Annotated in this window: 50 protein-coding genes and 1 tRNA gene (1 of these 51 running past the window's edge); 31 read left to right on the forward strand and 20 right to left on the reverse strand. The window is 67.3% G+C overall.

Features of this window, described 5'->3' with window-relative positions; all coding sequences use genetic code 11:
• The 16 genes from dprA to folD form a co-directional block, all read left to right on the forward strand.
• Nucleotides 1-94 carry the final stretch of a DNA-processing protein DprA gene (gene dprA / locus GIY56_RS11400; protein ID WP_154764978.1) on the forward strand. 1,025 nt of this gene lie to the left of the window's left edge, so the window shows 94 of its 1,119 coding nt (coding positions 1,026-1,119); its start codon lies beyond the left edge, outside the window; its stop codon occupies nt 92-94.
• A 94-nt stretch (nt 95-188) separates the two neighbouring features.
• Nucleotides 189-2,885 (forward strand): type I DNA topoisomerase, encoded by a 2,697-nt coding sequence (gene topA, locus GIY56_RS11405; protein WP_154764979.1) that lies wholly within the window; start codon nt 189-191, stop codon nt 2,883-2,885.
• Between the two features lie 194 nt (nt 2,886-3,079).
• On the forward strand, nt 3,080-3,784 hold the full coding sequence (locus tag GIY56_RS11410; RefSeq protein WP_154764980.1) for a CoA transferase subunit A: 705 nt from the start codon (nt 3,080-3,082) through the stop codon (nt 3,782-3,784).
• Nucleotides 3,784-4,410, forward strand: a complete 627-nt coding sequence (locus GIY56_RS11415) for a CoA transferase subunit B (RefSeq protein WP_154764981.1) — start codon at nt 3,784-3,786, stop codon at nt 4,408-4,410. The genes GIY56_RS11410 and GIY56_RS11415 overlap by 1 nt, the downstream gene beginning before the upstream one ends.
• Nucleotides 4,411-4,558: 148 nt before the next feature.
• Nucleotides 4,559-5,131 carry a hypothetical protein gene (locus GIY56_RS11420; protein ID WP_154764982.1) on the forward strand — a complete coding sequence of 191 codons (573 nt, stop codon included), beginning with the start codon at nt 4,559-4,561 and terminating at the stop codon, nt 5,129-5,131.
• Nucleotides 5,128-5,520, forward strand: coding sequence for a tol-pal system-associated acyl-CoA thioesterase (gene ybgC, locus GIY56_RS11425; protein ID WP_154764983.1), 393 nt, complete (start codon nt 5,128-5,130; stop codon nt 5,518-5,520). Before GIY56_RS11420 ends, ybgC begins: the two co-directional genes overlap by 4 nt.
• A 145-nt stretch (nt 5,521-5,665) precedes the next feature.
• Entirely contained in the window at nt 5,666-6,358 is a 693-nt protein-coding gene (gene tolQ / locus GIY56_RS11430; RefSeq protein ID WP_154764984.1) for a protein TolQ, read from the forward strand.
• Nucleotides 6,359-6,814: an ExbD/TolR family protein gene (locus GIY56_RS11435; RefSeq protein ID WP_154764985.1), complete on the forward strand. Its 456-nt coding sequence runs from the start codon at nt 6,359-6,361 to the stop codon at nt 6,812-6,814.
• Nucleotides 6,815-6,818: 4 nt separating this feature from the next.
• Nucleotides 6,819-8,672: a protein TolA gene (locus GIY56_RS11440; RefSeq protein ID WP_154764986.1), complete on the forward strand. Its 1,854-nt coding sequence runs from the start codon at nt 6,819-6,821 to the stop codon at nt 8,670-8,672.
• Between the two features lie 45 nt (nt 8,673-8,717).
• Nucleotides 8,718-10,031: a Tol-Pal system beta propeller repeat protein TolB gene (gene tolB, locus GIY56_RS11445; RefSeq protein ID WP_154764987.1), complete on the forward strand. Its 1,314-nt coding sequence runs from the start codon at nt 8,718-8,720 to the stop codon at nt 10,029-10,031.
• Nucleotides 10,032-10,055: 24 nt separating this feature from the next.
• A complete protein-coding gene (pal, locus tag GIY56_RS11450; RefSeq protein WP_154764988.1) occupies nt 10,056-10,595 on the forward strand; it encodes a peptidoglycan-associated lipoprotein Pal in 540 nt (179 codons plus the stop codon).
• Entirely contained in the window at nt 10,592-11,497 is a 906-nt protein-coding gene (locus tag GIY56_RS11455; RefSeq protein ID WP_328288522.1) for a tol-pal system YbgF family protein, read from the forward strand. Before pal ends, GIY56_RS11455 begins: the two co-directional genes overlap by 4 nt.
• Nucleotides 11,498-11,501: 4 nt before the next feature.
• The gene (tilS, locus tag GIY56_RS11460) at nt 11,502-12,737 is read left to right on the forward strand and encodes a tRNA lysidine(34) synthetase TilS (protein ID WP_154764989.1); all 1,236 of its coding nucleotides are present in this window, start codon (nt 11,502-11,504) and stop codon (nt 12,735-12,737) included.
• A 57-nt stretch (nt 12,738-12,794) separates the two neighbouring features.
• Entirely contained in the window at nt 12,795-14,684 is a 1,890-nt protein-coding gene (gene ftsH, locus GIY56_RS11465; protein ID WP_154764990.1) for an ATP-dependent zinc metalloprotease FtsH, read from the forward strand.
• 94 nt (nt 14,685-14,778) lie between these two features.
• Complete coding sequence (locus GIY56_RS11470; protein ID WP_230312454.1) at nt 14,779-15,078, forward strand: chorismate mutase; 300 nt, start codon at nt 14,779-14,781, stop codon at nt 15,076-15,078.
• Between the two features lie 14 nt (nt 15,079-15,092).
• Nucleotides 15,093-15,968, forward strand: a complete 876-nt coding sequence (folD, locus tag GIY56_RS11475) for a bifunctional methylenetetrahydrofolate dehydrogenase/methenyltetrahydrofolate cyclohydrolase FolD (RefSeq protein WP_328288531.1) — start codon at nt 15,093-15,095, stop codon at nt 15,966-15,968.
• A gap of 314 nt (nt 15,969-16,282) precedes the next feature.
• On the opposite strand, the gene ruvB is transcribed toward folD, so the two are convergent.
• The 5 genes from ruvB to dnaE form a co-directional block, all read right to left on the reverse strand.
• Nucleotides 16,283-17,314 (reverse strand): Holliday junction branch migration DNA helicase RuvB, encoded by a 1,032-nt coding sequence (gene ruvB / locus GIY56_RS11480; RefSeq protein ID WP_154764991.1) that lies wholly within the window; start codon nt 17,312-17,314, stop codon nt 16,283-16,285.
• The gene (gene htpX, locus GIY56_RS11485) at nt 17,311-18,204 is read right to left on the reverse strand and encodes a zinc metalloprotease HtpX (RefSeq protein ID WP_154764992.1); all 894 of its coding nucleotides are present in this window, start codon (nt 18,202-18,204) and stop codon (nt 17,311-17,313) included. Before htpX ends, ruvB begins: the two co-directional genes overlap by 4 nt.
• Nucleotides 18,205-18,214: 10 nt before the next feature.
• Nucleotides 18,215-18,901, reverse strand: coding sequence for a Holliday junction branch migration protein RuvA (gene ruvA / locus GIY56_RS11490; protein WP_154764993.1), 687 nt, complete (start codon nt 18,899-18,901; stop codon nt 18,215-18,217).
• On the reverse strand, nt 18,898-19,395 hold the full coding sequence (gene ruvC / locus GIY56_RS11495) for a crossover junction endodeoxyribonuclease RuvC (protein WP_154764994.1): 498 nt from the start codon (nt 19,393-19,395) through the stop codon (nt 18,898-18,900). Before ruvC ends, ruvA begins: the two co-directional genes overlap by 4 nt.
• A gap of 65 nt (nt 19,396-19,460) precedes the next feature.
• Entirely contained in the window at nt 19,461-22,931 is a 3,471-nt protein-coding gene (gene dnaE / locus GIY56_RS11500; protein ID WP_154764995.1) for a DNA polymerase III subunit alpha, read from the reverse strand.
• 97 nt (nt 22,932-23,028) lie between these two features.
• Between dnaE and GIY56_RS11505 the strand changes: the two genes are divergently transcribed.
• From GIY56_RS11505 to GIY56_RS11520, 4 genes are read left to right on the forward strand one after another with little or no spacing between them, the layout of a single operon-like run.
• Entirely contained in the window at nt 23,029-24,549 is a 1,521-nt protein-coding gene (locus tag GIY56_RS11505; protein ID WP_154764996.1) for an ABC transporter ATP-binding protein, read from the forward strand.
• On the forward strand, nt 24,546-25,622 hold the full coding sequence (locus GIY56_RS11510; protein WP_154764997.1) for an ABC transporter permease: 1,077 nt from the start codon (nt 24,546-24,548) through the stop codon (nt 25,620-25,622). The genes GIY56_RS11505 and GIY56_RS11510 overlap by 4 nt, the downstream gene beginning before the upstream one ends.
• Nucleotides 25,619-26,506 carry an ABC transporter permease gene (locus GIY56_RS11515; RefSeq protein WP_154764998.1) on the forward strand — a complete coding sequence of 296 codons (888 nt, stop codon included), beginning with the start codon at nt 25,619-25,621 and terminating at the stop codon, nt 26,504-26,506. Before GIY56_RS11510 ends, GIY56_RS11515 begins: the two co-directional genes overlap by 4 nt.
• Nucleotides 26,507-26,533: 27 nt before the next feature.
• Nucleotides 26,534-27,613: a BMP family ABC transporter substrate-binding protein gene (locus GIY56_RS11520; protein WP_154764999.1), complete on the forward strand. Its 1,080-nt coding sequence runs from the start codon at nt 26,534-26,536 to the stop codon at nt 27,611-27,613.
• Nucleotides 27,614-27,918: 305 nt separating this feature from the next.
• Here the strand turns inward: GIY56_RS11520 and purU are convergent, their stop codons facing one another.
• From purU to GIY56_RS11540, 4 genes are all read right to left on the reverse strand, one after another.
• On the reverse strand, nt 27,919-28,803 hold the full coding sequence (gene purU, locus GIY56_RS11525; RefSeq protein WP_154765000.1) for a formyltetrahydrofolate deformylase: 885 nt from the start codon (nt 28,801-28,803) through the stop codon (nt 27,919-27,921).
• A 116-nt stretch (nt 28,804-28,919) separates the two neighbouring features.
• Nucleotides 28,920-30,086 (reverse strand): M20 aminoacylase family protein, encoded by a 1,167-nt coding sequence (locus GIY56_RS11530; protein ID WP_154765001.1) that lies wholly within the window; start codon nt 30,084-30,086, stop codon nt 28,920-28,922.
• A gap of 64 nt (nt 30,087-30,150) precedes the next feature.
• Nucleotides 30,151-31,491 carry an NAD(P)/FAD-dependent oxidoreductase gene (locus GIY56_RS11535; protein ID WP_154765002.1) on the reverse strand — a complete coding sequence of 447 codons (1,341 nt, stop codon included), beginning with the start codon at nt 31,489-31,491 and terminating at the stop codon, nt 30,151-30,153.
• Entirely contained in the window at nt 31,491-33,323 is a 1,833-nt protein-coding gene (locus GIY56_RS11540; protein ID WP_196053613.1) for an ABC transporter ATP-binding protein, read from the reverse strand. The genes GIY56_RS11535 and GIY56_RS11540 overlap by 1 nt, the downstream gene beginning before the upstream one ends.
• A 258-nt stretch (nt 33,324-33,581) precedes the next feature.
• Here GIY56_RS11540 and GIY56_RS11545 point away from each other — a divergent pair, with 258 nt between their 5' ends.
• The 8 genes from GIY56_RS11545 (at nt 33,582) to GIY56_RS11580 (ending at nt 44,031) form a co-directional block, all read left to right on the forward strand.
• Nucleotides 33,582-35,282: a peptide ABC transporter substrate-binding protein gene (locus GIY56_RS11545; protein WP_154765003.1), complete on the forward strand. Its 1,701-nt coding sequence runs from the start codon at nt 33,582-33,584 to the stop codon at nt 35,280-35,282.
• A 97-nt stretch (nt 35,283-35,379) separates the two neighbouring features.
• A complete protein-coding gene (locus GIY56_RS11550; RefSeq protein ID WP_154765004.1) occupies nt 35,380-36,387 on the forward strand; it encodes an ABC transporter permease in 1,008 nt (335 codons plus the stop codon).
• Nucleotides 36,380-37,372, forward strand: a complete 993-nt coding sequence (locus GIY56_RS11555; RefSeq protein ID WP_154765005.1) for an ABC transporter permease — start codon at nt 36,380-36,382, stop codon at nt 37,370-37,372. Before GIY56_RS11550 ends, GIY56_RS11555 begins: the two co-directional genes overlap by 8 nt.
• Before the next feature lie 60 nt (nt 37,373-37,432).
• On the forward strand, nt 37,433-39,817 hold the full coding sequence (locus GIY56_RS11560) for an ATP-dependent helicase (protein WP_154765006.1): 2,385 nt from the start codon (nt 37,433-37,435) through the stop codon (nt 39,815-39,817).
• Nucleotides 39,818-39,903: 86 nt separating this feature from the next.
• On the forward strand, nt 39,904-40,185 hold the full coding sequence (locus GIY56_RS11565) for a hypothetical protein (RefSeq protein WP_328288523.1): 282 nt from the start codon (nt 39,904-39,906) through the stop codon (nt 40,183-40,185).
• Between the two features lie 12 nt (nt 40,186-40,197).
• Entirely contained in the window at nt 40,198-40,758 is a 561-nt protein-coding gene (locus GIY56_RS11570) for a DUF1523 family protein (protein ID WP_154765007.1), read from the forward strand.
• Nucleotides 40,755-41,696, forward strand: a complete 942-nt coding sequence (gene deoC / locus GIY56_RS11575) for a deoxyribose-phosphate aldolase (RefSeq protein ID WP_154765008.1) — start codon at nt 40,755-40,757, stop codon at nt 41,694-41,696. Before GIY56_RS11570 ends, deoC begins: the two co-directional genes overlap by 4 nt.
• Before the next feature lie 7 nt (nt 41,697-41,703).
• Nucleotides 41,704-44,031, forward strand: coding sequence for an aldehyde dehydrogenase family protein (locus GIY56_RS11580; protein ID WP_154765009.1), 2,328 nt, complete (start codon nt 41,704-41,706; stop codon nt 44,029-44,031).
• Nucleotides 44,032-44,177: 146 nt separating this feature from the next.
• Here GIY56_RS11580 and folE2 read toward each other — a convergent pair whose 3' ends face one another.
• Nucleotides 44,178-45,140: a GTP cyclohydrolase FolE2 gene (folE2, locus tag GIY56_RS11585; protein WP_154765010.1), complete on the reverse strand. Its 963-nt coding sequence runs from the start codon at nt 45,138-45,140 to the stop codon at nt 44,178-44,180.
• Nucleotides 45,141-45,232: 92 nt separating this feature from the next.
• Complete coding sequence (gene metZ, locus GIY56_RS11590; protein WP_154765011.1) at nt 45,233-46,420, reverse strand: O-succinylhomoserine sulfhydrylase; 1,188 nt, start codon at nt 46,418-46,420, stop codon at nt 45,233-45,235.
• A gap of 310 nt (nt 46,421-46,730) precedes the next feature.
• Between metZ and GIY56_RS11595 the strand changes: the two genes are divergently transcribed.
• Entirely contained in the window at nt 46,731-46,946 is a 216-nt protein-coding gene (locus GIY56_RS11595) for a hypothetical protein (protein WP_154765012.1), read from the forward strand.
• 109 nt (nt 46,947-47,055) lie between these two features.
• Here GIY56_RS11595 and GIY56_RS11600 read toward each other — a convergent pair whose 3' ends face one another.
• From GIY56_RS11600 to GIY56_RS11615, 4 genes are all read right to left on the reverse strand, one after another.
• On the reverse strand, nt 47,056-48,381 hold the full coding sequence (locus GIY56_RS11600; protein WP_154765013.1) for a sigma-54-dependent transcriptional regulator: 1,326 nt from the start codon (nt 48,379-48,381) through the stop codon (nt 47,056-47,058).
• A 23-nt stretch (nt 48,382-48,404) separates the two neighbouring features.
• Entirely contained in the window at nt 48,405-50,069 is a 1,665-nt protein-coding gene (locus tag GIY56_RS11605) for a sensor histidine kinase (RefSeq protein WP_154765086.1), read from the reverse strand.
• A 192-nt stretch (nt 50,070-50,261) separates the two neighbouring features.
• A complete protein-coding gene (purQ, locus tag GIY56_RS11610) occupies nt 50,262-50,930 on the reverse strand; it encodes a phosphoribosylformylglycinamidine synthase subunit PurQ (protein ID WP_154765087.1) in 669 nt (222 codons plus the stop codon).
• A gap of 206 nt (nt 50,931-51,136) precedes the next feature.
• On the reverse strand, nt 51,137-52,348 hold the full coding sequence (locus tag GIY56_RS11615) for an NADP-dependent isocitrate dehydrogenase (RefSeq protein ID WP_154765014.1): 1,212 nt from the start codon (nt 52,346-52,348) through the stop codon (nt 51,137-51,139).
• Between the two features lie 341 nt (nt 52,349-52,689).
• Here GIY56_RS11615 and GIY56_RS11620 point away from each other — a divergent pair, with 341 nt between their 5' ends.
• On the forward strand, nt 52,690-53,712 hold the full coding sequence (locus GIY56_RS11620; protein WP_230312455.1) for a Hint domain-containing protein: 1,023 nt from the start codon (nt 52,690-52,692) through the stop codon (nt 53,710-53,712).
• Here the strand turns inward: GIY56_RS11620 and GIY56_RS11625 are convergent, their stop codons facing one another.
• Together GIY56_RS11625 and GIY56_RS11630 are read right to left on the reverse strand one after the other, a co-directional pair.
• On the reverse strand, nt 53,713-54,840 hold the full coding sequence (locus GIY56_RS11625; protein WP_154765016.1) for an HD domain-containing protein: 1,128 nt from the start codon (nt 54,838-54,840) through the stop codon (nt 53,713-53,715).
• Between the two features lie 6 nt (nt 54,841-54,846).
• On the reverse strand, nt 54,847-55,509 hold the full coding sequence (locus GIY56_RS11630) for an alpha/beta hydrolase (protein ID WP_154765017.1): 663 nt from the start codon (nt 55,507-55,509) through the stop codon (nt 54,847-54,849).
• A gap of 165 nt (nt 55,510-55,674) precedes the next feature.
• Here GIY56_RS11630 and iscR point away from each other — a divergent pair, with 165 nt between their 5' ends.
• On the forward strand, nt 55,675-56,133 hold the full coding sequence (iscR, locus tag GIY56_RS11635) for a Fe-S cluster assembly transcriptional regulator IscR (RefSeq protein WP_154765018.1): 459 nt from the start codon (nt 55,675-55,677) through the stop codon (nt 56,131-56,133).
• A gap of 48 nt (nt 56,134-56,181) precedes the next feature.
• Here the strand turns inward: iscR and GIY56_RS11640 are convergent, their stop codons facing one another.
• From GIY56_RS11640 to GIY56_RS11650, 3 genes are all read right to left on the reverse strand, one after another.
• Nucleotides 56,182-56,739 carry a hypothetical protein gene (locus tag GIY56_RS11640; protein ID WP_154765019.1) on the reverse strand — a complete coding sequence of 186 codons (558 nt, stop codon included), beginning with the start codon at nt 56,737-56,739 and terminating at the stop codon, nt 56,182-56,184.
• A gap of 176 nt (nt 56,740-56,915) precedes the next feature.
• Nucleotides 56,916-56,992 (reverse strand) — tRNA-Met (locus GIY56_RS11645).
• A gap of 78 nt (nt 56,993-57,070) precedes the next feature.
• The gene (locus tag GIY56_RS11650) at nt 57,071-57,628 is read right to left on the reverse strand and encodes a DUF1003 domain-containing protein (RefSeq protein WP_154765020.1); all 558 of its coding nucleotides are present in this window, start codon (nt 57,626-57,628) and stop codon (nt 57,071-57,073) included.
• Between the last annotated feature and the right edge of the window lie 43 nt (nt 57,629-57,671).

The following is a 57,671-nucleotide window of genomic DNA, read 5'->3' on the forward strand; positions in this document are numbered from 1 at the left end:
CCTGCCTGCCGCTGCAGCCAGTGCCGCGATCCTGTCGCTGGAATTGCAGGGACGTTTGCTGCGCGTGCCGGGCGGACGGCTGGCGCTTGGCTGAGGGCGGCACGGGCGGCGGGTGATTTCGCCCGGTTGACACTGGCAGGCACCGCACCCATCTTGCCGCCCCATTGCAAGGTGCGCCCCGAGGTAACATGCCCGTCGTCGTCGTCGAATCCCCGGCCAAGGCCAAGACCATCGAAAAATACCTCGGCGGCGACTATCGCGTGCTGGCCTCGTTCGGCCATGTCCGCGACCTGCCGCCCAAGGACGGCAGCGTCGATCCGAACGACGATTTCGCCATGAAATGGGAGGTCGCGGCAGACAGCAAGAAGCACCTCAAGGCCATCAAGGACGCGCTGAAGGACGACCAGAACCTGATTCTGGCCACCGACCCCGACCGCGAAGGCGAGGCGATTTCCTGGCACCTGCTGGAAGCCCTGTCCCCTGCCCTGAAGAAGGGCGCCGGGGTCAGCCGCGTCACCTTCAACGCCATCACCAAGGCCGCCGTGACCGAGGCGATGGCCCATCCCCGCCAGATCGACCAGCCGCTGGTCGATGCCTATCTGGCGCGCCGCGCGCTGGATTACCTGGTGGGCTTCAACCTGTCGCCGGTCCTGTGGCGCAAGCTGCCGGGCGCGAAATCGGCGGGCCGCGTGCAATCGGTCTGCCTGCGCCTGATCGTGGACCGGGAAATGGAGATCGAGGCCTTCAAGGCCCGCGAATACTGGTCGGTCCATGCGCGCCTGGCCACCCCGGGCGGGGCGGAATACGACGCGCAGCTTGTCTCGCTGGCCGGGTCCAAGCTGGACCGGTTCGACCTGCCTGACGCCGAAAAGGCCGCGATGGCCGTCAGCGCGGTCGCCAGCCGCGACCTGGGCGTGACGGGCGTCACCGCCAAGCCCGCGACCCGCAACCCCTGGCCGCCCTTCATGACCTCGACCCTGCAACAGGAAGCGTCGCGCAAGCTGGGCATGGGCGCCAAGGCCTGCATGTCGGCGGCGCAGCGCCTGTACGAGGCCGGGTTGATCACCTACATGCGGACCGACGGCATCGACATGGCGCCCGAGGCCGTCCATGCCGCCCGCGACGCGATCCGCGCCAAATTCGGCGACAATTACGTCCCGAAAAGCCCGCGCATGTACAAGAACAAGGCCAAGAACGCGCAGGAGGCGCATGAATGCATCCGCCCGACCGACATGATGCTGTCGCCCGATCGGCTGAAGGTTTCGGCGGAGGACCAGCGCAAGCTTTACGACCTGATCTGGAAGCGGACCATCGCCAGCCAGATGGAAGCCGCGCGGATGGAACGCACCACCGTGGACATCGCCAGCCCCGACAACCAGGTGGGCCTGCGCGCCACCGGACAGGTGATGCTGTTCGACGGCTTCCTGCGCGTCTATGACCAGGGCCGCGACGACGAGGACGGCGAGGACAGCGCCCGCCTGCCCGCGATCAAGGAAGGCGAGGCAGCGAAGCTGGTGGGCCAAGCTTTCGAGGCCGAGTTCGCCAAGGCCCGCGAAAAGGACGATCCGGTCCCCTCTGCCCCCGCAGGCCAGCGCGCCGCCCCCGGCCTTTTGCTGAACGACAGCGCCGCCGTGGCCGCCCGCCAGCATTTCACCCAGCCGCCCCCCCGCTATACCGAGGCCACGCTGGTCAAGCGCATGGAGGAACTGGGCATCGGCCGCCCCTCCACCTATGCCAGCATCGTCACCACGATCCAGGACCGCGAATACGTCCGCAAGGACAAGAACCGCCTGATCCCCGAGGACAAGGGGCGACTGGTCACGGTGTTCCTGACCAAATACTTCCCGCGCTATGTCAGCTATGACTTCACGGCGGATCTGGAAAATGAACTGGACGAGATCAGCGCCGGCGACCTGCTGTGGCGCGAGGTCCTGGCACGGTTCTGGAAGGATTTCTCGAAGGCGCTCGAAGGCACGTCGGAACTGCGCATCACCGAGGTTCTGGACGCCATCGACGACGCGCTTTCCCCGCATCTTTACCCGCCGCGCGCCGATGGGGGCGATCCGCGCGAGTGTCCGTTGTGCGGCAAGGGGCGGCTGAACTTGAAGACCGCGCGGTCGGGCGGGGCCTTCATCGGCTGCACGAACTATCCCGAATGCCGCTATACCCGCCCGATCTCCGCGCCCGATGGCGAGGACGCCGTGGGCGACCGCATCCTGGGCCATGACAACGGCGATCCGATCAGCCTCAAGACCGGGCGCTTCGGTCCCTATGTCCAGCGGGGCGAGGCGACCGAGGACAATCCCAAACCCGCCCGGTCCTCGATCCCCAAGGGCTGGAACCCGGCCACGCTGGATCTGGAAAAGGCGGTGCAGTTGCTGTCACTGCCGCGCCCCATCGGACCGCACCCCGAGGATGGCGCGTTGATCGAGGCCGGACTTGGCCGCTTCGGTCCCTATGTGAAGCACGGGTCGAAATACGCGAACCTGCCCGATGCGGACGAGGTCTTCACCATCGGCATGAACCGCGCGGTCGAGGTTCTGGCCGCCAAGCAGACGCGCGGGCGCGCAGCCGCTGCGGCGCCCCTGCGCGAATTGGGCGATCATCCCGACGGCGGCGCGATCCAGGTGATGAGCGGGCGCTATGGCCCCTATGTCAAATGGGACAAGGTGAACGCCACCCTGCCGCGTGACGTGACCCCCGAGGATCTGACGGTCGAACAGGCGCTCGAGTTGATCGCGGCCAAGGCGGGCAAGTCGCCTGTCAGGAAGAAGGCCGCGCCCAAGGCCAAGGCCGCGACCCTGGCAAAGAAACCGGCAGCGAAGAAAACCGCGGCGAAAAAGGCCTTGCCCAAGAAGGCCGTGAAAAAGGCAGCCGAAGCCTAGTCCCGGCCGCGTTGGGACAGGCGGGCTGTCGCAGTCGCCGCGGCAGCTTGCCTGCCATGCTCATGCGGACCTGGCCCCGTTGCACGGGCCCTGGCCTTGGGGCCGTCGGGATGCCGCCACGCTGCACCGCCGCATTGACTTGCCGCAGCACGCAAGCGACAAATTCGCAGCAAGGTCATTTTGGGGGAGGGACGATGAAAAAGGTCTATGCCACGGCAGCCGAGGCACTGGAGGGGTTGCTGCATGACGGGATGATCATCGCGGCGGGGGGCTTTGGCCTTTGCGGCATCCCCGAGCTGCTGATCGCCGCCATCCGCGACGCGGGCACCAGGGATCTGACGGTCGCCAGCAACAACTGCGGCGTCGATGACTTCGGCCTGGGGATCCTGCTGCAAACGCGGCAGATCAGGAAGATGATCTCGTCCTATGTCGGCGAGAACGCCGAGTTCATGCGCCAGTATCTGTCCGGCGAGCTGGAGCTGGAGTTCAACCCGCAGGGCACGCTGGCCGAACGGATGCGCGCGGGCGGCAGCGGCATCCCCGGGTTCTACACCAAGACCGGGGTGGGCACCGTCATCGCCGAGGGCAAGGAAGTGAAGAATTTCGACGGTCAGGACTATATCCTGGAACGCGGCATCGTCGCGGATCTGTCCATCGTCAAGGCCTGGAAGGCCGACGACACCGGCAACCTGGTGTTCCGCAAGACCGCCCGCAACTTCAACCCGCCCGCCGCCATGTGCGGCAAGGTTTGCGTGGCCGAGGTCGAGGAGATCGTCCCGCGCGGGTCGCTGGACCCCGACGGGATCCACCTGCCCGGCATCTATGTGCATCGGATCGTCCAGGGGCAGCACGAAAAGCGCATCGAACAGCGCACGGTTCGGAAGAGGGAGACTGCCTGATGGCGTGGGACAGGAACCAGATGGCCGCGCGGGCGGCGCAGGAACTGGAAGACGGGATGTACGTGAACCTCGGCATCGGGATCCCGACGCTGGTCGCCAATTACGTGGGCGACAAGGACATCACCCTGCAATCGGAAAACGGGATGCTGGGGATGGGACCGTTTCCGTATGAGGGCGAGGAAGACCCGGATCTCATCAACGCGGGCAAGCAGACCATCACCGAACTGGACCGCACCGCCTATTTCGACAGCGCGACCAGCTTCGGCATGATCCGCGGCGGCAAGATCGCCGCCGCCATCCTGGGCGCGATGGAGGTGGCCGAGAACGGCGATCTGGCGAACTGGATGATCCCGGGCAAGCTGGTCAAGGGCATGGGCGGCGCCATGGACCTGGTCGCGGGCGTGGGCCGGGTGATCGTGGTCATGGACCACACCAACAAGGCGGGCGAATCCAAGGTCCTGCGCGAATGCACCCTGCCCCTGACCGGCAAGGGCGTGGTGGACCGCATCATCACCAATCTGGGCGTTCTGGACGTGGTGCCGGGGGGCCTGCGCATCGTCGAATGCGCGGACGGCGTGACCGAGCAGGAACTGCGCGCCGCGACCGAGGCGACGATCGTTTCCTAACCTGTCGTACAATGGAAATGTCGGCGGGGGCCTTGCCCCCCGTCGCCGTTTCGGCGGGGCCTGCCGGCCCTTCTCGACTGAAAAAGGTCCACTGGACCTTTTTCCGGGCGTCTCGAAGCCCCAGGATATTTGGATAAAGGTGAATGGCATGACTGCCGACCAGATCGCCGCGTTGTTCACCCGCACCGACGGGACGTTTCTGTGCGCCCGCTGGGGGCGGCCGGTGGCGCCGGTGATCTTTGGGCTGGCCGATGAAAGCCTGGACATCTTCCGCGGCGCGATCCGGGCGGGTTTTGCCCATGCCCGGCATCCGCTGACGGACGCCGACCCCGAGATGGGCGCGAACCTGATGCTGTTCTTCGTGCGCGACTGGCCGGATCTGGCCGGCATTCCCGACCTGGACCGGCTGACCGACGCGCCCGGCCTGCCCGACCGGCTGGCCCGCACTGACGCCGATCAATACCGCATGTTCCGCTTTGACCCCGACGGCGGCATCCGTGCCTGCCTGGGTTTCCTGCGCATGGGGGGCCGGCTGGCCGACAGCCATCCGGGGCAACTGGCCGAGGCGCTGTTCATGCGCTGCGCGCTGACCTTCGCGCGCGACATCGCGCCCTCGGCCCCCGTGGCGGCGCTGATCCGGGCGGCTTATGATCCGGTCCTGCCGGTCGCGGCCACCGATCCGGCCCATGCCCTGCGGCTGGCGGCAAGGATGGGCGCATGACACATCGGCTGCCCGTTCGTGTTTATTACGAGGACACCGACCTTGCCGGGATCGTTTACTATGCGAACTACCTGAAATTCATCGAACGCGGCCGGTCGGAATGGCTGCGCGCGCTTGGCATCGACCAGGTGGCGCTGAAGGCCGGCGGCCATGTCTTCGCCGTCCGCCGCATCGAGGCCGATTACCTGCGCCCCGCCCGCTTCGACGACCTGCTGTCGGTGGAAACGGCGCTTTCGCAGATGACCGCCGCGCGGATCGTGGTGGACCAGACCGTCCGCCGCGGCCCCGACCTGCTGTTCACGGCCCGGGTGACGCTGGCCTGCCTGGACGGCGCGGGCCGCCCGGCGCGGCTGCCGAAAGGCCTGGCACAGGCCCTGGCAACGGGGTGAGGCGCGGGGGCCGCACTGTTTGAAAGTGACGGCATTGTGTTGCGGCAAGGGGCTGCAACCTGTGCCAGGAAGGCGCTAGAAGGCCTGCAAACCGACCGGACCACCGGTTGGATCCGCAATGGATCACGACGAAAAGGCAGTGACGATGGAACCGATCCAGGCCGCGCAGGCCCTTGATTTCTCGCTGATGGCGCTGTTCGCGCGCGCCTCGCTGACGGTGCAGGTGGTGATGGTGCTGCTGATCATCGCCTCGGTCTGGGCCTGGGCGATCATCATCCAGAAATTCCTGGCCTTCGCGCAGGCCCGGCGCGAGGCCGCGCGCTTTGACCGCAGCTTCTGGTCGGGCGAGCCGCTGGACGACCTTTATGACCGGCTGGGCGAACGCCCCTCGGGCGCGTCGGAACGCATCTTCGCGGCGGGCATGACCGAATGGCGGCGCAGCCACCGCGACGACGGGGCGCTGATCCCCGGCGGCACGGCCCGCATCGACCGCGCCATGAACGTCGCCATCCAGCGCGAGGAATCGCGGCTGTTCCGGGGCCTGTCGTTCTTGGCAACGGTAGGGTCCACCGCGCCCTTCATCGGGCTGTTCGGCACCGTCTGGGGCATCAAGACCGCGTTCGAGGGCATCGCCATGTCCCAGGATACCAGCCTGGCCGTCGTGGCCCCCGGCATCGCCGAGGCGCTGCTGGCGACCGCCCTGGGCCTCTTGGCCGCGATCCCGGCGGTGGTGTTCTACAACAAGCTGTCGGGCGACGCCGAGCGCGTGACCGGCAACTGGGAAGCGTTCGCCGACGAATTCTCGACCCTGCTGTCGCGCCAGATGGACGAGGCATAGATGTCGGGCGCCGTCGTCAAGCGGGTCAGCCGCAAGGGCCGGGGCCGGCGCCGCAACGCGCCGATGTCGGAAATCAACGTCACGCCCTTCGTGGACGTGATGCTGGTGCTGCTGGTGATCTTCATGGTGGCAGCACCCCTGATGACGGCGGGCGTGCCCCTGAACCTGCCGCAGACCGCCGCCACCGCCATGCCCACGGAACCCGAGGAACCGCTGGTGATCTCGATCCCTGCCGATGGCGAGGTCACGCTGATGGACGCGCCGGTGGCGCCCGACCAGATCGTCACGCGGTTGCGCGAAATCCTGGCGGGCCGTGAAAGCCAGCGGGTGTTTTTGCGCGCGGACGGGGCGATCCCCTATGCCCGCGTGGTGCAGGTGATGGGCGCGCTGAACGCGGCAGGCTTGTCGGACATCGTGCTGGTGACGGATACCGGCGGTCCCAGGATGGACGGCTGAGGACATGGAGGACCGCGAGGGCCGCATCGGGTGGTGGGTTTCGGGAACGGCGCATGGCGCGCTGATCCTGTGGGCGGTCCTGGGCGGGGTGTTCTTGCGCCCGCAGCCCTCGACCCCGCTGCGCACGACCGAGGTGGCCACCATCAGCGGCGCCGAGTTCGAGGCGCTTGCCGCCGCCTCTCGCGGCGCGGGTCCGGTGGGGCGCGATGCGACGGCGGTGGCTGCGATGCCCGCGCCTGCGGTGGACGAGGACGCCGCGCAGGCGCCCGCCGCCGCCAGCCTGCCGGATGCTGCCGAATCGGCGCAGGATCTGGCGCAGCCGGACCGGCCCGAGGCGCGGCCGGACCTGTCCGATTTCGCCCGCCCCGACCCGGTGGCGGTGGCAACCGACCTCGGCGTCCCTGCCGGAAACCAGACTGCCGATGATGCGGCGCCCCTGCCGACGGCTGATGCGGGCGCACCTGCGGCCGATGCTCGGCCCGCCCGGCCCGAGGCGCCACCTGCCGATGCCTCGGCTGCGCCCCGGTCGGAACTGGCGCTTGACCGCTCGGCCCTGCCGCGGCTTCGCCCCGAGGGTCTGGTCGAACAGCGCAACGCCCGCCTTGCCCGGCAGGCGGCCGAGCGCCAGGCCGCGGCAGAGGCCGCGCGCGCTGCCGAAGAAGCAGCGGCTGCGGCTGCGGAAGAAGCAGAGGAGCGCCGCCTGACGGCCGAGCGCGCGGCAGCCGAGGAAGCCCGCCGGGCCGAACGGGCCGCGGCGGAAGAAGCCGAACGGCAGGCGGAGGCGGAGCAACAGGCCGAGGCGGAACGGGAGGAAGCTGCCGAGCGGCGAGAGGCTGCGGCACGCCGCGAAGCCGCCGAACGCGAGGCCGAGGAGCGTCGGGAAGCCGAGGCCCAGGCCGAGGAAGAACGACGCGCGGCAGAGACCGAACGCGAGGCCGAGGAAGAACGCCGGGCAGCCGAAGCCCGCGCTGCCGAAGAAGCAGCGGAACGCGAGCGGGCCGAGGCCGAACGCCGTGAGGCCGAAGCGCAGGCGGCCGAGCGCCGCGCCGAAGAAGAACGGCAGGCGGAAGCCGAACGCGAGGCCGAGGAAGAACGCCAGGCAGCGGAAGCCCGCCAGGCCGAGGAGGAGCGCCGCGCCGCCGCCGAGGCGGCTGAACGGGAGGCCGAGGAACGCCGCGCCGCTGCCGAACGCGAAGCTGCCGAACGCGAGGCCGCAGCCGAAGCGGCGCGCCAGCAGGCCCTGGCGGATGCGCTGCGCGAGGCGCAGGACGGCAGCGCCGGGGCCGAGGGCACGGACACCGCCTCGACGGGTGACGCGGTGGGCGGCGACAGCCAGATGATCGACGGCGGGTCGGGGGCCTCGGCCGCGCAGGATCCGCTGGCGGCGGCGCTTGCGGGCGCGATGTCGGGCGGTGCGGCAACGAACGACGCGGGGACCGACGCGGGCGGGTTCGTGGAACCGATGCAGCTTGCGCCGTCACCCATCCGCCCGACGCCGCTGGAGGGCATCGACATGTCCAGCCTGTCCGAGGCGCAGCCCTTGTCGCTGGCCGAAAAGGACGCCTTCCGCACGGCCCTGCGCCAGTGCTGGAACGAAGGCGCGCTGTCGGTCGAGGCTTCGCGGATGTCGGTCTCGGTCGGCTTCAGCATGACCGCCGATGGCAGGCCCATCGAGACCAGCCTGCGGATCGCCGATTACCGCGGCGGATCGGAAGGCGGCGCCCGGCACGCCTTCGAGGTCGCGCGGCGGGCGATCATGATGTGCGGCGGCGCGGGCTTTCCCCTGCCCATGGACAAATACGGCCGTTGGCGCGATGTGGTGGTCGAGTTTCGCCCCGACGGGATCGGATTTGACTGACGCCGGGCCAAGGCCCGGCCCGGTCGCAAGGATGATGAGGACCTGATGCTTCGGACGTTGACTTTGACCCTGTCGATGGCGCTTGCCGCCGCAATGGTGCCCGCCCTGCCCGCCCTGGCGCAGGACGGTCCCCTGAAGATCGAGATCACCGACGGCGTGACCGAGCCGATGGCCATCGCCATCCCGGCCTTTCACGGCGATGCCGCCGTCGCCCAGCAGATCCGCGACGTGGTGGCCGCCGACCTGACCGGCACCGGCCTGTTCCGGGAAATCGGGGCGCAGGTCGCGGGCGCCGGCAGCTTTGGCGAGGCCATCGCCTATGAGGATTGGCGTGCGGTCAGCGCGCAGGCGCTGGTGTCTGCCGAGGTGACGCAGGCGGGTGACGCGATCAGCGTCAAGTTCCGGCTGTATGACGTTTACGCGGGCCAGGCGCAGGGCGACGGGATGCAGTTCGACGCCCGCGCCAGCGACTGGCGGCGGGCCGCGCACAAGATCGCCGACCAGATCTATGCCCGCCTGACCGGGGAACAGCCCTATTTCGACAGCCGCGTGGCCTTTGTCCAGGAAACCGGGCCGAAGGACGCGCGGATCAAGCGCATCGGCGTGATGGATTACGACGGCCAGAACATCCTGTGGATGACCGACAGTTCGTCGCTGGTGCTGGCGCCGCAGTTTTCCCGCGACGGGCGGCGGCTGGTTTACACCAGCTTCGACAGCGGCTTCCCGCAGATCCGGGTGATGGAGGTGGCGACCGTCACGTCCCGCGCGCTGACGCAGGACGGAAACAGCATGGCGTTCTCGCCGCGCTTCAGCCCGGACGGGCGCTGGATCGCCTATTCCCGCGAACAGGGCGGCAACACCGACATCTGGCTGATGGACGCGGCATCGGGCGCGCAGCGTCCGCTGGTGCAGTCGCCCGCCATCGACACCGCGCCCAGCTTCAGCCCCGACGGGCAGCGGATCGTGTTCGAATCCGACCGCTCGGGCAGTCCGCAGCTGTATATCGTGGGCGTGAACGGGGGCGAGCCGACCCGGATCAGCTTTGGCGAGGGGCGCTATGGTTCGCCCGCCTGGTCGCCCAAGGGCGACCTGATCGCCTTCGCCAAGCAGGTGGGCGAGCGGTTCCACATCGCCACCATGCGCACCGACGGTTCGGCCGAAAAGACCCTGACCGAATCTTTTCTTGACGAGTCCCCCACCTGGGCACCCAATGGCCGCGTGGTGATGTTCACGCGGGTGGCGCCGGGCGGCAACGGCCAGCCGCGCCTGCATTCGGTGGACATCACCGGGCGCAACATGCGACCGCTGAGCCTTGACTTTGCCGCCTCGGATCCCTCTTGGGGTCCCTTGATGCCCTGAAGCCCGCGCCGGAAGGATAACCCGATGATCGTCTGGAAGAAACCCGTTGCCGCCGCCCTGCTGCTGACCCTGGCCGCCTGCGCGCAGCCCGCGCCGCCGGTCACCCAGGCGGCGGTCGTGGACCCTTATGCCGCGGCGGGGGGCGGGGCGCTGTATCAGGGCGATCTGGCCGGCGGCACCCTGGGGGCCGAGGCGACGGCGCAGTACTTCAACGACACCGTTGGCAACACCGTCCTGTTCGCGGCGAACCAGACCGCCCTGACCGCCGAGGCGCGCGGCATCCTGGCGCGGCAGGCGCAATGGCTGAACACGCATACGAACTTCAACGCCGTGGTCCAGGGCCATGCCGAGGAAACGGGGACCCGCGAATACAACCTGGCGCTTGGCGCGCGGCGTGCCAGCGCGGTGCAGGAATACCTGATCGCCCAGGGCGTCGGAACGGACCGGATCCGCACGCTGAGCTTCGGCAAGGAACGCCCGCGCGCCGTTTGTTCGGACGAGGGCTGCTATGCCCAGAACCGCCGCGTCGTGACCGTGGTCAGCGCCACGGGGGCCGGATCGTGATCGCCCGGGCCATCGCCGCTGCCGCCCTGGCCGTGGCGGTGGCATTGCCCGCCTTTGCCGAGGAACCGACGCTGGCCGACCTGCGGGCGGACCTGACGGATCTGCGCGGCCAGTTGCAGACGCTGCGGTCGGAACTTGTCGCCTCGGGCGCGGCGGGCTTCCAGGCGGCGGGCGGGGATACGGCCATCGACCGCATGAACGCCATGGAACAGCGGCTGGCCCGGCTGACCGACCGGACCGAGCAGCTGGGCAACCGCATCGACCGGATCGTGGCCGACGGCAGCCGCCGCATCGCCGATCTGGAATTCCGCCTGTGCGAGATGGACGAAGGCTGCGACCTGGCGGCCTTGACCATGCAGGATCTGGGCCGCAGCGGCAGTCCCGTCCCGAACCTCGGTCCGGCCACCCCGCAGGCCGGCGGCAGCGCAAAGCCGGTGGCCGCAGGCGAACAGGCCGGTTTCGACGCGGCCCAGCAGGTCATGGCCGGCGGAGACTTCCGCCGCGCCGCCGCCATGTTCGGGGCGCTGGCCGAAACCTATGCGGGCGGCGCGCTGACCGCCGAGGCGCTGTTCCTGCGCGGCGCGGCGCTGGACAGCGCGGGCGACACCAAGGGCGCGGCGGCGGCCTGGCTGGAGGGGTTCGCCGCCGCTCCCGATGGGCCGCGCGCCGCCGAAAGCCTGCTGGGCCTTGCCCGCGTCATCGCGGATGACGGGGACCCGACCGCGGCCTGCCTGTATCTGGCCGAGATCCCCGCGCGCTTTCCGGGCACCCCCCCTGCCGCCGAGGCCGAGACGCGGCTGAGCCGCCTTGCCTGCAGCAGCAACGATCTGGGGCTGGCCGCCGAAGGCGCGGCGGATCCCGAGGCCCTCGAACCCGAGGCCGATCTGGCCGAACCCCGATAAGCCCATGACCCTGCCTGCCGCCGATCCCGCCTTTTGCATCCATGCCGCGCTGGACCGGCTGGCCGCCGACATGCCCGCGCTTGGCGTCGCCGTGTCGGGGGGCGGCGATTCGGTGGCGCTGATGCACATGGCGGCGGACTGGTCACGCGGGCGCAGGATCATGGTGGCGACCGTCGATCACGGGTTGCGTCCCGAAAGCGCGGCCGAGGCGCGGCAGGTCGCCCGCGCCGCCCGAGCGCTTGGCCTGCCCCATGCCACCCTGCTGTGGCAGCGCGGGACCGAGACCGGGAACCTGATGGCCAACGCGCGCGACGCGCGGTTGCGACTGCTGGCCGGATGGGCGCAGCGCAACGGCTTGCCCGCCGTCCTGCTGGGCCACACGGCCGATGACCAGGCGGAAACGCTGCTGATGCGGCTGGCGCGCGGATCGGGGATCGACGGGCTGGCCTCGATGGCGGAATGGCGCGACCGCTTCGGCATCCGCTGGCTGCGCCCCATGCTGGGCGCCGGGCGCCAGGATCTGCGCGACTGGCTGGCCGCGCGCGGCATCGCCTGGGCCGACGACCCCAGCAACGAGAACGAGGATTTCGACCGCATCCGCATCCGCAAGGCCATTGCCTCGGTCGGCCTGGACATTTCCGCGCTGGCGCGTGCGGCCAATCACATCGGGGAAGCGCGCGACGCATTGTCGCACTATGCCGCCCATGCGGCGCGCGACGTGGCCATCCACGACGGCAGCCTGACCCTGCTGCGCCGCGCCTATGGGGACGCCCCGCCCGAGATTCGCCGGCGGCTGATCGTCGCGGCCTGCCGCTGGATCACCGGCGCCGACTATCCGCCGCGCCGCAATACCGTGCTGCACGCGCTGAATTCGATCGCGACCGGCCACCGCGTCACCCTGGACGGCACCCTGATCGAACCCGCAGGCGACCGGATCCGCCTGTTTCGAGAGGCTGCCGCGGCCTTGCGCGCCCCCCACAGCCAGGGCGAGATCTGGGACAATCGCTGGAAGATCAGCGGCTTGAAGCCCGGCCAGCATGTCGCGGCCCTTGGCATGGGGGAAGTGGCGCGCGTCAAGTGGCGCTTGTCGGGCCTTGGCCGGGACGAGGCCGCCGCCTCGCCCGCCGTGTGGGAAGGGGACCGGCTGGTCGCCGCGCCGCTGGTCGCGCGGGCAGCCCCCTACGAGGTGCGGCCCCTGCGCAGTGCCGCAGATTTCCACAGGCTGGTAATGGCGCATTGAACACGCGCCGATAATCCCTATTTTCAGTTCAAACCGCTTTTCGCCGGAGGTCCCGCTTTGGGCAACGCACGAAACCTCGCCTTCTGGGTCGTCCTGTTCCTGATGATCCTGGCGCTGTTCAATCTGTTCAGCGACGGCGCGACGACCATGAACAGCCGGCAGATCAGCTATTCGGATTTCATCCAACGCGTCGATAATGACCAGGTTTCCGCCGTCACCATCGACGGCGAGGAACTGGCGATCACCGGCACCGACGGCAACCAGTATGCCACCATCCGCCCGCAGGGCGAGGACATCTCGGACCGCCTGATTGCCAAGAACGTCGATGTGAAGGTCGTCCGCCAGCAGCAGTCGGGCTTCATGTCCCTGCTGGGCGTCTGGCTGCCCTTCATCCTGCTGATCGGCGTCTGGATCTTCTTCATGAACCGGATGCAGGGCGGCGGCAAAGGCGGGGCCATGGGCTTTGGCAAGTCGCGCGCCAAATTGCTGACCGAAAAGCATGGTCGGGTGACATTCGACGACGTGGCGGGCATCGACGAGGCCAAGGAAGAACTGGAAGAAATCGTCGAATTCCTGCGCAATCCGCAGAAATTCAGCCGCCTGGGCGGCAAGATTCCGAAAGGCGCGCTGCTGGTCGGCCCTCCGGGCACGGGCAAGACCCTGCTGGCCCGCGCCATCGCGGGCGAGGCGGGCGTGCCCTTCTTCACCATCTCGGGTTCGGACTTCGTGGAAATGTTCGTGGGCGTCGGTGCGTCCCGTGTCCGCGACATGTTCGAGCAGGCCAAGAAATCCGCCCCCTGCATCGTCTTCATCGACGAGATCGACGCCGTGGGCCGCGCCCGTGGCGTGGGCATCGGCGGCGGCAACGACGAACGCGAACAGACCCTGAACCAGTTGCTGGTGGAAATGGACGGGTTCGAGGCCAACGAGGGCATCATCATCGTCGCCGCCACCAACCGCCGCGACGTTCTGGACCCTGCCCTGCTGCGTCCCGGCCGCTTCGACCGCCAGATCCATGTCCCGAACCCCGACATCAAGGGACGCGAGAAGATTCTGTCTGTCCATGCCCGCAAGGTGCCGGTCGGTCCCGACGTGGACCTGCGAATCATCGCGCGCGGCACGCCCGGTTTCTCTGGCGCGGACCTGATGAACCTGGTGAACGAGGCCGCCCTGACGGCCGCCCGCATCGGCCGGCGCTTCGTCAGCATGGAAGACTTCGAGAATGCCAAGGACAAGGTCATGCTGGGCGTCGAACGCCGCAGCATGGTCCTGACGCCCGAGCAGAAGGAAAAGACCGCCTATCACGAGGCGGGCCACGCGGTCGTGGGCCTGTCGCTGCCCAAGTGCGACCCCGTGTACAAGGCCACGATCATCCCGCGCGGCGGCGCGTTGGGGATGGTGGTGTCCCTGCCCGAGATGGACCGCCTGAACTTTCACAAGGACGAGGCCAAGCAGAAGCTGACCATGACCATGGCCGGCAAGGCCGCCGAGATCATCAAGTATGGCGAGGAAGGCGTGTCGAACGGCCCCGCCGGCGACATCCAGCAGGCCAGCGCCCTGGCCCGCGCGATGGTGATGCGGTGGGGCATGTCCGACAAGGTCGGCAACATCGACTATGCCGAGGCGCACGAGGGTTACAACGGCTCGACCGGCGGCTTCTCGATCTCGGCCGCGACCAAGGAGCTGATCGAACAGGAAGTCCGCGACCTGATCGAGGAAGCCTATCAGGAAGCCCGCCGCATCCTTCTGGAAAAGTCCGAGGAATTCGAGCGGATGGCCAAGGGCCTTCTGGAATACGAAACCCTGACGGGAGAGGAGATCGGCAAGATCCTTCGGGGCGAGGCCCTTGGCGGGGACGACGACACGCCGGGCAGCCTGATCCCCTCGGTCACGGCGATCCCCAAGGCGGGCAAGCCCGCCCCCGGCGGCGACCCCGCCCCGGCATGACACGGAACGACCCCGGCCCTCGCGCCGGGGTTTCTCTTTGGTCTTGCACCGCCGTGCCGCCCGGTGCATCCCCCTGCCAGCAATGGAGGGTCCGATGCAGATCGACGACATCCCGGACATGGCGACGCTGCGCGCCCATATTGATGCGCTGGACGAACGGCTGGTGGGCCTTCTGGCGCAGCGCCACGCCCTGATCGCCCAGGCGGCCCGCATCAAGAAACGCATCGGCCTGCCCGCCCGGATCGACGACCGGGTCGAGGAAGTGGTCGCAAATGCGGGCCGTCACGCCGCATCGCGCGGGCTGGACCGGGCGCTGATCGAGAATATCTGGCGGCAACTGGTCGAAGCCGCCATTGCGCAGGAAGACCGCTATCTGAACGGAGACCGCCCGTGACCGCATCCCTGCCCATCACCGCGAAACTGATCGACGGCAAGGCCTTTGCCGCCCACCTGCGCGCCCGCATTGGGACGGAAGTGGCGGCGATGAAGGCCCAGGGCATCACCCCCGGCCTGGCCGTGGTGCTGGTGGGCGAGGATCCCGCCAGCCAGGTCTATGTCCGGTCCAAGGGCCGCATGACGCGCGAAGTCGGCATGAATTCCCTTGAACACCGCTTGCCCGCCGACACGCCGCAAGCCGACCTGCTGGCGCTGATCGACCGGCTGAACGCCGACCCCGCGGTCAACGGCATCCTGGTGCAACTGCCCCTGCCCCGGCACATGGACGAAGCGGCCGTGATCAACGCCATCGACCCCGCCAAGGACGTGGACGGGTTCCACATCCTGAATGTCGGACGGCTGGCGACAGGCCAGAAGGCGATGGTGCCCTGCACGCCCCTGGGCTGCCTGATGCTGCTGCGCGCCCATCTGGGAGACCTGTCGGGCAAGAACGCCCTGGTGATCGGGCGCAGCAATATCGTGGGCAAGCCCATGGCCCAGCTTCTGCTGCGCGACAGCGCGACGGTAACGGTGGCCCATTCCCGGACCGCGAACCTGCCCGCGTTGTGCCGCCAAGCCGACATCGTGGTGGCCGCCGTGGGACGCGCGCGCTTCGTGCAGGGCGACTGGATCAAGCCGGGCGCAGTGGTGATCGACGTGGGCATCAACCGCACCGACGACGGGCTTGTGGGCGATGTCGATTTCGATTCTGCTGCCCCTGTCGCGGGCGCGATCACCCCGGTGCCGGGCGGCGTCGGCCCGATGACCATCGCCTGCCTGCTGGCGAACACCTTGACCGCGACAGCGCGTGCCAATGGCCTGCCCGATCCCAAAGGGCTGACGCCTTGAGGCCAAAGCCGGGGGTTTTGCACCCCCAGCCTGCCGCAAGGCGGCAGGCGTTCGCCGCTGAAAAAGGTCCACTGGACCTTTTTCCGGGCGCGGCTCACCCCGCGGGATATTTGTTGTCCAAAGCAGGACACTTTACCATTTCTCAACCATTTGGCGGCATTCTGATCTTACGGTACAGGCGGGGACGCCGATGACCGTGTCCGAAGCGGGCGCCCCATCCTCTCGCAGGATGGGGCGTTCCTCGTTCCTGCATTGGACCCCAAATATCCCGGGGGAGTCGCGCATGGCGCGACGGGGGCAGCGCCCCCTGCCCGCTAGCCGTCGAACAAGGTCGCCTGGATTGGCACGGTGGGCGCCGCCAGCCCCAGATGCCGCCAGGCGCCCGCCGTCAACTGCCGCCCGCGCGGGGTCCGCGCGATCAGGCCTTGTTGCAGCAGGTAAGGCTCGATCACTTCCTCGATCGCGTCGCGGCTTTCGGACAGGGCCGCTGACAGGGTTTCCACCCCCACCGGCCCGCCGCCGTAATGCTCGGCCATCTGCATGAGATAACGCCGATCGGCCCCGTCCAGGCCCAGGTCGTCCACGCCAAGCCGAGTCAGCGCGGTATCCGCGATTTCCCGCGTCAACCGCCCGTCGCCCTCGACCAGGGCGAAATCCACGACGCGGCGCAGCAAGCGCCCCGCGATCCGGGGCGTGCCGCGCGCGCGGCGGGCGATCTCGCGCGTGCCTTCGGGTTCGGCCTGGATCCCCATCAGCCGCGCGCCGCGCTGCACGATCAGGTCCAGTTCGGGGATGGTATAGAACTCCAGCCGCGTCGGGATGCCGAAGCGATCACGCAGGGGCGTGGTCAGCAGGCCGAGGCGCGTCGTCGCACCCACAAGGGTGAAGGGCTGCAATTCGATCCGCACGGTTCGCGCCGCCGGGCCTTCGCCGATCACCAGATCCAGCTCGAAATCCTCCAGCGCGGGATAGAGGATCTCCTCGACCGCGGGGTTCATGCGGTGGATCTCGTCGATGAACAGCACGTCGCGGGCTTCCAGGTTGGTCAGGATCGCCGCCAGATCGCCTGCCCGCGCCAGCACCGGGCCGGATGTCATCCGAAAGTTCACGCCCAGTTCGCGCGCCATGATCTGCGCCAGCGTGGTCTTGCCCAGGCCGGGGGGGCCGAAGAACAGCGTGTGGTCCATCGCCTTGCCGCGCATCTTGGCGCTTTCGATAAAGACGCGCAGGTTGGCGCGCGCCTCGGCTTGGCCCACGAATTCGGACAGCATCTGCGGGCGCAGGGCGCGGTCCTCGGATTCGCCGTCCATGGGTTCCGGGCGCAGGGTCGGGTCTGGCTGGATCATCCGCGCCCCCAGGGTCCGCCGCGCCCGCTGCGCGGGATGGGCGAGGGGCGTTCGCGGGCGCCGCCACCCATCGCTATCAGCCGGGCGATCCGATCCTCGGTCGCGGGATGGGTGGCGAACAGGCGGTCCATGCGCAGCCCGTTCAGCGGGTTGACGATGAACATCGACGCCGCCGCAGGATTGCGTTCCGCGGGAATGTTCAGGGTCCGCCCCGCCATCTGCGAAATCTTCGCCAGCGCCGAGGCCAGCGCCTGCGGCTGGCCGCAGATCTGCGCACCCGTTGCATCCGCCTCGAATTCGCGGGCGCGGGAAATCGCCATCTGCACCATCATCGCGGCCAGGGGCGCGAAGATCATCGCCAGGATCGCGCCGAGGCCGCCGCCCCGGTCGTCGCGCCCGCCGGTGAACAGCATCATGTTGCCCATCATGGCAATGGCCCCCGCCATGGTCGCGGTAACGGTCATGGTCAGCGTGTCGCGGTGCTTGATATGGGCCAGTTCATGGGCGATCACCCCCGCGATCTCGTCGCGCGACAGGGTGCGGACGAGGCCCTGCGTCACCGCAACCGCGGAATTTTCGGGATTGCGACCGGTGGCGAAGGCATTGGGCTGTTCGGTCGGCAGCAGATACAGTTTCGGCATCGGCAGGTCGGCCCGCCGTGCCAGCTCGGCAGTCAGCGCATAGAGATCGCCGCCCTGGCTGGGCGACAGTTCCACCGCGCCCTGCTGGCGCAGCACCATCTTATCGCTGTTCCACCAGGAAAAGACGTTCATGCCGCCCGCCAGCAGCAGCGCGATCACCGCGCCGCCCTGCCCGCCCAGCATCCAGCCCAACGCCATAACCAGGGCGGTCATGGCGGCCATCAGGATGAAGACCTTCGCGTTGCCCATCGCTATCCCCTTACTCTTTCGGCGCCAGCAGTCGCAGCGCCGCGCGGATCAACGCGGGGGTTTGGGCGGTCGGTTCCCGCGCCTGCGCCTCGGCCACGGCCTGCGCGGCCTCAGAGGCAGCATAGCCGAGATTCGACAGCGCGGACAGCGCGTCGGACGTGGCGCGGGCGGCCAGCATGGCATCCGACGGCGCGGCGGGCCGGGCGGCGGGGACATCGGCGGTGTCGATGACGGCATCGGTTTCGACCAGCGGGACGCCCATGTCCACGCTCAGCGTCGCGCCAAGCGCCATGATCGAGGGCGCCTTGTCCTTCAATTCCAGCACCACGCGCTGCGCCAGCTTCGGTCCCACCCCGTTGGCCTTGCGGACGGATGCCCAATCGCCAAGCGCGATGGCGCGGCCCAACCCTTCTGGCCCCAGGGTGCCCAGGATCGCCAGCGAGACCTTGGCCCCCACCCCCTGCACGCCCGTCAGCAGCCGGTGCCATTCCTTTTCCAGCATCGACGGAAAGCCGAACAGTTGCAGCAGATCCTCGCGCACCATCAGGTCGGTGTAAAGCGCGACGGCCTGGCCTACCGGCGGCAGGCCGGCGGCGGTGCGGTCGCTGACATGGACGACATAGCCCACGCCGCGCACGTCGATCAGCACGTGGTCCCGCGCCCGGTGCAGGATGATTCCGGCGATGCGCCCGATCATGCCGACCGTTCCACGACGCGCAAGGCACGGCCTTGCAGGTGGCGGGCATGGCAGATGGCGATGGCCAGCGCGTCCGCCGCGTCGGCGCTGTCGAAGGTGACGCCGGGAAGCTGGACCTTGACCATGTGCTGGACCTGTTCCTTGCCCGCGTGTCCTACGCCCACCACGGTCTTCTTGACCGCGTTCGGGGCGTATTCGCCGACCGTCAGCCCGGCCTCGGCCGGGGCCAGCAGGGCGATGCCGCGCGCCTGGCCCAGCTTCAGCGTGCCGACCGCGTCCTTGTTGACGAAGGTCTGCTCCACCGCCGCCGCGTCGGGCGAATGCGCCGCGATCACGGCGCAGAGGCCGCGATACAGTTGCGACAGCCGCGCGGCCAGGTCGCCCTCGGTCGTCTGGATCACGCCGTTCGCCACATGGCGCAGGCGCGACCCTTCGACCAGGATCACGCCCCAACCCATGTTCCTCAATCCGGGGTCGATGCCCAGAACCTTCATGCCCGCCTCTTTTCCGTTTTCAAAGGACTAGCACGAAAGGCGAACATCTGCCTAGGGGACAATCCTTATTCCTCGACCACGTCCAGCACGCCCGGAACCGCGCGCAAGGCCTGGCGCGCCGGGGTGGTCAGGGGGGCGTCGTTTGCGACCTCGATCTCGATCACCTGATCGCCTTCGCGGATGCGCAGCAGGACCGGGCCGCGCGAGCGCGCGGGGACGGTGATCTCGGTGCGGATGCGGGCTAGGGTTTCGGCCAGGCGGGGGATGGTGTCGCTGCCCTGCATTTCCACCGCCAGGCAGCCCGCGCCCGCGTCGGCCACCACCTCGTCCATGGTGGCGACCGAGTTCGCCAGCATCTTCACCCCGTCGCTCGAAGGTTCGACCTTGACCTGCAGCACGACGTTCTGCCCCGGTTCCAGCCGGTCGCGGAATGCGGTCAGCAGGTCGGAAAACACCGTGACCTCGTACAGCCCGGTTGGGTCGGACAGGCTGACGAAGGCGTAAGGCGTGCCCTTGGCGGACTTGCGTTCCATCCGCGCGGCGACCGTGCCTGCGATGCTGGCGACCAAGGGACCGCCCAGGGCCTCCTGGCTAATCTCGGCCAGGGTCTGGACCTTCTTGCGCTTGAGCGCGGGCAGGTAGTCGTCCAGCGGATGCCCGGACAGGTAGAAGCCCACGGCCTTGTGCTCCTCGGCCAGCTTTTCGGTGGGCAGCCAGATGCCGGTGATGGGCGGGCGGGGCGGCGGCAGATCCTCGCCCCCGCCAAACAGCGATGTCTGGCTGGACGCCGCCTGTTCCTGCACCGCCGCCGACCAGGCGCACAGCGCGTCCAGCCCCTTGACCACGCGGGCGCGGTTGTCGTCCAGAACGTCGAAGGCGCCCGCGCGGGCCAGCATCTCCAACGGGCGCTTGCCCACGCGCTTCATGTCCACGCGGCGGGCAAGGTCGTGGATGTCGCGGAAGGGCCGGTCGCCGCGCGCATCGTGGATCAGCTTCATCGCCTCGATACCGACGCCCTTGAGCGCGCCCAAGGCGTAGTGGATGCGGCCCTCGCCCACGCTGAAGGTGGGGGCGGACCGGTTGACGCAGGGCGGCACGATGGCGATCCCCATGCGGTCGCATTCGCGCTTGTAGATCGCCAGCTTGTCGGTCAGGTGGATGTCGCAGTTCATCACCGCGGCCATGAATTCGACCGGATGGTTCGCCTTGAGCCAGGCCGTCTGATAGCTGACCACGGCATAGGCCGCCGCGTGGGACTTGTTGAAGCCGTAGTTGGCGAACTTTTCCAGCAGGTCGAAGACCTCGCCCGCCTTCTTGGGGTCCACGCCGTTGGCTACCGCGCCATCGACGAACTTCGGGCGTTCCTTGGCCATCTCGCTGGCGATCTTCTTGCCCATCGCGCGCCGCAGCAGGTCGGCGCCGCCAAGGCTGTATCCCGCCATGACCTGGGCGATCTGCATCACCTGTTCCTGATAAACGATGATGCCCTGGGTTTCGGCCAGGATGTGGTCGATCGACGGGTGGATGGATTCCAGCTTGCGCAGCCCGTTCTTGACCTCGCAATAGGTCGGGATGTTCTCCATCGGGCCAGGGCGATACAGCGCCACAAGCGCCACGATATCCTCGATGCAGGTGGGGCGCATCCGGCGCAGGGCGTCCATCATGCCGCTGGATTCCACCTGGAACACCGCGACCGTGCGGGCCGAGGCGAACAGGTCGTATGTGGCCTTGTCGTCCAGCGGGATCAGGTTGATCTGGTTTTCCGTGCCGGGCGTCGGATCGTAAAGCTTGCGTCCGTCGGCGGCGACATGCAGCGGGCGGCCCTGCCCGTTGATCAGCTCGACCGCGTTCTGGATCACCGTCAGGGTCTTGAGGCCCAGGAAGTCGAACTTGACCAGGCCGGCCACTTCGACCCATTTCATGTTGAACTGCGTGGCCGGCATGTCCGAGGCCGGATCGCGATACAGCGGCACCAGCCGGTCCAGAGGCCGGTCCCCGATCACCACGCCCGCCGCATGGGTGGAGGCGTTGCGGTAAAGGCCCTCAAGCTGCTCCGCATAGTCCAGCAGGCGCTTGACGACCTCCTCCTTGGCGGCTTCGCGCAGGCGCGGCTCGTCGGCGCGGGCCTTGGCGATGCTGACGGGCTTGACGCCTTCCAGCGGGATCATCTTGGACAGGCGGTCCACCTGCCCGAAGGGCATCTGCAAGACGCGGCCCACGTCGCGCACGGCGGCCTTGGACAGCAGCGCGCCGAAGGTGATGATCTGGCCCACCTTTTCCGCGCCGTAGCGGCCCTGGACGTAACGGATCACCTCCTCGCGCCGGTCCATGCAGAAGTCGATGTCGAAGTCGGGCATGGACACGCGTTCCGGGTTCAGGAAACGCTCGAACAGCAGGTTGTAGCGCAGGGGATCCAGATCCGTGATGGTCAGCGCATAGGCCACCAGCGACCCCGCGCCCGACCCCCGCCCCGGTCCCACGGGGATGCCGTGGTCCTTGGCCCATTTGATGAAATCGGCCACGATCAGGAAGTAACCCGGAAAGCCCATCTGCTCGATGATGCCCAGCTCGAAGTCCAGGCGGGCGTGGTATTCCTCGACGGAAACGGCATGGGGGATGACGCGCAGCCGCGCCTCAAGTCCCGCGCGGGCCTGGCGGCGCAGTTCCTCGACCTCGTCATCGGCGAATTTGGGCAGGATCGGGGCGTGCTTCTTGACCGCGAAGGCGCAACGGCGGGCGATCTCGACGGTGTTGTCCAGCGCCTCGGGCAGGTCGGCGAACAGGACGGCCATTTCCTCGGCCGACTTGAAGTAATGCTGCGGCGTCAGGCGGCGGCGGGGTTGGGACTGGTCCACATAGGCCTTTTCCGCGATGCAGATCAGGGCGTCATGGGCCTCGAACATCGACGCCTTGGGGAAATAGACATCGTTCGTGGCGACCAGCGGCAGGGATTTCGCATAGGCCAGGTCGATCAGCCCCCCTTCGGACGCGGCTTCGGCAGGCATCAAGGCGCCGTTCTCGCCCGGATGGCGCTGCAATTCGACGTAAAGCCGCTGGGGAAAGGCGGCAGCCAGCCGGTCGGCCAGGGCGTCGGCCTTGTCGCGCTGGCCTTGGGCGATCAGGCAGCCCAAGGGGCCGGTCGCCCCGCCGGTCAGGCAGATCAACCCCTCGGCATGGGCGAGGAGTTCGTCCACCGTGACATGCAACGGCGCGCCGCCGTCGCGCAGGTAAAGGCAGGTGGACAGCGCCATCAGGTTCAGCCAGCCTGCCTGATTCTGCGCCAGCAGGACCACCGGTCCCGTGGCGCCGTCCTGCAGCGTCATCTGGCAGCCGATGATCGGCTGGACGCCCTTGTCCATGGCCTTGACGCTGAATTCCAGGGCCGCGAACATCGCGTTGGTGTCGGTCAGCGCCACGGCGGGCATCCCGGCATCCGCCGCAAGACCGGGCAGCTTGCCCACGGGAATGGCGCCTTCCAGCAACGAATGCTCGGAATGTGTGCGAAGATGGATGAATCGGGGGGTTTTTGCAGCCATGATCAGACATCTATCGCAACCTGCCGAAACAGCGCAATTGCCCCCGGCGTCACTTGCGCGATAAGCAGGCGGAAGGATTTGACCAAGGGGACAAGGTTTGACCGACGCGGCAGTTTTCCGGGCCAGGGGGATCGGCAAATCCTATCCCGGCGTCCGCGCCAACGACGACGTGTCCTTTGCCGTGGACCCGGGCGAGATCCACGCACTGCTGGGCGAGAACGGCGCGGGCAAATCGACGCTGGTCAAGATGATCTATGGCCTGGTTCGCCCCGACGACGGGCACATGGAACTGAACGGCCAGCCGCACCAGCCAACCGACCCCCGCGCCGCGCGGGCGGCGGGCGTGGCGATGGTGTTCCAGCATTTTTCGCTGTTCGACGCGCTGACGGTCGCGGAAAACATCGCGCTCGGGATGGAGAACCCGCCGCCGCAGCGCGCCTTGTCCGCCCGTATCGCGCAGGTCAGCCAGGACTTCGGCCTGCCGCTGAACCCCGCGCGCCGGGTCGTCACCCTGTCCGCGGGCGAACGCCAGCGGGTCGAGATCATCCGCTGCCTGTTGCAGAACCCGCGCCTGCTGATCATGGACGAACCCACCAGCGTCCTGACCCCGCAAGAGGCCGAACTGCTGTTCGCCACCCTGCGCAAGCTGGCGGATGGGGGGACCGCGATCCTCTATATCAGCCACAAGCTGGAAGAAATCCGCACCCATTGCGACCGCGCCACGATCCTGCGCGGCGGCCGCGTGGTGGACAGTTGCGACCCGCGCGCCCATTCCGCCCGGACGCTCGCCGCGATGATGGTGGGCGGGGAAATGCGCGCCATCGACCGCAGCGGACGCCAGGCGGGCGAGGTCCTGTTGCAGGTCCGCGCCCTGACGCAAGCGGCACCCACGGCCGAGGGCACGGCGCTGAAAGGCGTCACCCTGACCCTGCGCGCGGGCGAGATCCTGGGCATCGGCGGCGTCGCCGGGAACGGGCAGGACGAATTGCTGGCCGCGCTTTCGGGCGAGATCCGCGGCGCGTCCGGCACGATCCTGCTGGAAGGCGCGGACCTGTCCCGCCTTGGCCCCGAGGCGCGCCGCGCAGCCGGGCTGCTGGCCGCGCCCGAGGATCGGCTGGGCCATGCCGCCGTCCCGGATTTCAGCCTGGCCGACAACACGCTGCTGACGGCGGGCGCGCGCAAGGGCCTGGTTCGCAAGGGCCTGATCGACCACCCCGCCGCTCGCGCCTTTGCCGCCGACATCATCCGCGCCTTCGACGTGCGCACCCCCGGTTCCGGCACCGCCGCAAAGGCGCTGTCGGGCGGCAACCTGCAGAAATTCGTCATCGGGCGCGAGGTGATGCAGGCCCCCCGCGTGCTGGTGGTGAACCAGCCGACTTGGGGCGTCGATGCGGGCGCGGCCTCTGCCGTGCGCCAGTCGCTGCTGGATCTGGCGCGGCAGGGCGCGGGCGTCATCGTGATTTCTCAGGACCTGGACGAACTCTTGGAACTCTCCGACCGCTTTTGCGCGCTGAACGAAGGCCGCCTGTCCGATCCCGTCCCGACCGCAGGCTTGAGCCTGGACCAGATCGGCCTGATGCTGGGCGGCGCGCACGGGATGGAGGTGGCCCACCTATGATCCGCCTTGTCCCCCGCTCTGAGGCTGCCCCCCTGTTGCAGATCGCCACGCCCGTCCTGGCGGTGCTGGCGACGATGATCGCGGGCGGCATCCTGTTCGCCATCATGGGCTATGACCCCGTGGCGGCGATCCGCACGATCTTCTGGGATCCGCTGTTCGGCCCCGCTGCCGGTTATTCCCGCCCGCAACTGCTGGTCAAGGCCGCGCCCCTGATCCTGATTGCCTCGGGCCTTGCCGTGGGCTTTCGCGCGGGCATCTGGAACATCGGGGCCGAGGGGCAATACATCATCGGCGCGATCTGCGGCGCGGCCGTGGCGCTGGCCGCCTATCCCGCGCCCGAAATGTGGATCTTTCCCGCCATGGTGGTCGCGGGCGCGGCGGGCGGTTGGGCTTGGGGCATGATCCCGGCGCTGCTGCGCAACCGGTTCGGCGCGTCCGAGATCCTCGTGTCGCTGATGCTGGTCTATGTCGCGCAGCGCATTGCCGCCTGGATGGCCTTCGGCCCGATGCGCAACCCCGAAGGATTCGGGATGCCCGGATCGCGCAACCTGCAACAATACCCGGCGGCCGCGAACCCCGAGCTGATCCCCGGCACCGGCGCGCATTGGGGCGTGGTCGCCGCCGCCCTGGCCGTGCTGGCGACCTGGTTCCTGATGTCGCGCCATATCCGCGGCTTTCACATCCGCGCGGCTGGCCTTGCCCCCCGCGCGGCTCGTTTCGCAGGCGTAAAGCCGGAAACCCTGGTGGCCTTCTGCCTGGGCCTGTCGAGCGCGCTGGCGGGCATGGCGGGCCTGTTCGAGGTCGCAGGCCCTGCAGGCCAGATCACCGACACCGTGGGCGTGGGCTATGGCTTCACCGCGATCATCGTGGCCTTCCTGGGCCGGCTGCATCCCGTGGGCATCCTGCTGGCAGGCCTCTTGCTGGCGCTGACCTATATCGGGGGCGAACTGGCGCAACTGACGCTGAACCTGCCCGCCGCGACCGTGCAGGTGTTCCAGGGGATGCTGCTGTTCTTCCTGCTGGGCTTCGACCTGCTGACCCGGTTCCGCATCGCCCGAAGGATCACGGCATGATCGACCTCTTCGCCCTGTTCCTGATGCTGCTGTCGGCATCGACCCCCATCCTGTTCGCCGCCCTGGGCGAGCTGGTCACTGAGCGCGCAGGCGTCCTGAACCTGGGGGTCGAGGGGATGATGATCGTGGGCGCCCTGGCCGGTTTCGCCGCCGCCCATCACACGGGCAATCCGTTCCTGGGCTTTGCCGCTGCTGCCCTGGCGGGTGCGCTGATCGCCCTGCCTTTCGCGGCCCTGACGCAGTTCCTGCTGGCGAACCAGGTCGCGTCGGGCCTGGCGCTGACGCTGTTCGGCCTGGGCCTCGCCGCGCTGTTCGGCAAGCCCATGGAGGGCGTCAAAGCCCCCGCCATGTCGCCCGGACCCCTGGGCCTCAACTGGATCGTCTGGCTGGGGCTGCTGATGGTCCCCACGATCTGGTGGTTCCTGAACCGGTCCCGCGCGGGCCTGATCCTGCGCGGCGTGGGAGAGAACCACGACGCGGCCCATGCCCTTGGCTACGACGTGCGCCGCGTGCGCATCGCGGCCATCGCCTTTGGCGGGGCCATGGCGGGCGTGGGCGGGGCCTTCATCTCGATCGCCACGGTGCTGCAATGGACCGAGGGCATGACGGCGGGCGCGGGCTGGATCGCCCTGGCCATCGTGGTCTTCTCGAACTGGACCGCGCCGGGGGTTCTGGCGGGGGCGTGGCTGTTCGGCGGCGTCACCGTGCTGCAACTCCGCCTGCAGGCGGCGGGCGTGCGGGTGCCGGTGCAGCTTCTGTCCATGGCGCCCTATCTGGCGACGATCATCGTGCTGGTGGCGATCTCCGCCCGGCAGAAATACAGCCGCCGCGCGGGCGGCACCGCGCCCGGATCGCTGGGCCAGGATTTTCATGCCCTGCGCTGACGCGCGGGGCCAATCAGAGAGGACCGAATGAACCGCAGACAGCTTATCGCCAGCGTCGCCGCCCTGACGACGATCAGCCTTGCCGCGCCTACTTGGGCGCAGGACGAGCCGCTGAAGGTCGGCTTCATCTATGTCGGCCCCGTGGGCGACGGCGGCTGGACCTATCAGCACGACCTGGCCCGCAAGGCGGTCGAGGCCGAGTTCGGCGACCGCGTCGAAACCACCTTCATCGAAAGCGTGCCCGAGGGGGCGGATGCCGAACGTGCCATCACCCAGCTGGCGCTGGCCGGCAACAAGCTGATCTTCACGACCAGCTTCGGCTTCATGGACGCCACGGTCAACGTCGCGAAGAAATTCCCCAACGTGAAGTTCGAGCACGCCACCGGCTACAAGCGCGCCGATAACGTCGCCACCTATGACGCGCGCTTCTATGAAGGCCGCGCGGTGATCGGCACCATCGCGGGCCGGATGACCAAGTCGAACAAGATCGGCTATATCGGGTCCTTCCCCATCCCCGAGGTGATCCAGGGCATCAACAGCAGCTTCATCCACGCCCGCAAGGTGAACCCGGACGTGGAAATGCGCGTCGTCTGGGCCTATAGCTGGTTCGACCCCGCGAAAGAGGCCGACGCGGCCGCCGCCCTGCTGGCCGAAGGCGTGGACGTGATCCTGCAACACACCGATTCGACCGCCCCTCTGGCCAAGGCGCAGGAAGCCGGCGCCATCGGCTTTGGCCAGGCCAGCGACATGGCGGCCTTCGCGCCTTCGCCGCGTGTGTCCTCGATCATCGACAACTGGGCGCCCTATTACATCAAGCGGGTGGGCCAGGTTCTGGACGGCAGCTGGACCTCCGAGGCCACCTGGGCCGGCATCGGCGACGGCGAGGTCGTGATCGGAGAGATCACCGAGGCCGTTCCTGCCGAGGTGAAGGCCGAGGCCGAGGCGCTCCGCGACAAGATCGGCGCGGGCGAATACCACCCCTTCACCGGCCCGCTGAACAAGGCCGATGGCTCGGTCTGGCTGGCCGAGGGGCAGGTGGCGACCGACAAGGAACTGTCGGGCATGAACTTCTTTGTCGAGGGCATCACGGCCACGATTCCGAAGTAGAAATCAAGAAGGGGGGCGCTGCCCCCCGTCCCCGATGGGGACTCCCCCCGGGATATTTAGGCCAAGGCAAAACCATGACACCCCGCTTCCGCAAGGAAACGGGGCGCTTTGCCTTGGACGGTCATCGGCGTCCCCGCCTGTACCGTGAGCCTGTCTTGCCAGGTGAAAGTTAAGAAAAGGTTTCGGCCTTTGCCTTGGCGTCAAATATCCTGCGGGGTGAGGAGCGCCCGGAAGAAGGTCCAGTGGACCTTTTCCAGCGACGAACGCGCGTCAGCGCGGCAGGGGGCGCAAAGCCCCCCTTTTCGTCAGCCCATCCGCTCGCTGGCATAGCTGCCGGGCGAGGGCGGGAAGACCACGGTCTTGTCGCCGTTCAGGAACACCCGGCCATGGATATGGGCATGGACGGCGCGAGCCAGCACCTGCGCCTCGACATCGCGGCCAAGGGATACATAGTCGCCGGGCGATTGCGCATGGGTCACGCGCACGGTGTCCTGTTCGATGATCGGGCCTTCGTCCAGGTCGGCGGTGACGTAATGGCTGGTCGCGCCGATCAGCTTGACCCCGCGCTCGTATGCCTGCTTGTAGGGGTTGGCGCCCTTGAAGGACGGCAGGAAGGAATGGTGGATGTTGATGATCCGGCCCGACATGGCTTGGCACATCTCGTCCGACAGGACCTGCATGTAGCGCGCCAGCACGATCAGTTCCGCGCCGCTGTCGCGGACGATGCGCATCTGTTCGGCCTCGGCCTGCGCCTTGTTTTCCTTGGTCACGTTGACGCAGTAATAAGGCAGGTCGTGGTTCACGACGACCTTCTGGTAATCCATGTGGTTGGAAATCACCGCCACGATGTCGATGGGCAGCGCGCCGATCCGCCAGCGGTACAGCAAATCGTTCAGGCAATGCCCGAACCGGCTGACCATGATGACGACCTTCTTTTTCACCGCGTCGTCGCTGAAATCCGCCTCCATCCCGAAACGCTCGGCGATGGGGGCGATGCCCCCCTGCAACGTCTCCAGCGTCGCCCCGCCTTCGGACCGGAAGCTGACGCGCATGAAGAAGCGGCCGGTTTCCGTGTCGTCGAACTGCGCGCTGTCGGTGATGTTGCAGTCGTGCCCCGCCAGATAGCCCGAGATCGCGGCCACGATCCCGCGGGTCGAGGCACAGGTGACGCGCAGCGTATAGCTTTTCATGGGGGGTCCGCTTCCTTGGCTGTCCGGTGACGGCATTTCGGACGATTGCGGCGCAATGGCAATCGCATTTCCGACACCGCCGGGGGCTGGCGCGACATCCCCCGGCGGCAAGAGGGTCAGGCGGCGGGCATCCGTGCCTCGACCATGCCGGCATACCAGCTGGACCCCGCCGGGATCGCGTCGTCGTTGAAGTTGTAGGCCGGGTGGTGGACCATCGCCGTGTCGCCGTTGCCCACGAAGATATATGCACCGGGACGTTCGTTCAGCATGTAGCTGAAATCCTCGCCCCCCATCATCGGCTGCATGTCCAGGTTCACCTCGCCCGCGATGTCGCGCGCCACGTCCGCCGCCCAGACGGTCGCCTGGTCGTCGTTCATCGTGACCGGATAGCCGCGCTGGTAATCGACCTGGGCCGTGGCGCCCATGGCGGCGGCGATGTTGGTGGCGACGCGGGTGATGCCGTCCTGCAGCTGGTCGCGCACGCCCGCGTCCAGGCTGCGGGCGGTGCCCTTCAGCTTCACGACCTGGGGGATCACGTTGTGCGCGGTCGAATCGGTGGACACGACGCAGACGGACACCACCGCGTTCTTCAGCGGGTCGATGTTGCGCGACACGACCGATTGCAGCGCGACGATGATCTGGGCGGCGGTCAGCGTGGTGTCGATGCATTCGTGGGGCTTGGCCGCGTGCCCGCCCTTGCCGGTCACGATGATGTCGAACTGGTCGGCCGCCGCCATCATCGGGCCGGGCTTGATCGAGAAGCTGCCCACCGGCATCCCCGGCATGTTGTGCATCCCGTAGAATTCCTGGATGTTCCAGCGGCTGACCAGCCCGTCGCGGACCATGGCGTCGCCGCCGCCGCCGCCTTCTTCGGCCGGCTGGAAGATCACCACGGCGGTGCCATCAAAGTTGCGCGTCTCGGCCAGGTATCTGGCCGCGCCCAGCAGCATCGCGGTATGGCCGTCATGGCCGCAGGCGTGCATCTTGCCCGGGGTCTTGGAGGCATAGTCCAGGCCCGTCTGCTCGATGATCGGCAGGGCGTCCATGTCGGCGCGCAGCCCGATCACGCGGCCCTGGGTGTCGGACTTGCCCTTGATGACGCCGACCACGCCGGTCTGGCCCACGCCTTCCACCACCTCGTCGCAGCCGAAACCGCGCAGCAATTCGGCCACCCGGCCTGCCGTGCGGTGGACATCGTACAGCAGTTCGGGATGTTCGTGGAAATCGCGGCGCCAAGCGGTGATTTCGGGCAGAAGTTCGGCAAAGCGGTTCTTGACGGGCATGGTTCATCTCCTTCGCGGCGACAGGGTGAACCCTTTGTGCAGGCTGTGCAAGCACCCGCTGCGGTCAAAGATCGGGTCCAAGCGTGACCGGCGATCCGTCCGAGAACCGGCCATACCGGAAGCGCGTCAGGTCGTGCCCGGGATCGCGGCCCTGGATCAGGCACGACATGACATGGCCCACGCCCGGCCCGATGCCGAAGCCGTGGCCCGACAGGCCCGTGGCGATGAAGAAACCGGGGATCGCGCTTTCGTCCAGCACCGGCACCTGGTCGGGCGTGGTGTCGATCATCCCCGCCCAGGCGGCGCGCAGCGGGGGCGCGCCGATCTGCGGAAAGGCCGTGGCGAAATCGGCTTGCAGCTTTTTCAGGCGGCGGGGGTTCGGGGACGGGTTCAGGACGCGCATCGCCTCGAAGGGCGTGGGCCTGTCCGCGCGCCAGCGGCGCGGGGTGCGCCAGCCGTCGGGATAGCCTGCGGGGGCGGTGCCTTGCAGGCGGGTTTGCGACAGGTCGCGGCGGATCATCGGCAGATAGGCGCGCAGGTGACGCAAGGCCGACGGGCCGATCCAGAAGTCGTGGCCGGTGCCGGGCGCCAGCGTATAGCCGCCATCCGCGCGGCGGCGGAAGGCAAAGTCGGGGTCGGTGGCGGCGCCTGGCCAGATCTCCGGCAGGGGTTCCGTCGCGGCCACCGTGGCGCGGACGGAAAGCTGCGGCAGATGCAGCCCGGCATTGGCGGCGAAAAGGCCGGACCAGGCGCCGCCCGCCAGCAGCACGCGGTCGGCACGGACCGGGCCGTCCTCGGTCACGACGCTGCTGACGCGGCCCCCTTGCGTCTCGATGGCGCGGACGGCGCAATGTTCGCGGATCACCACGCCTTCGCTGGCCGCCAGCCGGGCAATGGCGGGGACGGCTGTTGCGGGTTCGGCGCGCATGTCCGATGGGGTCTGCAAGGCCCCCGCCCAACCCGCCTTGTGCGGCAGCGCCCGCGCCAGGGCCTCGCGCCCCAGGATGCGGCTGTCGAGGCCATGCCTTTGCGCGACCGCCAGCCAGTTTTCGTATCGTGCCAGTGTCGCCTCGTCGCGCGCCAGATAGCTGACGCCGCAGGTGGCCAAGCCCAGCACGTCGCCCAGGTCCTGCACCAGGCCCTGCCACAACCGGCGGGCGGTCAGCATCACGGGGATCTCGGCCTCGTCCCGGCCCTGGGCGCGGACCCAACCCCAGTTGCGGCTGGATTGCTCGGCGGCGACCAACCCTTTCTCGCACAGCACGACCGACAACCCGTCGCGGGCGAGGTAAAGCGCCGTCGTGACACCGGCGATGCCGCCGCCGATCACCACGGCGTCGGCGGCGTCGGGCAAGGGGGCGCGGAATTGCGGGGCGGCACCGGCCGCGATGGGCGGGCCTTGCATCAGTGATGCGTCGCCGGTTCGACCAGAACCTTGTGGCCTGGCGCGACCTCTCGGTAAACCGAGGGCACCGCCTTGTAATCCACCGGATGCATCGGCGAGGGGATCGGCTTGAACTTCAGATCCTCGCTGATCTTCTTCTGGCGCGGATCGGCCACGGGCACGGCGGCCATCAGCTGCCGGGTATAGTTATGCTGCGGGTTCTCGAAGACCTGTTGACGCGTGCCCATTTCGACGATGCGGCCCAGATACATCACGCCGACATGGTGGCTGACGCGTTCGACCACGGCCATGTCGTGGCTGATGAACAGCATGGAAATGCCCAGGTCCGCCTGCAATTCCATCAGCAGGTTCAGGACCTGCGCCTGGACCGACACGTCCAGCGCCGACACCGCCTCGTCCGCGATGATCAGCTTGGGGTTCAGGGCCAGGGCGCGGGCGATGGCGATGCGCTGGCGCTGGCCGCCCGACATCTCGTGCGGATAGCGGCGCATGAAGCTGCGGGGCAGTTCCACCCGGTCGAACAGCGCGGCGATGCGGTCGCGGCGTTCCGACCGGCTGCCGATGCCGAAATTCTCCATCGGCTCGGCCACCTGGTCGTAGAGCTTCATGTGCGGATCGAGGCTCGCGAAGGGATCCTGGAAGATCATCTGCATGTCGCGGCGCGCGCGGCGCAAGTCGCGCGGGGACAGGGCCAGAATGTCGGTGCCGCCCAAGTCCACCTTGCCGGATTCGGGTTCCACCAGCCGCAGGATCGACCGTCCGCAGGTCGATTTCCCGCAGCCGGATTCGCCCACCAGCGACAGGGTTTCGCCCGCGTTGATGGTGAAGCTGACATCCTCGACCGCGTGGACGCGCGCGACGGTGCGGCGCAGCAGCCCGCCCTTGACGGCGAAGCGCGTGGTCAGGTTTTGCACCGTCAGCAGGGGCTTGGGGTCGGCGACGATGATGGGTTCGGGCGCGCTGACCGTGCCGTCGCGCATCAGGCGCATCCGTTCGGGGGCGGGCTTGCCGGTCATCTCGCCCAGGCGGGGGACGGCGGCCAGCAGCATCTTGGTGTAATCCTCGCGCGGGTTTTCAAAAACCTCGGTCACGGGGCCTTCCTCGACCTTCTCGCCGCGATACATCACCACCACGCGGTCGGCCATCTGCGCCACCACGGCCATGTCATGCGTGATGAACAGCACCGCGATCCGCTTTTCGCGCTTCAGCCGGTCGATCAGGGCGAGGATCTCGGCCTGGATGGTCACGTCCAGCGCGGTGGTGGGTTCGTCGCAGATCAGCAGGCGCGGCTCGCAGGCCATGGCGATGGCGATCACCACGCGCTGGCGCATCCCGCCCGACAGTTCGTGCGGATACTGGTCCAGGCGGCGTTCGGGTTCGGGGATGCGGACCTGGCGCAGGATCTCCAGCGCCCGCGCCCTTGCCTGGGCCTTGGTCAGGCCGCGATGGACCATCAGCCCCTCGGTCAGCTGGTCGCCCACGGTGAAGACCGGGTTCAGCGCGGTCATGGGTTCCTGGAAGATCATGCCGATCCGGTTGCCGCGGATGTCGCGCATGGCGGGGGACGACTGCTGCGCAAGGTCGATGGTCCGACCGTCGCCCGCGTCGAACATCAGCCGCCCGCCCGCGATGGTGCCGCCGCCGAATTCGACCAGCCGCATCAAGGACAGCGAGCTGACCGACTTGCCCGACCCGGATTCGCCAACCACGCAGACGCATTCGCCCGGGTTGATGGAAAAGCTGACATCCTTGACGCCCACGACGACGCCATCGCCCGTCTCGAACTCGACCCGGAGTTTCTCAATGGAAACAAGCGGCTTGTCATCCAGCATCACGCGGCCCCCGGCATTGCCTTTCGCGAAGGCTAGCGGTCATGCCCGAAATGTCAAAGCCGAAAGAACCGGCAGGACGTTGCGTGATAAGGCTTGCTTTCCAAAGGGGCTTCGATTGAAACTGACCCCATTCCGCGGATCGGCGGGACCGGCACGCCACCCGGAGGAACCGGGTGAATCAAGGACATAAGCCTGCAAAGGGCACCAAGCCGTTCCGGATCGCCGCTTGCGGTCTGACACTTCCGACAGGAGAGATCGATGAAGCTGAAGACACTGCTGATGAGCGCGGCCGCCACCCTGGCCCTGGCGCCCGCCGCGATGGCCGAACGGGGCAGCGACGGCGCGCTGAACATCATCATGTGGCAAGCGCCCTCCACGATGAACCCCTATCTTTCGGGCGGCACCAAGGAACTGATCGCCTCCTCCATGGTGCTGGAGCCGCTGGCCAGCATGACCCCCGAGGGCGAGCATGTCCCGCGCCTGGCCGCCGAAATCCCGACGCTGGAAAACGGCGGCATCGCCGAGGATCTGAAATCGGTCACCTGGAAGCTGCAGGACGGGCTGAAATGGTCGGACGGCACGCCCGTCACGGCGGCCGACGTGGTGTTTTCCGGCCAGTACTGCATGGACCCCGAGGGCGGCTGCTCGCAGCTGGCCAAGTTCGAGGGCATCGACAGGATCGAGGCGGTCGATGACCTGACCGTCAGGATCACCTTCAAGGAGGCGATGCCCGATCCCTATTCGGCCTTTGTCGGCTCGAACACGCCGATCATCCAGAAGGCGCAGTTCGAAAACTGCCTGGGCGCCAATGCGCCGACCTGCACGGACCAGAACTTCAACCCGATCGGCACCGGTCCCTTCCGCGTCACGCGGTTCCTGACCAACGACGTGATCACCTTCGAGGCGAACCCGGAATACCGCGATCCGATGAAGCCCGCCTTCGCGACCGCGACCATCAAGGGCGGCGGCGACGCGGCGGCGGCGGCCCGCGCGGTGCTGGAAACCGGCGAATACGATTACGCCTGGAACACCCAGCTTGCCCCCGACGTGATCGCCGGGATGGAGGCCATGGGCAAGGGCAAGGTCAGCGCCGCCTTCGGCAGCCTGGTCGAGCGGATCCACGTCAACCTGACCGACCCGTCCCCGTCCCATCCCGAGGGCGAGCGTTCGACCAGGGCACACCCGCATCCGTTCCTGTCCGACCCGGCGGTGCGCCAGGCGCTGTCGATGGCCATCGACCGCACGCTGCTGGCGGAAATCGGCTATGGTGCGGCGGGCCAGCCCACCTGCAACTATGTCCCCGCGCCGGAAGCCTGGGCCTCGCCCAACACGGACTGCCTGACCCAGGACATCGAGGGCGCCAAGGCGCTGCTGGACGGGGCCGGCTGGACCGTCGGCGGCAGCGGCGTGCGCGAAAAGGACGGGGTGCCGTTGAAGATGGTCTTCCAGACCTCGGTCAACGCGGTGCGCCAGGACTTCCAGGCGCTGATCAAGCAGTGGTGGTCGGAAATCGGGATCGAGACGGAACTGAAGACCGTCGATGCCTCGGTCTTCTTCGGGTCGGATCCCGGTTCGCCCGACACGCTGCAGAAATTCTATGCCGACGTGCAGATGTATGCCGACAACTTCGAGGGCGGCAACCCCGCGCCCTATCTGGCGAAATGGACCTGCGACAAGGCGCCCGGTCCCGACAACCAGTGGCAGGGCGAAAACATCAGCCGCTATTGCGACCCGGCCTTTGACGCGATGATGGTGGAACTGTCCAGGACCGTCGATCCGGCGGAACGCGGCAAGATCGGCCAGAAGCTGAACGAGATGCTGACCCGCGAAAGCAACGCGATCATCCCGCTGATCTATCGCGGCACGGCCTCGGCCCATTCCAACACCCTGGGCGGCGTCCAGATCAACGCCTGGGATTCCGAACTGTGGAACGTGGCCGACTGGACCCGCGTCCAGTGATCCCGCCCGGCCCCGCGATCCGTCGCGGGGCCGGCACCCTGCCGGTTCATCGACACGTGGTGCCGCGCCGAACGAAGCGCCCTGACCGAGGCTTGCGATGCTGACATTCACCATCCGGCGCCTGCTGCTGGCGATCCCGACGCTGCTGTTCATATCCCTGGTGATCTTCCTGCTGCTGGAGGCCTCGCCCGGCGACCCCCTGGGCGACGTGCCCCTGACCGTCCCGCCCGAGGTCAAGGAACGGATGCGCGAGGCGCTTGGCCTGGGTCAGGCCTGGTACATCCGCTATGTCCTGTGGCTGAAGCAGTTCTTCTGGGTGGAGCCGCTGTATTGGTTCGACGGCGTCTTCGGCACGCAGTTCAGTTCGGGCATGCAGCGCATCATCAGCTTCCAGTCGCGCAGCCCGGTTTTCGACGTGATCGCGCAGCGGGTGCCGCAGACGCTGACGGTGGTGGGGTTCAGCTATCTGCTGGGCGTGCTGATCGCGCTGCCCATCGGCATCCTGTCGGCCTACAAGCAGTATTCCTGGTTCGACCAGCTGGGCACCTTCGTGTCGATGATCGGCTTTTCGATGCCGACGTTCTTTACCGGGGTCGTGCTGATCATCATCTTCGGGGTGAAGCTGCAATGGTTCCCGTCCGTCTATGACACCACGCTGGAGGTGCGGGACTGGAACAGCTTCTGGGCGCAGGTGCGGCAGATGGTCATGCCGGTGACGGTGCTGGCCTTGTACAACGCCGCCCAGATCAGCCGCTTCATGCGCGCCTCCATGCTGGACAACCTGGGCCAGGATTACGTCCGCACCGCGCGGGCCAAGGGGCTGTCGGAACGGACCGTGGTGCTGAAGCACGTCTTGCGCAACAGCCTGATCCCGGTCATCACGGTCATCGCGCTTGGCCTGCCTGCCGTCTTCGGCGGCGCGATCATCACGGAACAGGTGTTCAAGGTGAACGGCTTGGGCCAGTTGCTGATCACCGCCATCCACGGCAACGACATCCCCATGGTGCTGACGCTGACCTTCATCTTCGCGATCCTGATCGTGCTGTTCACCCTGATTGCCGACATCCTCTACGGCATCCTTGACCCGAGGATCCGCTATGACTGACCCCGACCGCCAGCAAGATTTGTCCGTGGCCGAAAGGGTGGACGCCACGGCGGCCCAGGCCGGAGCGGTCGCGGGCCTGCCGCCCGACGATCCCCACCACGCGGGCGAGACGCGCAGCCAATGGCGCGACATCTGGCGCCAGTTCCGCAGCCACAAGGGCGCCATGGTGGCCCTGGTGCTGTTCGTGGGCACCATCCTGTTCGTGACCGTCGGGCCTTACATCTGGACCATCGACCCGACCTATGTGGACATCCGCGCCCGCAATTCCGGCTTTTCCGCTACCCATCCGCTGGGCACCGACCAGTTGGGCCGCGACATGCTGGCCCGGCTGATGGCGGGGGGCCGGGTGTCCATCGCCGTGGGCCTGACCGCCATGATCATCGCGATCACCCTGGGCAGCCTGATCGGCCTCGTGTCGGGCTATTTCCGGCGGATGGACGCGCCCTTGATGCGGCTGACCGAACTGTTCCTGGCCCTGCCGCTCCTGCCCCTGCTGCTGCTGATGGTGACGCTGTTCCGCGAGCCGCTGTCGCAATCCTTCGGCCCGGCCATGGGCACCTTCATCCTGATCGTGTCGGCCATCGGCGCGACAAGCTGGATGCAGGCCGCCCGCATCGTGCGCGGCGACGTGCTGGGCCTGAAGGAGCGGGAGTTCATCCTGGCCGCCCGATCCATTGGCACGCCCGCGCACCGGATGATCCTGCGCCACGTGCTGCCCAACGTCCTGTCGCCCATCATGGTCGCGGCCACCCTGGGCATCGCCACGGCGATCATCACGGAAAGCGCGCTCAGCTTCCTGGGGCTTGGCTTTCCGCCCGATTTCCCGACCTGGGGGCGGCTGCTTTACGACGCGGTGGACCAGATGATCATGTATCCGTGGCGGGTGATCCTGCCGGGGCTGTTCATCTCGCTGACGGTGCTGTGCGTCAACTACATCGGCGACGGGCTGCGCGACGCGATGGATCCGCGGATCCGGGGGCGGTAAGGACGAACGAAGCCGGAACACGGGCTTTCCATGGCCCGCGCTTGCGCCTATGTTGGGCGGATGGAGCTTCTTGACGATTCCGATAACGGCGATGCCGTGCCGCTGTCCCGCCGCGCGATGGCCGCGCGGCCCGCGCCTTCTGCCGCCTATCTGGACGGGCTGAACCCGGCGCAGCGGGCGGCGGTGGAAACGCTGGACGGCCCGGTGCTGATGCTGGCCGGGGCGGGCACGGGCAAGACGCGGGCGCTGACCACGCGGATCGCGCATCTGCTGATGCTGGGCAAGGCCCGGCCGGGGCAAATCCTCGCCGTGACCTTCACCAACAAGGCCGCCCGCGAGATGAAGAACCGCATCGCCCGCCTGTTGGGCGAAACGGTCGAAGGGATGCCCTGGCTGGGCACGTTCCACAGCATCAGCGTCAAGATCCTGCGCCGCCACGCCGAACTGGTCGGCAATGGCGACGTGCACCTGAAACCCAGCTTCACCATCCTGGACACCGACGACCAGATCCGGCTGCTGAAGCAGTTGATCCAGGCCGAGAACCTGGACGAGAAACGCTGGCCCGCCCGCCAGCTGGCGGGCCTGATCGACGGCTGGAAGAACCGCTGCCTGACGCCTGCCAAGCTGCCAAAGGGGGAAATGACCACCTTCGACGGCTGGGGCGGCAAGCTTTACAAGGCGTATCAGGACCGGCTGCTGACGCTGAACGCGGTCGATTTCGGCGACCTGCTGATGCATTGCGTGACGCTGTTCCAGGCGCACCCTGACGTGCTGCGCGGCTGGCAGGATCGGTTCCGCTATATCCTGGTGGACGAATACCAGGACACCAACGTAGCCCAATACATGTGGCTGCGGCTGCTGGCGCAGGGGCATCGCAACATCTGCTGCGTGGGCGACGACGACCAGTCGATCTATGGCTGGCGCGGGGCCGAGGTCGGCAACATCCTGCGGTTCGAGACTGACTTCCCCGGCGCGCAGGTGATCCGGCTGGAACAGAACTACCGCTCGACCCCGCAGATCCTGGCCGCCGCGTCCGGCCTGATCGCAGCCAACCAGGGCCGGCTGGGCAAGACCCTGTGGACCGACGCCGAGGCGGGAGAACCCGTGCGCCTGATCGGCCATTGGGACAGCGAGGCCGAAGCCCGCTGGATCGGAGAGGAGATCGAGGCCTTCCATGGCGGCCACCGCGCCAGCGTCGGCCGCACCAGCCTGAACGACATCGCCATCCTGGTCCGCGCGTCCCACCAGATGCGCGCGTTCGAGGATCGCTTCATGTCGATCGGCCTGCCTTACCGCGTGATCGGCGGCCCGCGCTTTTATGAACGGCAGGAAATCCGCGACGCGATGGCCTATTTCCGGCTGGCCGTCAGCCCCGCCGACGACCTGGCCTTCGAGCGCATCGCCAACACCCCCAAGCGCGGCTTGGGCGAGAAGGGCTTGCAGGCCATTCAATCCATGGCGCGGGCGCGGGGCATCTCGCTGCTGGAGGGCACGGTGGCGGCGCTGACCGCGGGCGACCTGTCGGGCAAGGCCGCGGCCAACATGCGCCAGTTCGCGGAAAGCATGGGCCGGTGGCACGCCGACGCCCTGGACGACCGCGTCAACCATGTCGAACTGGCCGAGCGGATCCTGGACGAATCCGGCTATACCGCCATGTGGCAGGCCGACAAGTCGCCCGACGCGCCGGGGCGGCTGGACAACCTCAAGGAACTGGTCAAGGCGCTGGAGGAGTTCGAGAACCTTCAGGGCTTCCTGGAGCATGTGGCCCTGGTCATGGACCGCGACGACGGGGACGCCGCCGAGCAGGTCAGCATCATGACGCTGCACGCCGCCAAGGGCCTGGAATTCCCGGTGGTCTTCCTGCCGGGGTGGGAGGATGGATTGTTCCCCAGCCAGCGCGCCATGGACGAGAACGGCACCAAGGGGTTGGAGGAGGAACGCCGCCTGGCCTATGTCGGCATCACCCGCGCCGAACGGCTGGCGACGATCAGCTTCGCGGGCAACCGGCGGCTTTACGGGCAATGGCAAAGTTCGATGCCCTCGCGCTTCGTGGACGAGCTGCCGCCCGAGCATGTCGAGGTTCTGACCCCGCCCGGCCTTTACGGCGGCGGCTATGGCGCCGCGATGGCCTTCGCGGCGGGCGGGCCGGTCAACGCGCTGCACGAACGCGCGGCCAAGGCGGATGTCTATAACTCGCCCGGCTGGAAGCGGATGCAGTCGCGGGCCAGCGAACGCAAGGCGCCGGTCCATCGCGCGCCGATCATCATCGACGCCGAACCCGCGGCCAAGTTCACCGTGGGCGACCGCGTGAGCCACGCCAAGTTCGGCGAAGGCACGATCATGGGCATCGCCGACGATACGCTGACTGTCCAGTTCGCGGCGGGCTTCAAGAACATCAAGGCGGCCTATGTGCAGCCCCTGGGCGGGGATGACGTGCCGTTCTAAGAGGGCCGCTCCAAGAACGGCCGTTCTGACCGCTGGTCCCCTGCCCGGCACGGTGCTAGCTTGCGGGCAAACCATCGGGACCGTCTGTGGCCGCCTTCATCCGCCTGATCCTGTTCCTGCTGATCGCCGAGACGCTGTTCTACCTGCTGCTGCGGGTCTATCTGCGATCCCTGCGGACCGAGCGGCTGGAGGAGATCTGGGACACCCGCCATCCCGCCCAGGCCGGGAACACCCCCGCCCGGCGCGCGTTCGTCCGCAGGTCCATGACCGGGTTCGACAAGACGCTGCGGTCGCGGCTGTTGCTTCTGGTCTTCGTTCTGCCCAATCTGGCGGTCATGGGCATCATTTACTGGATCAACTGGCAATAAGGACCGCTTTCCATGCATTATCTCAAGGTCGCGGTCGGCGTGCTGTTCGGCGTGGCATTGTTCCTGTTCCTGGACTACGCGCTGCCGTCCAAGAACACGGTGCGGATCACCAACACCTATAACCGCCTGACCTCGGTCACGGCGTCCAACGCGATCTTCTATGCGTCCGACAACACCGGCACGGTGGAAAACGCGGCCGGCCAGCGCGACGTGCGCTTCATCGAAGCGGTGCGCCCGAACGGCAAGGTCTTCGTTTACCGCAACGAGGACACCGGCTGGATCTGGCCGCCCTATTTCAAATACGACAGCGCCAACCTGCAGGCCGAGGCGACGAACCTGCGGTCGGACCGCAACAACCCGCAATGGGTCAGCGTCACCGCCTATGGCTGGCGTCTGCCCTGGCTGTCCACCTATCCCAACGCCGTCAGCATCGACACCTTGGCCAGCCCGGACGAACGGCCGCGCAACTGGGCGGCAAGCATCGTCTGCATCGTGCTGTTGGCGCTGCTGGCGCTGTTCTGGCGGATGTGGGCGCAGTTCCGCGAACGCGGCTTCGGGCGGCGCAAGGCATGACCCGCAATCCCGGCACCGCCCTGCGCACCGATTGGTTCGCGGACATCCGCATCAACACCCCCGCCGTCGAACGCCGGGCGGCCACCCTGCCCGCCCGGCGCAGCCTGAAGAAGGATCACCAGGCGGCATGGCTGCTGAACGCGGTGCGCTGCATCGACCTGACCACGCTTGCGGGCGATGACACGCCCGACCGCGTGGCGCGGCTGTGCGCCAAGGCCCGCCAGCCTATTGCCGCCGACCTGCTGGAGGCGATGGGCGTCACCGGCCTGACCACCGGCGCGGTCTGCGTTTATCCGACCATGGTGGCGCCCGCCAAGCGCGCGCTCGGCAATTCCGGCATCCCCGTCGCCAGCGTCGCCACTGGGTTTCCGGCCGGGTTGATGCCCCTGAACCTGCGCCTGGCCGAGATCCTTTACGCCGTCGAGCATGGCGCGGACGAGATCGACATCGTCATCACCCGCGCCCATGTGCTGCGGGGGGAATGGTCGGCGCTTTACGACGAGTTGCGCGCCATGCGCGAGGCCTGCGGGGACGCCAAGATGAAGGCGATCCTGGCGACGGGTGACCTGAAATCCTTGGAGAACGTGGCGAAGGCCAGCCATGTCGCCATGCAGGCGGGGGCGGACTGGATCAAGACCTCGACCGGGAAGGAAGGTGTCAACGCCACCCTGCCCGTGTCGCTGGTCATGTGCCGGGCGATCCGCGATTATCGCGACCGGACGGGCCATGCCGTGGGCTTCAAGCCCGCCGGGGGCCTGCGCACCGCCAAGGACGCGCTGGCTTGGCAGGTGCTGATGGCCGAGGAGTTGGGCCGCGACTGGCTGCGCCCGGACCTGTTCCGCATTGGCGCCTCCAGCCTGCTGGGCGACATCGAGCGCCAGATCAGCCACCACGTGACGGGCCGCTATGCCGCCGGTTACCGCCAAGCGATTGCCTGAGGACCGCATGACCAGCGTGAGCGAATTGATGGAAACGATGGAATACGGCCCCTCGGTCGAGGACAGCGCAGCCGCACGCGACTGGCTGGCGCGGCGCGGGGCCTTCGGGCATTTCATCGGCGGGGTCTTCACCGAACCCGGCGCGCTGTTCGACACGCGCGATCCGGCGACGGGCGAGGTTCTGGCGCAAGTGACGCAGGGCACGGCGGAGGACGTGGCGGCGGCGGTCGCGGCGGCGCGTCAGGCGCAGCCCGGATGGGCGGCGCTGTCAGGGACGCAGCGGGCGCGGTATCTTTATGCCCTCGCCCGCCATGTGCAGAAACGCGAACGCTTCCTGTCGGTGCTGGAAACGCTGGACAACGGCAAGCCGATCCGGGAATCGCGCGACATCGACGTGCCGCTGGTCGCGCGGCATTTTTATCATCATGCAGGCTGGGCGGAACTGCGCGACAGCACGCTGCCGGGGCATCAGCCGATTGGCGTCTGCGGCCAGATCATCCCATGGAACTTTCCGCTGCTGATGCTGGCCTGGAAGATCGCCCCTGCCTTGGCGGCGGGGAATACGGTGGTGCTGAAGCCCGCCGAATACACGCCACTGACAGCCTTGGCCTTCGCCGAAATCTGTCAGGAAATCGGCCTGCCTGCGGGCGTGGTCAACATCGTCACCGGCGACGGCAATACCGGCGCAGCCCTGGTTGCGGCCGAGGTGGACAAGATCGCCTTCACCGGCTCGACCGAAGTCGGTCGCGCCATTGCGGGCCAACTTGCCGGGAGAGGCAAGCGCCTGACGCTGGAACTGGGCGGCAAGTCGCCCTTCGTCGTCATGCCGGATGCCGATCTGGACGCGGCGGTCGAGGGCGTGGTGGATTCGATCTGGTTCAACGGCGGCCAGGTCTGCTGCGCCGGATCGCGGATCCTGGTGGCCGAGGCTGTGGCGGATCGGTTCGAGACGCTGCTGAACGCGCGCATGGCGCGGCTGCGGGTCGGCCCGCCCCTGGACAAGTCCACCGACGTGGGCGCCATCGTCGATCCTGTCCAGAAGGACCGCATCCTGTCGATCTGCAAGGCGGCGACCGATGCCGGGGCGGAACTGGTCGGTGGCGCGCCGGGGGACGGCTGCTTCATCGCGCCGGGCTATCTGCGCAATATCACCCCCGCCAATCCAGGGTTCGAGCAGGAAATCTTCGGTCCCATCGCCACCCTGTCCACCTTCCGCACGGCGGACGAGGCGGTCGAATTGGCGAACAACACGCGCTATGGCCTTGCCGCCTCGGTCTGGTCGGAAAGCGCGGCGGTGGCGACCGATATTGCCGCCCGGATCAAGGCGGGCGTCGTCTGGATCAACTGCGCCAATGTCTTTGACGCTGCTGCGCCCTTCGGCGGCTATCGCGAAAGCGGCTTTGGCCGCGAAGGCGGGCGCACGGGAATGCTGGACTATCTGGCGGAAGCGCCGGTCGATGCGGCGGAAGAACCCGCCCCTGCCGCGCCGGTTTCCGCGACCACCGGCGCAGGCCAACCGGCGGATCTGGACCGCACCGCCAAGCTTTACATCGGCGGCGTGCAGAAGCGGCCCGATGGCGGGGCCAGCTATGCCGTGCCGGGGGGCCTGGCCCCCCTGGGCAGCCGCAAGGATATCCGCAACGCGGTCGAGGCCGCCGCCAAGGCGGGCAAATGGGCGGCCATGGGCGGCCATGCTCGCGCGCAGGTGCTGTATTACATCGCGGAAAACCTGTCCGCCCGCGCCGCCGAGTTCGCCGCCCGCACCAGCGGGGCCGAGGTCGAGGCCGCCATCGCCCGCGCCTTCCACTATGCCGCCTGGGCCGACAAGTTCGACGGCGCGAATGTCCAGGCCAAGCCCGGCCATCTGCTGAACGTGGTGAACGAACCCTATGGCGTCATGGGCATCAGTTGCCCGAACGCGCAGCCCCTGGCCGCGTTCATGTCGCTGGTGATGCCCGCCATCGCCATGGGCAACCGGGTCGTCGTCATCGCCGCGCAGGACGATCCTCTAACGGTCACGGATCTGTATCAGGTCTTCGACACGTCCGACCTGCCCGGCGGCGTGGTCAACATCGTGACCGGCCCGCGCGACGATCTGGCCAAGACACTGGCCGCGCATGACGAGGTCGCGGCGATGTGGATGGTCGGGGGCGACCTGGCGGCGGTGGAACGGGCGGCGGGCGGCAACCTCAAGCCCGTCTGGGCGCCCGCGCATCGCGACTGGACGGGCCGTCCGGCGCAGGGCGAAACCTTCCTGCGCCACGCCACGCAGACCAAGACGATCTGGCTGCCCTATGGCGCGCTGCCCGAGGGAACCGGCAGCGCGGCTTACTGACCGTCAGCAAGGGGGGCTGTCTGCCCCCCACGCGCGTGCCGCGCTCCCCCCGAGGATATTTGAGTGAAGAAGATGGCCGCTTCTTCTTCACTCAAATATCCTCGGGGGGTCCGGGGGGCGAAGCGCCCCCGGCGGCGCTGGACAATCTAGGCGCGCAAGCCCGCGAAGGTCATCGGGTCGAGCGAGGCCTGCGCGAAGGTCGGGCCGCTGGTCATCAGGCTGACGGCATCATGCGAATGCAGCGATTCCTGGTGGCTGGCCACCACCCGGAAATCGCCGAAGCGCGGATCGGTCAGCAGTTCCCCGGTGAAGGCGCGCACCGCATCCTCGACAAAGATCGGGTTGGCGGCGTTGAGTTCGGCAAAGGCCTGCTCGTCCTCTCGCTTGACCATCACCTGCGTCTCGGTCGGCACGGCACGGCGGCAGAGTTCGACCATGTCCTCGAACCAGATCTTGTCCGGCCCCAGCATCACCGCCGAGATCCGGGCGATGGACCGTTGCGAATGAGGGGTTGCCAGGCGCGACCGGGTTTCGCGGGCATGTTCCGACAGCTCCAGCGAACAGGGGCAGGTCGAGGAATAGACGTAATCGAAATGCATGATCCGCAGGCGCTGGCCGTGGAAATCCAGGACCTCCATCGCGATGTCGTAATACTGCCAGCCGGACAGGCCGGACCGCAGCGAATCGACGCGGATCGGATAGGAGAACTTCATCTGGATGCGCGCGTCATAGGCATCCAGATCGGCCTGGTAATCGTCCAGGGCGGCCTCCAGCACCTTGAGGCTGAAGGCGTGTTCGGAATGGGCATAGAAGGACCGCATGATCCGGGACATGTTGATGCCCTTGCGGTCGGCCTCCAGGCTGACGGTGCCGGTGACGCTGGTTTCCAACGTCAGTTCCCCGCCGTCGCGGGTCTGGTAGCGGATCGGCAGGCGGAAGTTCGAGATCCCCACATGCTGGATCGGCGCGCGCGCGCCCACGATCAGGCTGGCCGGGCCGTTCTGCAAGTCGGGAAGCCCGGCCTTGTAGGCGTCGTCCACCCGGAAGCCCGCGTCGTATTTGCGCACGAGGGCCGGATAGGCGGGGATCATCGGGCGGGCTTCGGTCATCGGGGCATCCCTTGTCGGATCGCGGCACAATATGGGGGCCACGGGCAGAAATCCAAAGAACAAATCCGGCAGGCCGGGCCGCTTTCGCGACCTCAGGCGGACAGGGCCTGCATCAGGTCGTTTATCAGATCGCCCGCATCCTCCAGCCCGATCGACAGGCGCAACAGGCCGGGCGTGATGCCCAGATAGGCGCGGTCCCCATCCGACAGGCGCTGGTGCGTGGTCGTGGCGGGATGGGTGACGATGGATTTCGCGTCGCCCAGGTTGTTCGAGATGCGGATGATTTCCAGCCGGTTCAGGGCGGCAAAGGCGGCCTCCTTGCCGCCCGTCACCTCGAAGGCGATCATCGTCCCGCCCGACCCCATGGACCGCATCGCCAGGGCGTGCTGGGGATGATCGGCAAGGCCCGGATAGATCACGCGCGACAGCGCCGGATGGCCCTGCAGCGCCTGCGCGACCGTCAGCGCGGTGTCGGCCTGGGCGCGGACGCGCAGGTCCATCGTGGTCAGGCCGTTCAGCATGATCCAGCTGTGAAACGGGCTGATCGCGCCGCCGGTGTGCTTGAGGTAAGGCTCGGCCACTTCGCGGACGAACTGGCGGGTGCCGCAGATCACGCCCGCCAGCGCACGGCCGCCGCCGTCGATATGCTTGGTCGCGGAATAGACCACCACGTCGGCGCCCAGATCCACGGCGCGGGAAAAGACCGGCGTGGCAAAGACGTTGTCCACCACCACCAACGCGCCGACCTCGTGCGCCAGGCGCGCGACGCCCTCGATGTCGATCACTTCCAGCGTGGGGTTCGACAGGCTTTCAAAGAACACCGCCTTGGTGCCGGGGCGCAGCGCCGCGCGCCACTGGTCCAGGTCGGTGCCATCGACATAGCTGACCTCGACCCCGAATTTCGCCAGCAGGTCCAGCACGTACAGGCAGGATCCGAACAGCGCGCGGGCCGCGACGACGTGGTCGCCGGGCTTGCACATGGAAAACAGCGCGCCGTTCACGGCGGCCATGCCGCTGGCGGTGGCGAAGGCGTCCTCGGTTCCTTCCAGCGCGGCGATGCGGTCCTCGAACATGCGGCTGGTGGGGTTGCCGTAGCGGGCATAGATGAACTCGTCGGGACCGGTGCCCTTGAAGCGGGCCTCGGCCTGTTCGGCGCTGTCGTACACGAAGCCCTGCGTCAGGAAGATCGCCTCGGCCATCTCTCCGTACTGGCTGCGGCGGATGCCGTGGTGGACGGCTTGCGTGCGCGGGTGAAGCCCCTTGGCCGAACTGTCGCTCATGTCCTGATGCCCTCTGCTGTCGCCGTGGGTTAGCGCCCCCGGCATCCTGGCGCAAGGGACAAGGGCAGCGCCGGACGCCCCGGGACAGGCCGGCGCATTTCGCGTTTCGGTTGAAGTCCCTGCAACGCGCGCCCGCCAGCATCTTCGTGATCTTACTGTTTGTCGTTCGCAATCAGCACGTTGCCATCAGGATCACGGTTATTGTCCAAATGGACAGGTTGAGCCGGACTGGCCGCGCCAGTAGGTTGACTGGGCGGTCAAGAAGATCGGATCGCGCAGGATAGGTCGGCCCCCTGGCTGGAATGCGGACATGACGCTGGACTATGCGAACGAATATCCTGATGTCCTGTCCCGGCAATCCGAAAGGGATCATCCTTCCAGCCGCGCCCGTTTCAGGGGGGCGGCTTCGACTGAACGGGACGGCAAGTCCGTTTTTGGTTTGGGCCGCGCATCCTCGGCCGATCCGGTGAACGACCGGCGGACGGATGAGGCGGTCGCGTGTTTGTGCGAGGATTTGCCGGTCTGACCGATCAATTGTTCCGGTCGGTTCCCTTGTGGGCCAAGTCACCAGTTTCGTTTCATGTAACGGCCCGAACAGAAGCATCGGGGGCGGAGAAATCCGCCCCCTGTTGCGTTCACAGGTAATCGCCGCGCTGCAACCCGTACTTGGCCATCTTCTCGTTCAGCGTCCGGCGGGGCAGGCACAATTCCTCCATCACGCTGGCGATGCTGCCCTTGTGGCGGCGCATGGTGTTGTCGATCAGCATCTTCTCGAAGCTTTCGACATATTCCTTCAGCGGCTTGCCCTCGGTCGTGGTGGCCTGCTGGTTGTCCTCGCCATCCGCCATCAGCAGGGACGCGATGGACCCCGACCCGCGCCGGTTCTGCAGCACGGCGCGTTCGGCCACGTTGATCAGCTGGCGGATATTGCCGGGCCAGGGGGCCTGCAACAGTTGGGCTGCTTCCTGGGCCGAAACCTGCGGCGGCTCGCAGCCGTATTCCTCGGAAAACTGCTCGGTCATGCGGGTGAACAGCGACAGGATATCCTCGCCCCGGGCGCGCAGCGGCGGCAGGGTGATCTTCAGCGCGGACAGGCGATAGAACAGGTCGGGGCGCAGCGAATCCTCGGCCCGGCGGCCTTCGCCCCGCGCGTTGGAAATGGCGATGATCCGGGTTTCGGCCGGCGTTCCCTGGTCGCTGATGAAGGCCAGCAGGCGGGCTTGCAAGGGTTCGGACAGCGCCTCGATGTCCTCCAGGCACAGGGTGCCGCCGCGCGCCTCCTCGACCGCCGGGATGCCGTCTTCCACGGGGCCGAACAGGCGGGCCGACAGCGCGTCGTCGCTGTAGGCCGCGCAGGACACCGGCACGAATTTCCGGGACGCGCGGGGACCGACGGCGTGCAGGGCATGGGCCACCAGCGTCTTGCCGGTGCCGGTTTCGCCGTCGATCAGGACGTGCCCGTCGGCCTGGCCCAGATCCAGGATGTCCTCGCGCAGGCGTTCCATGACGGGGCTTGTGCCGATCAGCTTGGACATGACCTGCTGGCCTTCGGAGAGATCCCGGCGCAGGGCGCGGTTGTCCAGCGTCATCCGCCGCATCTGCGTGGCCTTCTTGGCCAACGCCGTCATCTTGTCGGGGTTGAAGGGCTTTTCCATGAAGTCCATGGCGCCGATCCGCATCGCCTCGACCGCCATCGGCACGTCGCCGTGCCCGGTGATCAGGATCACGGGCAGGCCCGAATCCAGCCCCATCAGGCGTTTCAGAAAGGCGATGCCGTCCATGCCGGGCATTCGGATGTCGGACACGACGATCCCCGGCCAGTCGGAACCGATGACCTTCAGCGCATCCTCGGCACTGGGATAGGTCTCGGTCTCGAACCCCGACAGGACAAGCCACTGGCTGATGGATTCCCGCATGTCCGGTTCATCATCCACAATCGCAATCTTCAGTTTGCGGGACATCGAAGTCTTCCTTTCTGGAACATTCATTCGGCGGCAAGCGCCTGCGCGGTCTGCCCCGGCCTGTGCAGCGGCAGTTCCACCGCGAAGACGGCTCCGCCCCCGTCTTCGTTATGGGCGGTCAGGCGACCGCCGAAATCGGCCATGATGCTGGACGAGATGGCCAGGCCAAGGCCCGTCCCCTCGCCCGGTTTCTTTGTCGTCCAGAACGGCTCGAACAGCTTTTCCAGATCGGAAATGCCCGGTCCGTTGTCGCGCACCAGCACATGGGCATGGGCGCCGGTTTCCACCGTGATCTCGATGCGCGCGTCGCGGCGGTCACGCACGGCATCGACGGCGTTGCGCAGCAGGTTGATGACGACCTGCTCCAGCCGGATGCGGTCGGCCATCACCATCACCGGGCGGCGCGGCAGGTTGCGGGTCACGCGGATGGTGCGGCCCCGCAGCTGCGGCTCCATCATGGTCAGGGCGCTGCTGACAGCGGCGCGCAGGTCCACGGGTTCCACCGCCTCGCCGCCCTTGCGGGCATAGGATTTCAGCTGCCGGGTGATCGCGCCCATGCGTTCGATCAGGTCGTCGATGCGCTGGAAACTGGACAACGCCTCCTCGGCCCGGCCGCGCTGCAACAACAGCCGCGCCCCCGCCAGATAGGTCTTCATCGCGGCCAAGGGCTGGTTCAACTCGTGGCTGACGCCCGCCGACATCTCGCCCAGGGCGGCCAGCTTGCTGCTTTGCTGCACGGTCTGTTCGGCGACACGCAGTTCCTTCTGCATCCGCTCGCGTTCGGCGATCTCGCGCGTCAGGCGCATGTTCAGGGCGCGCAGGTCGGCCGATTCGCGCATATAGGCGACTGACTGGCTGCGCGCGCGGCGCGACAGGACATAGAAGGTCCCGGCCAGCAGGATGGCGAATCCCATGATCTCCAGCGCCAGGACCGCGTTCACCTGTTCGCGGACGGACGCATAGGTGGTGAAGCTGATCATCCGCCAGCCGCGAAAGGGGATCCGCGCCTCGGCCTGCATCACGGCGCGGCCCTGCACATAGCCGTCGATCGGAAGCGAGGTCCAGTCGGCGGTGACCTGGAAGGCGCGCTGGATGGCCGAGGGGGCGTCGCGGACCGCCAGGGCCTCGGGCATGGTCAGGCCGCGCCAGCGCGGTTCGGTCGCCAGGATGATGATGCCCTCGCTGTCGGTGACGGCCACGGCATCGGAAATGCCCGCCCAGGACCGTTCCAGGCGCGACAGGTCGGCGCCGACGACGATGACCCCCAGGGTCCTGCCATCCGCGACCACGGCGCGGGAATAGGTGAACTCATGCGTGCCGCTGCCCCGGTTGGCCACGGTGAAGACCGTCTCGCTGGAGCGCAGCGCCTCGACATAGAACGGCGCCAGGACGTTGTTCGTGCCAAGCTGGTAACGGTCGGTCGATCCCACCGTCCGCCCCGAGGCATCCAGAAGCCGGATCGAGGCCGCGCCGATTTCCTTCTGGGCGGCGATCAGGCGGGCCGAGGTGGTGGAAAACTCGTTGCTGTTCAGCGACCCGATCAGCGCCGGATCGCGCGCCAGCAGCAAGGGCACCACCGCCGTGCGCTGCAATTCCGACAAGAGGTTGCCGGTGTAAAGCGCCAGCCGCAGTTCCGACCGGACGCGGGTGTTTTCCGAAAACCGCGTGGTCAGCCAGGCATTCGTCATCCAGATCGAGACAATCGCCAATCCGAAGATCAACGCGATGGCGATGCGCAGCCACCACGGATTGCCGGGCTGCGCCAGCCGCGGTCGGATACGCTCTCCCTCGCTGGCGCTGTCCTTGTCCTCGATCACTTATGAAGCCCGGTCCTGTGGCACAACTGCCGCACTCTAGGCCCAGAAGCGCCGACGCTCAAGTCAGGCGTTGACAACGCCGCTTACGAGCGAGCGGAACAGCGCCGCCCCATCGGTGCCGCCAAGGGCCGGATCGGCCGCGCGTTCGGGATGCGGCATCATGCCCAGCACCCGGCGGTTTTCCGACAGCACGCCCGCGATGTCGCCCACCGAGCCGTTGAGGCCCGGGGCATAGGTGAAGGCGATGCGGTCCCCGTCCTGCAACTGCGCCAGCCCCTGGGGCGTGATCTGGTAGTTGCCGTCGTGATGGGCGACCGGAATGGTGATCCGCTGGCCCTTGGCGTAGCCGGCGGTGAAGTCGCTGTCGGCGGTGACGACATTCAGGACGGCGGGCTTGCACAGGAAGGTCAGCCCGGTGTTGCGCATCAAGGCGCCGGGCAGCAGGCCCAGTTCCGTCAGCACCTGGAAGCCGTTGCAGACGCCCAGCACATGGCCGCCCCGTTCCGCGTGGCGGCGCAGGGCGCCGGCGATGGGCGACTGCGCGGCAATCGCGCCGCAGCGCAGGTAGTCGCCAAAGGAAAAGCCGCCCGGCACGCCCACCAGGTCGGTGCCGTCCGGCAGGGCATCGTCCTTGTGCCAGACGCGCGTGACCTGCGCGCCGGCCTGTTCCAGCGCCACGGCCAGGTCGCGGTCGCAGTTCGATCCGGGAAAGGTGATGACGGCGGCTTTCATCGGCGCAGGCTCCATGTCGCGGGACAGGCAGGCCATAGCGCAAAGCGGCCCCTGTTGAAAGAGGGGGCTTCGCGCCCCCGCCCCCCTGACGGGGGACTCCCCCGCGGAATACTTGGACCAAGGCAAAGCGGCTTTTGCCTTGGCCCAAATATCCCCGCCGGAGGCAAGAAAAGGGCCGGGCGAAGGCCCGGCCCGCTTTCCCTGGATCAGTTCAGCGCCTTGTTCAGGTATTCGTCCACCTTTTCCAGATAGCCCATGGTGGTCAGCCATTTCTGGTCCGGTCCCACCAGCAGCGCCAGGTCCTTGGTCATGTGGCCGTCCTCGACCGCCTGGACCGTCACCTTTTCCAGCGTCTGCGCGAAGTTCAGCAGCGCCTGGTTGTCGTCCAACTTGGCGCGGTGCTTCAGCCCGCCCGTCCAGGCAAAGATCGACGCGATCGAGTTGGTCGAGGTCTGGTTGCCCTTCTGGTGTTCGCGGTAATGGCGGGTGACGGTGCCGTGGGCCGCCTCGGCCTCGACCGTCTTGCCGTCGGGCGTCATCAGGACGGAGGTCATCAGGCCCAGCGAGCCGAACCCTTGGGCCACGGTGTCGGACTGCACGTCGCCGTCATAGTTCTTGCAGGCCCAGACATAGCCGCCCGACCATTTCAGGTTCGAGGCTACCATGTCGTCGATCAGCCGGTGTTCATAGGTGATCCCGGCCTTCTTGAACTGGTCGGCGAATTCCGTGTCGAACACCTCCTGGAACACGTCCTTGAAGCGGCCGTCATAGGCTTTCAGGATGGTGTTCTTGGTGGACAGGTACACCGGATAGCCGCGCTGCAGGCCATAGTTCATGGAGGCGCGGGCAAAATCGCGGATCGACTCGTCCAGGTTGTACATGGCCATCGCCACGCCGGACGACGGGGCCTGGAACACCTCGTGCTCGATCGTCTCGCCGTCATCGCCCACGAACTTGATGGTCAGGCGGCCCTTGCCCGGGAAGCGGAAATCGGTGGCCTTGTACTGGTCGCCGAAGGCGTGGCGGCCGACGATCACGGGCTTGGTCCAGTGCGGCACCAGGCGCGGGACGTTCTGGCAGATGATCGGCTCGCGGAAGATCACGCCGCCCAGGATGTTGCGGATGGTGCCGTTGGGCGACTTCCACATCTTCTTCAGGCCGAATTCCTCGACCCGCTGCTCGTCGGGGGTGATGGTCGCGCATTTGACGCCCACGCCGTATCGCTTGATGGCATTGGCCGCGTCGATGGTGACCTGATCCTCGGTGCGGTCGCGCTCCTCGATGCCCAGGTCGTAATACTTCAGATCCACGTCCAGGTAGGGCAGGATCAGCTTTTGCTTGATGAAGTCCCAGATGATCCGGGTCATCTCGTCGCCGTCGAGTTCGACGACGGGGTTATCGACCTTGATCTTCGACATGGGCAGTCCCTTTCGGCGGTGATGTTCGTGTGCCGCTATAGCCGGGAAAGGCCGGGAAGGAAAGATTGTATGCAGAGGTATGCAATCGCGCAGGGACTGGGTTCTGCTGGCAACAGGTGCCGTTTTTATAAAAACTGTACAAAAGTGCCACGTGCATTCCGATCATGCCTCGGCTATGCAGGAAGTAGTGATGTAACGATTATTCTGGTGCTGAAATGACGACTACGGTCGATTGGATGTGGTTTGGCAATCAAGCCTCGATCAACAAAACCATTGAAACTCCCTCCACCGATGCCGAAGCGGACAGGCTTGCAGGATACACTGCCGTCGGCACCACGCAGATGAAGGCGGTGTCGGTCTGCGGGGACACGCGCACGATCACCGTGGATGGCCATCGCACCCAGGCCTTCGCGACCACCTACAACACCGGCGATCATGGCCGTGATGTCCCGGATTCGCAGATGACCTATGTCTCGCCGCACACGGGCACGACGGTCAAGACCACGATCACCGGCTTTCTGTCGGTGCGCTATGAGCTGACCTTCCCGGATGGCAGCACCACGGAACAGAACGGCGTGCTGATCCAGATGAAGAACGGCGACATCTTCTTCCGCCCGTCCAAGGACTGCCTGCAGGCCTGGGACGACATCGACGAGTTGCGCGGGGTCAAGATCCTGTCGGCCGACCCGCTCGACTGCAACACGTATGTCGCCACCATCTCGTTCAAGCCGACGATCCACGACCTGCCGATCGTCTGCTTTGCCAGCGGCACGCTGATCGCCACCTCCACCGGGGAACGCCTGGTCGAGGATCTGCGGATCGGCGACCTGGTCGTGACCCGCGACAACGGGTTGCAGCCCGTCCGCTGGGCGGGCCGCCGCCATGTCACCGCCGCCGAGATCGCGGCGAACCCTGCCCTGGCCCCGGTGCGCATCGCCGCGGGGGCGCTTGGTCCCAACACGCCCGCCCGGGACTTGCTGGTCTCGCAGCAGCATCGCGTTCTGGTCCGGTCGGCCATCGCCGCGCGGATGTTCGATGCCCAGGAACTGCTGGTCGCCGCCAAGCACCTGACCGAGGTCGAGGGGATCGACATCCTGGCCGATGCCGATGGCGTCACCTATGTCCACCTGATGTTCGCCGCGCACGAGGTCGTCGTGTCGAACGGGGCGGAAACCGAATCGCTTTATCCCGGCTCGCAGGCTCTTCTGGCGCTTGGCGATGCGGCCGAGGAAATCTTCACCCTGTTCCCGCATCTGCGCGACTCGGTCGAGGAGTTTCCCGGCGCACGGCCTTTCGTCGCGGGCAGGAAGGCCCGGCAAATGGCGGCACGGCACGCGGCGAACGGCAAGCCCCTGGCAAGCTGATCACGCGAAGAAGGCCTGAACCTCGCGGCGCAACCAGTGCCACAGTGCTGGCGCGCCCAAGGCGATCTTGCGGCCGACGCGGGTCTCGATATCGGCAAAGGTGACGCCATAGTCGACCCAGCCGATCCCGCCCGACCGCAGGTTCTGGATCACGGGCTGGCAGCGGTCCAGGGCCTTGGCAAAGACGGCATCCGGGGTGGCGGCAGCCTCGAACTCCTGCCACAACGACAGGAATTCGGTTGCCTGCGCCTCGGGCAGCAGCCCGAAGATGCGCCGGGCGGCCGCAGCCTCGGCCGCCTGGACCTCGGGTGAGCCATGGGCCTGACCGGCTGCGGAATGCAGCGGGACATCGCCCACGTCGATCTCGACCAGGTCATGGATCAGCACCATGCGGATGACGCGGTCGGGATCCACGCCCGGCCCCGCCAGATCGGCAAGGACCAAGGCATAGAGCGCCAGGTGCCAGCTATGCTCGGCGCTGTTCTCGCGCCGCGATCCGTCGATCAGCAGGTTGGCGCGGATCACCGACTTCAGCGCATCGGCTACGGCCAGGAACCGCAGGCGGCGGGCAAGGTCGCCGGCGGGCGGGACCGTGCCTGCCAGCACGGCGCGCGCCCAGTCCATCGCCTCGGGCCATTCGGCGTCCAGGCGCGCCGCCCGTCCGCCGGTCATGTTGTCCCGGACGATGGCGATGTGGTCCGCCCGCGGCTGCGGGGCCAGCAGCACCTGGAACAGCGGCTGGCTGTGGTCCATCCGCTTTGCCATGACGGCATCAGGCGATGCGCCGGCCTCGAACTCCTGCCACAGGGCCATCAGGCCGTTCCCATCGGGCGACAGGCCGAAGATGCGGGCGGCGGCCTGCGCCTCGGCCCGGGCCAGGTCCGCCGCATCATGGGCCAGGTGGATCGGCTGGTCGCCCGTGTCGATTTCCACCAGGTCATGGACCAGCAGCATCCGGATCGCCCGGGCGGACGCGCCGAACACCATCGCCTGCAGGGCGACGTGCCAGCTGTGTTCGGCGCTGTTTTCCGGCCGGGACAGATCCAGCAGCACGTTCGCCCGGCTGACCGATTTCAGCCGGTCGGCCTCGGCCAGAAAGGCGAAATGGCGCGCGATGCGGTCCGGCATCCCGCCCTAGCGCGTGGTTTCGGTCAGGCGCTGACGCACATAGCTTTGGACCAGCTCGATCATCGGCTTCATGTGCAGTTCGTCGTCGCGGAAGAAGTGGTCGGCGCCCTCGATCTCCTTGTGGGTGATGGTGATGCCCTTCTGTTCGCGCAGCTTGCTGACCAGGGTATTCGTGTCCTTGGGCGGCGCGACCCGGTCGGCCGTGCCGTTCACGATCAGGCCGGACGACGGACAGGGCGCCAGGAAGCTGAAGTCGTACATGTTCGCGGGGGGCGCCACGCTGATGAAGCCGGTGATTTCCGGGCGGCGCATCAGCAGCTGCATCCCGATCCAGGCGCCGAAGCTGAAGCCCGCCACCCAGCAATGCTTGCTGTTGGGGTTCATCGCCTGCAGGTAATCCAGCGCGGATGCCGCGTCCGACAATTCGCCGATGCCCTGGTCGAATTCGCCCTGGCTGCGCCCCACGCCGCGGAAGTTGAACCGCATCACGGTGAAGCCCATCTTGTGAAAGGCGTAATGCAGGTTATAGACGACGCGGTTGTTCATCGTCCCGCCATATTGCGGGTGCGGATGCAGGACGATCGCAAGGGGGGCGTCGGGCTTGCCCGGCTGGGGGTGATAGCGGCCCTCGAGCCGCCCTTCGGGGCCGGGGAAAATCAGTTCTGGCATCGTCTTCCTTCGCGAAGCTACGGGTTTCTTGACGCATCTGCGCGGTGCTTCTAGACCGCTATCTGGGATGCCCGCGGGGATTGCGCAAGAAACGAACCTGGGCGGGCATAGCGCGGCAGTGCGCGCGTCGTCAATCCGACCCGACGGCAACAGGGGAGCCAACCGATGAAACTGTCCACCAAGGGGCGCTATGCCATCATCGCCCTTGTCGATCTGGCCACCGCCAAGGGCGAGGACCTGACCTCTCTGGCCGAGATTTCGGGCCGCCAGGACATCTCGCTGCCCTATCTGGAACAGCTGTTCGTCCGCCTGCGCCGCGCCGGGCTGGTCGCCTCGGTCCGCGGCCCCGGCGGCGGCTATCGCCTGGCGCGCGCCCCCGAGACGATCCGCATCGCCGAAATCCTGGAGGCCGTGGACGAAACCGTCAGCGCCATGCATGTCGGCGCGGGGGCCTCGGGCGGGGTGTCGGGATCGCGGGCGCAAACGCTGTCGAACCGGCTGTGGGAAAGCCTGTCGGCGCATGTCTACGTGTTCCTGCACAACCATTCGCTGGCCGACGTGGCGCGCAACCAGCTGCTGCCCTGCCCTGCCCTGCCGCAGATCCTCAGCGTCGTGGACGATTGAAGGAACGCGGCACGAAGGGGCCGCGTTTTCCGATCACGTGCAAGAAAGTCAGAACCGCAGGCCTGCCAGAACCTGCGTGCTTTCGCCCGTCGCGCGGACGCCAAGTGTCAGGCGGTCGAACGAGACGGTCAGCACGGCCCCGAAGTTTCCCTTGTAATCGGTTTCAGGGTCGCTGTCGGCGTAGCACTGGAATCCAAGATAGGAACGCGGGCAGTCCTTGGTATCTTCTCGCACGCCAAGAAGAAGGGCAACATCCGTGCGGAAGCGACCATTGTCCACCACATTCGCACCGGCCAGAAGGTTGTAGGACGTTGCTTGCTCGACCGCCTGATCCTGGCCCCAGGTGGAATCCAGCATTGTTCCTTCCTGGCCGAGATCACCTCCGAGAATCAGCTTCCGCCCAGCCAGCTGGTGCATGAACCCCAGTGAAAAAGGAGTATCGTCATTGTCGAACGCATCATCGGTGCGGGCCTTCCCGCCACCGATGTAAAAGGTGTTCTGAAATGCAGGCGCATCACCCGCCATTGCCCCGACATCCTGAGCCAGGATCGGGCTGGCGCAGATGGCGACGGGCAAAAGAAAGGACAGAAATCTAACAAGGTTCATCGCTTATGGTCCTGTGCATACGGAAAGGCCCGTATAAACAGCGTCCTGCAACGTTCAACAAGAAGATGGATCAAAATGTCCCTTTGCCGGCAGGGGCTTGAGGGAAATCACACCTGCTCTCTGCCCCATGGCAGCATTCGGCATTCTTGCGCCGATCCTGGAAAATTCGGGGAAAATGGTAGCGGAGGAGGGATTTGAACCCCCGACACGCGGATTATGATTCCGCTGCTCTAACCAGCTGAGCTACTCCGCCACAGGTGGGGGCGATTTACGGGCTGGCGCGGGGGGCGTCAAGCGGTTTCGTGACGGTTTTTCGCATTGTGCCGCAGGTTCAGCCGCGCGTTTCCAGCCGCCGCAATGCCTCGGCCAGAAGGTCAAGCTGCATCTGCTGCTGGGCCATGACCTGGCGCAGCTGGTCGTTGCGCATCCGGTCCAGCTTTTCGTGCAGGGCCATGATCTCCAGCTCGGCCTTGAGGTTCACCTCATAGTCGTGGGCGGCCGCCAGCCGGTCCTTTTCGCCCTGCCGGTTCTGGCTCATCATGATGATGGGCGCCTGGATCGCGGCCAGCATCGACAGCACGAGATTGAGGAAAATGAACGGATAATGATCGAAGGCCCCCCGGCCCAGCACCAGGTTCAGGATGCACCACGCCGTCAGAAACGCCAGAAAGGCCCCGATGAACGGCCAGGAGCCGCCAAAGGCCGCCACCCGATCCGCCATGCGGCCGCCAAGGCCCCCGGTCTGGTCGAACGCGGCATTGGTGTCGCGGCTGATCGCCTGCCGGCCGGTCAGGCGGTCGATCACGCGGCGTTCGGACAGGCCCAGCGTGTCAAGCTCTTGGCCCAGCCATTGCCGGGCTGCGGCGGCGCTGTTGTTGTTGTCGGTCATCGCGTCTCTCCTGCGCGGAACGGGGACGCCGCAGGAAAGACCC

It is taken from the genome of Paracoccus lichenicola (assembly GCF_009708075.1).
Classification (GTDB): domain Bacteria; phylum Pseudomonadota; class Alphaproteobacteria; order Rhodobacterales; family Rhodobacteraceae; genus Paracoccus; species Paracoccus lichenicola.

Coding starts and splice junctions, on each gene's coding strand:
- htpX (WP_154764992.1), bottom strand. CDS start 18,204: ATGGGCAACGCGAAGGTCTTCATCCTGATGGCCGCCATGACCGCCCTG.
- GIY56_RS11600 (WP_154765013.1), bottom strand. CDS start 48,381: ATGTCCCGCAAACTGAAGATTGCGATTGTGGATGATGAACCGGACATG.
- GIY56_RS11545 (WP_154765003.1), top strand. CDS start 33,582: ATGAAGCTGAAGACACTGCTGATGAGCGCGGCCGCCACCCTGGCCCTG.
- GIY56_RS11605 (WP_154765086.1), bottom strand. CDS start 50,069: ATGACGAATGCCTGGCTGACCACGCGGTTTTCGGAAAACACCCGCGTC.
- GIY56_RS11625 (WP_154765016.1), bottom strand. CDS start 54,840: ATGCCGGACCGCATCGCGCGCCATTTCGCCTTTCTGGCCGAGGCCGAC.
- GIY56_RS11630 (WP_154765017.1), bottom strand. CDS start 55,509: ATGCCAGAACTGATTTTCCCCGGCCCCGAAGGGCGGCTCGAGGGCCGC.
- GIY56_RS11410 (WP_154764980.1), top strand. CDS start 3,080: ATGAAAAAGGTCTATGCCACGGCAGCCGAGGCACTGGAGGGGTTGCTG.
- GIY56_RS11615 (WP_154765014.1), bottom strand. CDS start 52,348: ATGTCGAAGATCAAGGTCGATAACCCCGTCGTCGAACTCGACGGCGAC.
- GIY56_RS11650 (WP_154765020.1), bottom strand. CDS start 57,628: ATGACCGACAACAACAACAGCGCCGCCGCAGCCCGGCAATGGCTGGGC.
- GIY56_RS11440 (WP_154764986.1), top strand. CDS start 6,819: ATGGAGGACCGCGAGGGCCGCATCGGGTGGTGGGTTTCGGGAACGGCG.
- GIY56_RS11620 (WP_230312455.1), top strand. CDS start 52,690: ATGAAGGCGGTGTCGGTCTGCGGGGACACGCGCACGATCACCGTGGAT.
- deoC (WP_154765008.1), top strand. CDS start 40,755: ATGACCCGCAATCCCGGCACCGCCCTGCGCACCGATTGGTTCGCGGAC.
- GIY56_RS11415 (WP_154764981.1), top strand. CDS start 3,784: ATGGCGTGGGACAGGAACCAGATGGCCGCGCGGGCGGCGCAGGAACTG.
- purU (WP_154765000.1), bottom strand. CDS start 28,803: ATGAAAAGCTATACGCTGCGCGTCACCTGTGCCTCGACCCGCGGGATC.
- pal (WP_154764988.1), top strand. CDS start 10,056: ATGATCGTCTGGAAGAAACCCGTTGCCGCCGCCCTGCTGCTGACCCTG.
- ybgC (WP_154764983.1), top strand. CDS start 5,128: ATGACACATCGGCTGCCCGTTCGTGTTTATTACGAGGACACCGACCTT.
- ruvA (WP_154764993.1), bottom strand. CDS start 18,901: ATGATCGGGCGCATCGCCGGAATCATCCTGCACCGGGCGCGGGACCAC.
- tilS (WP_154764989.1), top strand. CDS start 11,502: ATGACCCTGCCTGCCGCCGATCCCGCCTTTTGCATCCATGCCGCGCTG.
- GIY56_RS11550 (WP_154765004.1), top strand. CDS start 35,380: ATGCTGACATTCACCATCCGGCGCCTGCTGCTGGCGATCCCGACGCTG.
- ruvB (WP_154764991.1), bottom strand. CDS start 17,314: ATGATCCAGCCAGACCCGACCCTGCGCCCGGAACCCATGGACGGCGAA.
- GIY56_RS11515 (WP_154764998.1), top strand. CDS start 25,619: ATGATCGACCTCTTCGCCCTGTTCCTGATGCTGCTGTCGGCATCGACC.
- GIY56_RS11420 (WP_154764982.1), top strand. CDS start 4,559: ATGACTGCCGACCAGATCGCCGCGTTGTTCACCCGCACCGACGGGACG.
- GIY56_RS11640 (WP_154765019.1), bottom strand. CDS start 56,739: ATGAACCTTGTTAGATTTCTGTCCTTTCTTTTGCCCGTCGCCATCTGC.
- topA (WP_154764979.1), top strand. CDS start 189: ATGCCCGTCGTCGTCGTCGAATCCCCGGCCAAGGCCAAGACCATCGAA.
- GIY56_RS11555 (WP_154765005.1), top strand. CDS start 36,380: ATGACTGACCCCGACCGCCAGCAAGATTTGTCCGTGGCCGAAAGGGTG.
- GIY56_RS11470 (WP_230312454.1), top strand. CDS start 14,779: ATGCAGATCGACGACATCCCGGACATGGCGACGCTGCGCGCCCATATT.
- GIY56_RS11530 (WP_154765001.1), bottom strand. CDS start 30,086: ATGCCCGTCAAGAACCGCTTTGCCGAACTTCTGCCCGAAATCACCGCT.
- GIY56_RS11510 (WP_154764997.1), top strand. CDS start 24,546: ATGATCCGCCTTGTCCCCCGCTCTGAGGCTGCCCCCCTGTTGCAGATC.
- iscR (WP_154765018.1), top strand. CDS start 55,675: ATGAAACTGTCCACCAAGGGGCGCTATGCCATCATCGCCCTTGTCGAT.
- GIY56_RS11560 (WP_154765006.1), top strand. CDS start 37,433: ATGGAGCTTCTTGACGATTCCGATAACGGCGATGCCGTGCCGCTGTCC.
- metZ (WP_154765011.1), bottom strand. CDS start 46,420: ATGAGCGACAGTTCGGCCAAGGGGCTTCACCCGCGCACGCAAGCCGTC.
- purQ (WP_154765087.1), bottom strand. CDS start 50,930: ATGAAAGCCGCCGTCATCACCTTTCCCGGATCGAACTGCGACCGCGAC.
- tolB (WP_154764987.1), top strand. CDS start 8,718: ATGCTTCGGACGTTGACTTTGACCCTGTCGATGGCGCTTGCCGCCGCA.
- dnaE (WP_154764995.1), bottom strand. CDS start 22,931: ATGGCTGCAAAAACCCCCCGATTCATCCATCTTCGCACACATTCCGAG.
- tolQ (WP_154764984.1), top strand. CDS start 5,666: ATGGAACCGATCCAGGCCGCGCAGGCCCTTGATTTCTCGCTGATGGCG.
- GIY56_RS11580 (WP_154765009.1), top strand. CDS start 41,704: ATGACCAGCGTGAGCGAATTGATGGAAACGATGGAATACGGCCCCTCG.
- GIY56_RS11595 (WP_154765012.1), top strand. CDS start 46,731: ATGACGCTGGACTATGCGAACGAATATCCTGATGTCCTGTCCCGGCAA.
- GIY56_RS11540 (WP_196053613.1), bottom strand. CDS start 33,323: ATGCTGGATGACAAGCCGCTTGTTTCCATTGAGAAACTCCGGGTCGAG.
- ruvC (WP_154764994.1), bottom strand. CDS start 19,395: ATGAAGGTTCTGGGCATCGACCCCGGATTGAGGAACATGGGTTGGGGC.
- GIY56_RS11570 (WP_154765007.1), top strand. CDS start 40,198: ATGCATTATCTCAAGGTCGCGGTCGGCGTGCTGTTCGGCGTGGCATTG.
- GIY56_RS11535 (WP_154765002.1), bottom strand. CDS start 31,491: ATGCAAGGCCCGCCCATCGCGGCCGGTGCCGCCCCGCAATTCCGCGCC.
- GIY56_RS11520 (WP_154764999.1), top strand. CDS start 26,534: ATGAACCGCAGACAGCTTATCGCCAGCGTCGCCGCCCTGACGACGATC.
- GIY56_RS11435 (WP_154764985.1), top strand. CDS start 6,359: ATGTCGGGCGCCGTCGTCAAGCGGGTCAGCCGCAAGGGCCGGGGCCGG.
- folE2 (WP_154765010.1), bottom strand. CDS start 45,140: ATGACCGAAGCCCGCCCGATGATCCCCGCCTATCCGGCCCTCGTGCGC.